The sequence below is a fragment of the Arthrobacter sp. 4R501 genome (assembly GCF_002929755.1).
GTDB lineage: Bacteria > Actinomycetota > Actinomycetes > Actinomycetales > Micrococcaceae > Arthrobacter.
Genome location: NZ_PJIW01000025.1, coordinates 1 through 57,307, shown reverse-complemented (window position 1 = coordinate 57,307; position 57,307 = coordinate 1). Strand labels below are relative to the sequence as shown.

52 protein-coding genes are annotated in these 57,307 nt (G+C 65.0%); 16 read left to right on the top strand and 36 right to left on the bottom strand.

The genetic code is table 11. From position 1 onward, the window contains the following. The 3 genes from CXR02_RS19900 to CXR02_RS19890 all read left to right on the top strand — a co-directional run. Nucleotides 1-639, top strand: a 639-nt coding sequence (locus tag CXR02_RS19900; protein ID WP_146072572.1) for a lipoyl synthase, incomplete at its 5' end; no start/stop codon positions are given. An 86-nt stretch (nt 640-725) separates the two neighbouring features. After that, on the top strand, nt 726-1,478 hold the full coding sequence (locus tag CXR02_RS19895) for a DUF4191 domain-containing protein (protein WP_104063559.1): 753 nt from the start codon (nt 726-728) through the stop codon (nt 1,476-1,478). 98 nt (nt 1,479-1,576) lie between these two features. After that, on the top strand, nt 1,577-1,933 hold the full coding sequence (locus CXR02_RS19890) for a DUF3817 domain-containing protein (RefSeq protein ID WP_104063558.1): 357 nt from the start codon (nt 1,577-1,579) through the stop codon (nt 1,931-1,933). A gap of 85 nt (nt 1,934-2,018) precedes the next feature. Here CXR02_RS19890 and CXR02_RS19885 read toward each other — a convergent pair whose 3' ends face one another. Further along, nucleotides 2,019-2,456 (bottom strand): RDD family protein, encoded by a 438-nt coding sequence (locus CXR02_RS19885; RefSeq protein ID WP_104063557.1) that lies wholly within the window; start codon nt 2,454-2,456, stop codon nt 2,019-2,021. A 284-nt stretch (nt 2,457-2,740) separates the two neighbouring features. On the opposite strand from CXR02_RS19885, the gene glnA (CXR02_RS19880) reads away from it, so the two are divergent. Beyond that, on the top strand, nt 2,741-4,165 hold the full coding sequence (glnA, locus tag CXR02_RS19880) for a type I glutamate--ammonia ligase (protein ID WP_104063556.1): 1,425 nt from the start codon (nt 2,741-2,743) through the stop codon (nt 4,163-4,165). A gap of 267 nt (nt 4,166-4,432) precedes the next feature. Here the strand turns inward: glnA (CXR02_RS19880) and CXR02_RS19875 are convergent, their stop codons facing one another. The 4 genes from CXR02_RS19875 to glnA (CXR02_RS19860) all read right to left on the bottom strand — a co-directional run bounded on the left by CXR02_RS19875 (nt 4,433) and on the right by glnA (CXR02_RS19860) (nt 9,827). Continuing rightward, on the bottom strand, nt 4,433-4,981 hold the full coding sequence (locus CXR02_RS19875; protein WP_104063562.1) for a GNAT family N-acetyltransferase: 549 nt from the start codon (nt 4,979-4,981) through the stop codon (nt 4,433-4,435). Beyond that, nucleotides 4,960-5,403 (bottom strand): VOC family protein, encoded by a 444-nt coding sequence (locus CXR02_RS19870; protein WP_104063555.1) that lies wholly within the window; start codon nt 5,401-5,403, stop codon nt 4,960-4,962. The genes CXR02_RS19875 and CXR02_RS19870 overlap by 22 nt, the downstream gene beginning before the upstream one ends. Nucleotides 5,404-5,468: 65 nt before the next feature. Further along, nucleotides 5,469-8,480, bottom strand: a complete 3,012-nt coding sequence (locus tag CXR02_RS19865) for a bifunctional [glutamine synthetase] adenylyltransferase/[glutamine synthetase]-adenylyl-L-tyrosine phosphorylase (RefSeq protein ID WP_104063554.1) — start codon at nt 8,478-8,480, stop codon at nt 5,469-5,471. 6 nt (nt 8,481-8,486) lie between these two features. Next, on the bottom strand, nt 8,487-9,827 hold the full coding sequence (glnA, locus tag CXR02_RS19860; protein ID WP_056342417.1) for a type I glutamate--ammonia ligase: 1,341 nt from the start codon (nt 9,825-9,827) through the stop codon (nt 8,487-8,489). A 264-nt stretch (nt 9,828-10,091) separates the two neighbouring features. On the opposite strand from glnA (CXR02_RS19860), the gene panB reads away from it, so the two are divergent. Next, nucleotides 10,092-10,997, top strand: coding sequence for a 3-methyl-2-oxobutanoate hydroxymethyltransferase (gene panB / locus CXR02_RS19855; RefSeq protein WP_104063553.1), 906 nt, complete (start codon nt 10,092-10,094; stop codon nt 10,995-10,997). Nucleotides 10,998-11,047: 50 nt separating this feature from the next. On the opposite strand, the gene CXR02_RS22210 is transcribed toward panB, so the two are convergent. Continuing rightward, nucleotides 11,048-11,215, bottom strand: a complete 168-nt coding sequence (locus tag CXR02_RS22210) for an SPOR domain-containing protein (protein WP_141140108.1) — start codon at nt 11,213-11,215, stop codon at nt 11,048-11,050. A gap of 119 nt (nt 11,216-11,334) precedes the next feature. Between CXR02_RS22210 and map the strand changes: the two genes are divergently transcribed. Then, the gene (gene map, locus CXR02_RS19850) at nt 11,335-12,213 is read left to right on the top strand and encodes a type I methionyl aminopeptidase (protein ID WP_104063552.1); all 879 of its coding nucleotides are present in this window, start codon (nt 11,335-11,337) and stop codon (nt 12,211-12,213) included. 57 nt (nt 12,214-12,270) lie between these two features. Beyond that, nucleotides 12,271-13,074, top strand: coding sequence for a polyphosphate--glucose phosphotransferase (gene ppgK / locus CXR02_RS19845; RefSeq protein WP_104063551.1), 804 nt, complete (start codon nt 12,271-12,273; stop codon nt 13,072-13,074). Between the two features lie 77 nt (nt 13,075-13,151). On the opposite strand, the gene nrdR is transcribed toward ppgK, so the two are convergent. The 3 genes from nrdR to CXR02_RS19830 form a co-directional block, all read right to left on the bottom strand. Continuing rightward, nucleotides 13,152-13,658, bottom strand: a complete 507-nt coding sequence (gene nrdR / locus CXR02_RS19840) for a transcriptional regulator NrdR (protein WP_104063550.1) — start codon at nt 13,656-13,658, stop codon at nt 13,152-13,154. 152 nt (nt 13,659-13,810) lie between these two features. Beyond that, nucleotides 13,811-15,187, bottom strand: coding sequence for a histidinol dehydrogenase (hisD, locus tag CXR02_RS19835; protein WP_104063549.1), 1,377 nt, complete (start codon nt 15,185-15,187; stop codon nt 13,811-13,813). A 9-nt stretch (nt 15,188-15,196) separates the two neighbouring features. Continuing rightward, on the bottom strand, nt 15,197-15,730 hold the full coding sequence (locus CXR02_RS19830; RefSeq protein WP_104063548.1) for a hypothetical protein: 534 nt from the start codon (nt 15,728-15,730) through the stop codon (nt 15,197-15,199). A 159-nt stretch (nt 15,731-15,889) separates the two neighbouring features. On the opposite strand from CXR02_RS19830, the gene CXR02_RS19825 reads away from it, so the two are divergent. Further along, complete coding sequence (locus CXR02_RS19825; protein WP_104063547.1) at nt 15,890-16,387, top strand: flavin reductase family protein; 498 nt, start codon at nt 15,890-15,892, stop codon at nt 16,385-16,387. A gap of 10 nt (nt 16,388-16,397) precedes the next feature. On the opposite strand, the gene dnaE is transcribed toward CXR02_RS19825, so the two are convergent. The 23 genes from dnaE to dinB form a co-directional block, all read right to left on the bottom strand. Continuing rightward, the gene (gene dnaE, locus CXR02_RS19820) at nt 16,398-19,955 is read right to left on the bottom strand and encodes a DNA polymerase III subunit alpha (protein ID WP_104063546.1); all 3,558 of its coding nucleotides are present in this window, start codon (nt 19,953-19,955) and stop codon (nt 16,398-16,400) included. Between the two features lie 50 nt (nt 19,956-20,005). Continuing rightward, nucleotides 20,006-20,932, bottom strand: a complete 927-nt coding sequence (locus tag CXR02_RS19815; protein WP_104063545.1) for an RluA family pseudouridine synthase — start codon at nt 20,930-20,932, stop codon at nt 20,006-20,008. Then, the gene (gene lspA / locus CXR02_RS19810) at nt 20,925-21,515 is read right to left on the bottom strand and encodes a signal peptidase II (protein WP_104063544.1); all 591 of its coding nucleotides are present in this window, start codon (nt 21,513-21,515) and stop codon (nt 20,925-20,927) included. The genes CXR02_RS19815 and lspA overlap by 8 nt, the downstream gene beginning before the upstream one ends. Nucleotides 21,516-21,608: 93 nt before the next feature. After that, the gene (locus CXR02_RS19805; protein ID WP_104063543.1) at nt 21,609-22,304 is read right to left on the bottom strand and encodes a DivIVA domain-containing protein; all 696 of its coding nucleotides are present in this window, start codon (nt 22,302-22,304) and stop codon (nt 21,609-21,611) included. Between the two features lie 177 nt (nt 22,305-22,481). Next, complete coding sequence (locus CXR02_RS19800; RefSeq protein WP_056342216.1) at nt 22,482-22,769, bottom strand: YggT family protein; 288 nt, start codon at nt 22,767-22,769, stop codon at nt 22,482-22,484. Nucleotides 22,770-22,889: 120 nt separating this feature from the next. Beyond that, on the bottom strand, nt 22,890-23,420 hold the full coding sequence (locus CXR02_RS19795) for a cell division protein SepF (RefSeq protein ID WP_104063542.1): 531 nt from the start codon (nt 23,418-23,420) through the stop codon (nt 22,890-22,892). An 88-nt stretch (nt 23,421-23,508) separates the two neighbouring features. Beyond that, a complete protein-coding gene (locus CXR02_RS19790) occupies nt 23,509-24,249 on the bottom strand; it encodes a YggS family pyridoxal phosphate-dependent enzyme (protein ID WP_104063541.1) in 741 nt (246 codons plus the stop codon). Continuing rightward, nucleotides 24,242-24,931, bottom strand: coding sequence for a polyphenol oxidase family protein (locus CXR02_RS19785; protein ID WP_104063540.1), 690 nt, complete (start codon nt 24,929-24,931; stop codon nt 24,242-24,244). The genes CXR02_RS19790 and CXR02_RS19785 overlap by 8 nt, the downstream gene beginning before the upstream one ends. Nucleotides 24,932-24,939: 8 nt before the next feature. Beyond that, on the bottom strand, nt 24,940-26,172 hold the full coding sequence (gene ftsZ / locus CXR02_RS19780; RefSeq protein ID WP_104063539.1) for a cell division protein FtsZ: 1,233 nt from the start codon (nt 26,170-26,172) through the stop codon (nt 24,940-24,942). Between the two features lie 188 nt (nt 26,173-26,360). Further along, on the bottom strand, nt 26,361-27,284 hold the full coding sequence (locus CXR02_RS19775; protein ID WP_181037304.1) for a cell division protein FtsQ/DivIB: 924 nt from the start codon (nt 27,282-27,284) through the stop codon (nt 26,361-26,363). Next, on the bottom strand, nt 27,277-28,653 hold the full coding sequence (gene murC, locus CXR02_RS19770; RefSeq protein WP_104063538.1) for a UDP-N-acetylmuramate--L-alanine ligase: 1,377 nt from the start codon (nt 28,651-28,653) through the stop codon (nt 27,277-27,279). Before murC ends, CXR02_RS19775 begins: the two co-directional genes overlap by 8 nt. Then, nucleotides 28,650-29,750, bottom strand: coding sequence for an undecaprenyldiphospho-muramoylpentapeptide beta-N-acetylglucosaminyltransferase (gene murG / locus CXR02_RS19765; RefSeq protein ID WP_104063537.1), 1,101 nt, complete (start codon nt 29,748-29,750; stop codon nt 28,650-28,652). The genes murC and murG overlap by 4 nt, the downstream gene beginning before the upstream one ends. 6 nt (nt 29,751-29,756) lie before the next feature. Then, on the bottom strand, nt 29,757-31,145 hold the full coding sequence (gene ftsW / locus CXR02_RS19760) for a putative lipid II flippase FtsW (protein ID WP_104063536.1): 1,389 nt from the start codon (nt 31,143-31,145) through the stop codon (nt 29,757-29,759). Between the two features lie 2 nt (nt 31,146-31,147). After that, nucleotides 31,148-32,725, bottom strand: coding sequence for a UDP-N-acetylmuramoyl-L-alanine--D-glutamate ligase (murD, locus tag CXR02_RS19755; RefSeq protein WP_181037303.1), 1,578 nt, complete (start codon nt 32,723-32,725; stop codon nt 31,148-31,150). Continuing rightward, the gene (gene mraY / locus CXR02_RS19750) at nt 32,707-33,816 is read right to left on the bottom strand and encodes a phospho-N-acetylmuramoyl-pentapeptide-transferase (protein ID WP_104063534.1); all 1,110 of its coding nucleotides are present in this window, start codon (nt 33,814-33,816) and stop codon (nt 32,707-32,709) included. The genes murD and mraY overlap by 19 nt, the downstream gene beginning before the upstream one ends. Next, the gene (murF, locus tag CXR02_RS19745) at nt 33,813-35,279 is read right to left on the bottom strand and encodes a UDP-N-acetylmuramoyl-tripeptide--D-alanyl-D-alanine ligase (protein WP_104063533.1); all 1,467 of its coding nucleotides are present in this window, start codon (nt 35,277-35,279) and stop codon (nt 33,813-33,815) included. Before murF ends, mraY begins: the two co-directional genes overlap by 4 nt. A gap of 6 nt (nt 35,280-35,285) precedes the next feature. Further along, nucleotides 35,286-36,935: a UDP-N-acetylmuramoyl-L-alanyl-D-glutamate--2,6-diaminopimelate ligase gene (locus CXR02_RS19740; RefSeq protein WP_104063532.1), complete on the bottom strand. Its 1,650-nt coding sequence runs from the start codon at nt 36,933-36,935 to the stop codon at nt 35,286-35,288. 88 nt (nt 36,936-37,023) lie between these two features. Beyond that, the gene (locus CXR02_RS19735) at nt 37,024-38,820 is read right to left on the bottom strand and encodes a penicillin-binding protein 2 (RefSeq protein WP_181037302.1); all 1,797 of its coding nucleotides are present in this window, start codon (nt 38,818-38,820) and stop codon (nt 37,024-37,026) included. 59 nt (nt 38,821-38,879) lie between these two features. Next, a complete protein-coding gene (locus CXR02_RS19730) occupies nt 38,880-39,572 on the bottom strand; it encodes a hypothetical protein (protein ID WP_104063531.1) in 693 nt (230 codons plus the stop codon). Beyond that, nucleotides 39,569-40,561: a 16S rRNA (cytosine(1402)-N(4))-methyltransferase RsmH gene (gene rsmH, locus CXR02_RS19725; RefSeq protein ID WP_104063530.1), complete on the bottom strand. Its 993-nt coding sequence runs from the start codon at nt 40,559-40,561 to the stop codon at nt 39,569-39,571. The genes CXR02_RS19730 and rsmH overlap by 4 nt, the downstream gene beginning before the upstream one ends. Nucleotides 40,562-40,728: 167 nt before the next feature. Continuing rightward, complete coding sequence (gene mraZ / locus CXR02_RS19720; RefSeq protein ID WP_058929387.1) at nt 40,729-41,157, bottom strand: division/cell wall cluster transcriptional repressor MraZ; 429 nt, start codon at nt 41,155-41,157, stop codon at nt 40,729-40,731. Between the two features lie 465 nt (nt 41,158-41,622). Then, nucleotides 41,623-41,997, bottom strand: coding sequence for a DUF3040 domain-containing protein (locus CXR02_RS19715; RefSeq protein ID WP_056342262.1), 375 nt, complete (start codon nt 41,995-41,997; stop codon nt 41,623-41,625). 263 nt (nt 41,998-42,260) lie between these two features. Then, nucleotides 42,261-43,484 (bottom strand): DNA polymerase IV, encoded by a 1,224-nt coding sequence (dinB, locus tag CXR02_RS19710; RefSeq protein ID WP_258061139.1) that lies wholly within the window; start codon nt 43,482-43,484, stop codon nt 42,261-42,263. A gap of 74 nt (nt 43,485-43,558) precedes the next feature. On the opposite strand from dinB, the gene CXR02_RS19705 reads away from it, so the two are divergent. Together CXR02_RS19705 and CXR02_RS19700 are read left to right on the top strand one after the other, a co-directional pair. Next, nucleotides 43,559-44,086 carry a hypothetical protein gene (locus CXR02_RS19705; protein WP_104063528.1) on the top strand — a complete coding sequence of 176 codons (528 nt, stop codon included), beginning with the start codon at nt 43,559-43,561 and terminating at the stop codon, nt 44,084-44,086. Beyond that, nucleotides 44,083-45,177, top strand: a complete 1,095-nt coding sequence (locus CXR02_RS19700; RefSeq protein ID WP_104063527.1) for a polyprenyl synthetase family protein — start codon at nt 44,083-44,085, stop codon at nt 45,175-45,177. Before CXR02_RS19705 ends, CXR02_RS19700 begins: the two co-directional genes overlap by 4 nt. 60 nt (nt 45,178-45,237) lie before the next feature. Here CXR02_RS19700 and CXR02_RS19695 read toward each other — a convergent pair whose 3' ends face one another. After that, the gene (locus tag CXR02_RS19695) at nt 45,238-45,591 is read right to left on the bottom strand and encodes an Rv2175c family DNA-binding protein (protein ID WP_058929391.1); all 354 of its coding nucleotides are present in this window, start codon (nt 45,589-45,591) and stop codon (nt 45,238-45,240) included. A gap of 240 nt (nt 45,592-45,831) precedes the next feature. Between CXR02_RS19695 and CXR02_RS19690 the strand changes: the two genes are divergently transcribed. Further along, complete coding sequence (locus CXR02_RS19690) at nt 45,832-47,259, top strand: lytic transglycosylase domain-containing protein (protein ID WP_104063526.1); 1,428 nt, start codon at nt 45,832-45,834, stop codon at nt 47,257-47,259. Between the two features lie 113 nt (nt 47,260-47,372). Next, on the top strand, nt 47,373-49,445 hold the full coding sequence (gene pknB / locus CXR02_RS19685; RefSeq protein WP_104063525.1) for a Stk1 family PASTA domain-containing Ser/Thr kinase: 2,073 nt from the start codon (nt 47,373-47,375) through the stop codon (nt 49,443-49,445). A 51-nt stretch (nt 49,446-49,496) separates the two neighbouring features. Here the strand turns inward: pknB and CXR02_RS19680 are convergent, their stop codons facing one another. Beyond that, nucleotides 49,497-50,888 (bottom strand): class II 3-deoxy-7-phosphoheptulonate synthase, encoded by a 1,392-nt coding sequence (locus tag CXR02_RS19680; protein ID WP_181037301.1) that lies wholly within the window; start codon nt 50,886-50,888, stop codon nt 49,497-49,499. Between the two features lie 71 nt (nt 50,889-50,959). Beyond that, entirely contained in the window at nt 50,960-51,739 is a 780-nt protein-coding gene (locus CXR02_RS19675) for a 1-acyl-sn-glycerol-3-phosphate acyltransferase (protein WP_258061138.1), read from the bottom strand. Nucleotides 51,740-51,850: 111 nt separating this feature from the next. Between CXR02_RS19675 and CXR02_RS19670 the strand changes: the two genes are divergently transcribed. From CXR02_RS19670 to CXR02_RS19660, 3 genes are read left to right on the top strand one after another with little or no spacing between them, the layout of a single operon-like run. Further along, nucleotides 51,851-52,672, top strand: coding sequence for a carboxylesterase (locus CXR02_RS19670; protein WP_104063523.1), 822 nt, complete (start codon nt 51,851-51,853; stop codon nt 52,670-52,672). Beyond that, the gene (locus CXR02_RS19665; RefSeq protein ID WP_104063522.1) at nt 52,669-53,463 is read left to right on the top strand and encodes a carboxylesterase; all 795 of its coding nucleotides are present in this window, start codon (nt 52,669-52,671) and stop codon (nt 53,461-53,463) included. Before CXR02_RS19670 ends, CXR02_RS19665 begins: the two co-directional genes overlap by 4 nt. Continuing rightward, entirely contained in the window at nt 53,456-54,103 is a 648-nt protein-coding gene (locus CXR02_RS19660; RefSeq protein WP_104063521.1) for a hypothetical protein, read from the top strand. The genes CXR02_RS19665 and CXR02_RS19660 overlap by 8 nt, the downstream gene beginning before the upstream one ends. 10 nt (nt 54,104-54,113) lie before the next feature. Here the strand turns inward: CXR02_RS19660 and CXR02_RS19655 are convergent, their stop codons facing one another. Further along, on the bottom strand, nt 54,114-55,202 hold the full coding sequence (locus CXR02_RS19655; RefSeq protein ID WP_181037300.1) for an ROK family glucokinase: 1,089 nt from the start codon (nt 55,200-55,202) through the stop codon (nt 54,114-54,116). A 179-nt stretch (nt 55,203-55,381) separates the two neighbouring features. Here CXR02_RS19655 and CXR02_RS19650 point away from each other — a divergent pair, with 179 nt between their 5' ends. Next, a complete protein-coding gene (locus CXR02_RS19650; protein ID WP_104063519.1) occupies nt 55,382-57,190 on the top strand; it encodes a long-chain fatty acid--CoA ligase in 1,809 nt (602 codons plus the stop codon). Nucleotides 57,191-57,307 lie beyond the last annotated feature (117 nt).

Below are 57,307 nucleotides of genomic sequence, written 5' to 3'. Positions count from 1 at the left end.
GCCCGGGATGACCTGGCCGATGAGGGTGTGTGGCTGTACGCCGAGACGGTCCGGAAGATCCACGAGCTGAACCCGGGAACCGGCGTCGAACTGCTGATCCCTGACTTCTCCGGCAAGCCCGAGCACATCGCGGCGATTTGCGATTCGAAGCCGGAGGTCTTCGCGCACAACGTCGAGACCGTGCCCCGGATTTTCAAGCGCATACGGCCCGCGTTCCGGTATGACCGGTCCCTGGATGTCATCACCCAGGGCCGCAAGCTGGGGATGGTGACCAAGTCCAACCTGATCCTGGGGATGGGCGAGACCCGTGAGGAGATCTCCGAGGCGTTGCGGGACCTGCACGAGGCCGGTTGTGACCTGATCACCATCACCCAGTACCTGCGCCCGTCCGAGCGGCACCTGCCGGTGGACCGCTGGGTCAAGCCGCAGGAATTCGTGGACCTGCAGGACGAGGCCAAGGAGATCGGTTTCCTCGGCGTCATGAGCGGCCCGCTGGTCCGTTCCTCGTACCGGGCCGGCCGGCTCTGGGCCACCGCGATGCGCAAGAAGGGCTGGGAAATCCCCGCCCAGCTCGCCCACATCGAATCCTCCGGCAGCACCCGCCAGGAAGCCAGCTCACTGCTCGCAGCCCGCGCCTAAGCCGTAGTTTGCTATCCCTGGGGGCCGGCACCGGACATTCTCCGGCGTCCGGCCCTCAGGCATAAATCACGTAGAATTGAGGAACTATGGCGAACTCCCCTGATTCCAGTAACAGCACTCCGGCGGCATCTGACGCCCCGAAGCGTGGCCTCTTCTCGCGCAAGCCAAAAGAAGCAAAGGCCAAGAAGCCCAGCCGGCTCAAGCAGATCGGCGAAGTCTTCAACATGACCCGCCGCCATGATCCCATGGTCCCGTGGCTGATGCTGCTGGTGTTCCTGGGTGTTGTGGCTGTCAGCTTCCTGGTGGGTTTTTGGCTGGATAACTGGATCACCGGCCTGCTCATCGGTATTCCGTTGGGCCTCCTCGGCGCCACCCTGATCCTTTCGCGTCGTGCCGAACGTGCCGCGTTCGCCCAGATCGAGAACCAGCCCGGAGCCTCCGGCGCGGCACTGGGCACGCTGAAGCGCGGCTGGATCACCGAGGACCAGCCGGTCGCCGTAAACCCGCGCACGCAGGACGCCGTGTTCCGCGCCGTCGGCCGTCCCGGCGTCGTCCTCGTCAGCGAAGGCCCCACCATCCGCGTCAAGCCAATGCTCGACGCCGAGCGTAAGCGCCTGGCGCGCATCCTCCCGAACGTCACGGTCCACATGATCGAAAGCGGCCGCGGCGAGGGCCAGGTTCCCATCAGCCAGGTAGCCAAGAAAATGGGCAAGCTGAAGAATGAACTGACCAAGCTTGAGGTGAATGCGGTATCCAAGCGCATTTCCTCGCTGGGCAACCGCCTCCCGATTCCCAAGGGAATCGACCCCTACAAAGCGCGCCCCAACCGCGGACGCTAAGACCCTTGAACCGCCCTGGTTCCGGCTTGCCGGAACCAGGGCGGTTTTGTCTGCCGGACGCCGCAGAACAGGCGGGCGCATTGATTGGAAGTAGCAACATGACCATTCCCGTTAGAACCCTTGTTATCCGGGCCTTCCGCGTCCTGGCTGTTGCCGAAGCCTTCAGCTGGGCTGCCCTGCTGGCTGGCATGTACTTCAAGTGGATCGCCAAGACCACCGAACTGGGTGTGGAGATCGCCGGCCCCATCCATGGTGCGCTGTTTGTGGGCTACGGCATCGCCGCCCTCGCCCTGTGGCGGCTCCAGCGGTGGCCATTCGTTGTGGCCCTGTTCGCGGGACTGTCGGCGGTGTTCCCGTTCGCCACTGTCGCGTTCGAACGCTGGGCCGGAAAGCGCGGCTACCTGACGCCAGGCACGGCCGTTCCTGCCGGGACAAAGGAAACAGCGGGGGTCTGACGGCGCACTGGCTGTGTTCAGAGCTGTCAGGTGTTCGCGGACGTCAGGCGCCGGCGAACCGGCGAGGCCGGGTTCCTGATTACTGCTAGCGCCGCACAAGGATCGTATTCATCGCCTTGTCGTGCAGTCCCCGCTGGTCCGGATCGAAAATGACGGCGGGAATCACCAGGCACAGCAGCACCGACCTCACCACGGCAGCCATTGGACCGGCGGGCCCGCCGCCCAGCCGCTGCACCTGGATCCCGGCCACGCGGTGGCCGATGCTGTAACCGAGGGTGCCCACAAGCAGCATCTGTTCCACGGCGAAAATCGCCAACGTGGCCCAGGAGTCACCGCCGAAGGCAAAATTGCTGATCAGCAGGGCAATCCCCCAGTCAAGGACGATGGCGAGGATGCGCCTGCCCGCCCTGGCGATGGAGCCGGAACCGGATTCGGGCAATCCCAGTCGCTCCCCCGGGTACCTTGAGATGCCGGACGTGTCCGGTCCGCTGAGCCAGGAGCCAATGTCATTGCGATCTACCACCGTCCAAGCTTACCGACTCACCGCCGACCACAGAGTGGAAACCGTTGGACCACACTACGGACACCGGATAGCGTTACCTGATCAGGACAATTCTGTAACCTGAACAGGGCATTCTGTAACCTGCCCGAAACAATGTGGACACTGACGGGAAATGACGTGTCCATAGGCTGATAGCAGTTTCAAGCAATACCTCCCAAGCAGGGAAACTTGGTTTCCCTGCCCTTCGGATTGCGCTGGATCAGTTGGCTTGCCAGCCAGATATTACATATGCGTAAGGAGCATAGATGTTCAAGACTGCGGACGAAGTCCTCAAGTTCATCAAGGACGAAGATATTAAATTCGTCGATATCCGCTTCACCGATCTCCCGGGCGTGCAGCAGCACTTCAACGTGCCGGCAAAGAGCGTCGACGCGGACTTCTTCGTCAACGGCCAGCTCTTCGATGGTTCCTCCATCCGCGGATTCCAGGGCATCGCCGAATCCGACATGCAGCTGATCCCGGACGTCACCACCGCATTCCTGGACACCTTCCGCATGGAGAAGACCCTTGCGCTGAACTTCTCCATCGTGAACCCCCGCACCGGAGACCCTTACCACCGCGACCCCCGCGGCGTGGCCGAAAAGGCTGAGGCCTACCTCGCCTCCACGGGCATCGCCGACACCGCGTTCTTCGCTCCGGAAGCCGAATTCTTCGTCTTCGACAACGTCCAGTACCAGTCCTCCCCCGAGGGCAGCTTCTACAAGATCGACTCCGAAGAAGCACACTGGAACACCGGCCGCGAAGAAGACGGCGGAAACCTCGGCTACAAGACCCCCATCAAGGGCGGCTACTTCCCGGTTTCCCCCACCGACAAGCAGGCTGACCTCCGCGACGCCATGTGCGTCGCCCTGGATGAGGCCGGCCTCGAGGTTGAGCGCAGCCACCACGAGGTAGGCTCCGCCGGCCAGGCTGAAATCAACTACAAGTTCACCACCCTGACCCACGCCGCAGACGACCTGCAGAAGTTCAAGTATGTCGTCAAGAACACGGCCGACGCCTGGGGCAAGTCCGTGACCTTCATGCCGAAGCCGGTCTTTGGCGACAACGGTTCGGGCATGCACTGCCACCAGTCGCTGTGGACCAACGGCGAGCCGCTGTTCTACGACGAAAAGGGCTACGCCGGCCTGTCCGACATGGCCCGCTGGTACATCGGCGGCCTGCTGAAGCACTCCTCGTCCGTCCTCGCCTTCACCAACCCGACGGTGAACTCCTACCGCCGCCTGGTCAAGGGCTTTGAAGCTCCGGTCAACATGGTGTACTCGCAGGGCAACCGCTCCGCCGGTATCCGTATCCCCATCACGGGTTCCAACCCCAAGGCCAAGCGCATCGAGTTCCGCGCTCCGGACCCCTCGTCCAACCCGTATCTGGCCTTCGCTGCCCAGCTGATGGCTGGCATTGACGGCATCCGCAACCGCATCGAACCGCCGGCTCCGATCGACAAGGACCTCTACGAGCTGCCCGCCGAGGAAGCCAAGGACATCCCTAAGGCTCCGGGCTCGCTGGAAGAGGCACTGGAGGCCCTGCGCGAGGACAACGAGTTCCTCCAGGCCGGTGGCGTGTTCACCCAGGACCTGATCGACACCTGGATCGAGTACAAGTACGAGTACGAGATCCGCCCGCTGTCCCTGCGCCCGAACCCGTACGAGTTCGAGCTCTACTACGGCGTCTAGCCAGATCCGCGGCTGAACCCGTTCAGTCCGCCAAAAAGTCCGCCCGGGCTGCCAGCGTCAATGCTGCAGGCCGGGCGGACTTTTTTGTCCCTAGGGTGGGGGCTGACTCCAGACGTGCTGAGACCAGAAGCCAGCCCCCTGACATGTGCTCCCCGAGACGAAGACTTTTCAAGCCTTCCCCCCAACAAGGTTTGAAGAACACCGCCAATCCACATGATCGATCAATGTGGAGCCGGAGGCAATGCCCGCCTGCCGTGTCTGGACGAATTATCCCGTGAAGCTCCGGTACATGATCCGTTGCGGTCCGGAACTGCCGCCTAGGTACTGCCCCTGGTCCACAAAGCCGGCGGTCCTGTACGCGGACAACCCGGCCGGATTGGCTTCGTTGACGGAGAGCACGACGCCGGCCTCGTGCGTTCCGCGCCTGGCGGTCAGTTTCGCGGCCGCCTCCACCGCGGACGTTGCCGCCAGCGGCCCGAGGCCTTGCCCCTGGTGGCGCCTGTCGATCAGGAAACCGCGTAGCAGCCACGCAGAGTCCTCGTCCGGCCAGCCGGCCAGGCGCGCGGCACCGGCCTGGAGGGTCAGCACGCCAACGGCGTAGCCCGCGGCCTCCACGACAAAAGGGAACCGCGAATCCTCCTCCAGTCCCGCCAGGACCGTGCGGAGCGGGTCACCCACGAAGCTGCTTTGGCCTGGGCCCAGCTCAATGTTTGCCACCTCTCCCAACTGGATGGCAAGGGCATCAGTGTCGAGGTCATCCAGTGCGATGAGCCAAACCGAATCAACCCGGGTTTTCAGGTCGGCTGTCCGTCTGATCCGGCGGGGGCCCCGTCGTCGGCCGGTGGACCGGCAGGGTCCATCCAGAGGACCTCCCACAGGTGCCCGTCCGGGTCCTGGAAACTGTGGTTATACATAAAGCCGTAGTCCTGGACCTCCTGCGACGGGGCGCCGCCGGCTGCCAGCGCCTTGCGTACCGTTGCGTCGACGGCTTCCTTGCTGTCCACCGAAAAGGCCATGATGGCCTCCGTGGAACTGGTGGCGTCGGCTACATCCCTGGAGGTGAAGGTTTTGAAGAAACCCTCCACTAGGAGCATGACAAAGGCGTTGTCGTTGATGATCATGCAGGTCGCGTTTTCATCGGTGTAGTCCGGGTTGAACGAGAAGTCCAGGGCGGTGAAGAAATCGATGGACCGCTTCAGGTCCTTGACGGGCAGGTTCACGTAAATTTGCGTTGCCATGGCCCCCAACCTAGCACCGCACCGGCGCGGCTGTCTGCAGCCTTCGAGGAGGACCCGGACAGCCGCTAATGGCTGTAGAAGGCCCTCTCGAACACGGCCCGGGCCCGCCGGCTCAGGCGGAGGTAGTCCTCTTCCAGGGCGGCCGCGTTGCCAGGTTCGTAGCCGCACCAGCGGGCCACCGCCTCAAGGTCCCCGCGTGCGGACGGCAGTGTGTCCGACGCCCTGCCGCTCCAGATGACGTTGGCGGACCGGATCCGGCTGGCGAGCCGCCACGCGTCGGCCAGCAGTTTCGCGTCAGGCCCGGTGAGCAGGTCCAGTGCAGCCGCCGCTTCCAGGGCCTCCACCGTGGATGTGGTCCGCAGTTCCGGGTGCTTGGCCGCGTGCTGGAGCTGAAGGAGCTGCACCAGCCACTCGACGTCGCTCAGTCCGCCGCGGCCAAGCTTCACGTGGCGTGCCGGATCCGCCCCGCGCGGCAACCGCTCCGCTTCCACCCGCGCTTTGACCCTGCGAACCTCCCGGACGTCCTGCTCCGAAATCGACTCCGGGTACCTGATGGGGTCGATGAGGGCCAGGAAGTCCTCGGCCAGGGCATCGTCGCCCGCCATCGGCCGGGCCCGCAGCAGCGCCTGCGCTTCCCAGATCAACGACCACCGGCGGTAATATTCGGCGAACGAATCGAGCGAGCGGACCATGGCCCCGTTCTTGCCCTCGGGCCGAAGATCCGCGTCCATCTGCAGTACCCGCTCGGCCATGATGGCCGGCTTGAGCGGCTGCGTGAGCAGGCTGGAGACCTTGGCGACAATCCGGGCCGCCTGATCCTGCGCTTCCTCGTCCGTGTAGCCCGGCAACGCGCGGTGCACGTACATGACGTCGGCGTCGGAGCCGTAGCCGATCTCGCGGCCGCCCTGGCGGCCCATCGCCACCACCAATACCGCCGTCTTGAGCGGTCCAGCAGCAGAGACGATGCCTTCGGCCAGGCGCAGCGCACCCAGCACGGCTGCCCGGTCTGTGTCAGCCAGCGCCGCGCCCACCTGGTCCTGGTTGAGAAGCCCGGCAGAATCGGCGATCGCGATCCGGAGGATCTCCCGGCGCCTAATGAGCCTGATCAGCCTGATGGCGTTTTCCGGGTCCGAGTGGCGCGACATTTTGGACGCGATCTCCTGCCACTGGGCGTCGAAGCCCAGCGGCACGAGGTCTTTGTTGGTGCCCAGCCACGCCACCGACTCCGGCGAAACCTCCAAAAGATCCGCAATCAGGCGTGAGTTGGAGAGCACGTTGCATAGCCGTTCAGCCGCCGCTGTGGAATCCCGGAGCATGCCCAGATACCAGTGGGTAGTGCCAAGGGCCTCACTGACGCGCCGGAACGCGAGCAGCCCGGCGTCGGGATCAACACCTTCGGCGAGCCAGTCCAGCAGTACGGGCAGCAGCTGGCGTTGCAGGGCTGCCCGCCGGCTGACACCGGCGGTGAGTGCCTCGATATGCCGCATGGCGCCCCGCGGGTCACGATAGCCCAGCGCGGCGAGGCGACCCTGGGCTGCCTCCGGCGTCAGCCTGGCGTCCTCGCTGCTGAGTTTGGCAGCGGTGTTAAGCAGCGGACGGTAGAAAATACGTTCGTGCAGTTCGCGGACGGAGCGTTTGGTTTTCTGCCAGGTGGCCAGCAGCGAAGCCGGCGGCGGCCTGTCATTGGAGAACGGGCTGAGCACTGCCTTTGCGAGGGAGCGCTGTGCCGCTTCGCTGACCGGCATCAGGTGTGTCCGCCGGAGCTGGAACAGCTGGATGCGGTGTTCCAGGAGGCGAAGGTACCGGTACGCGTGATCGAAAGCGGCGGCGTCGGACCTGCCGATGTACCCGCCGGCCGAGAGTGCCGCTATTGCCGCGGTGGTATCCCTGCGCCGAATGGTTTCGTCGGATTTTCCGTGCACCAGCTGGAGCAGCTGCACGGTGAACTCTACGTCCCGAAGGCCACCGCGGCCGAGTTTGATCTGCCGCTGTTCCTCCGCCGCCGGGATATGCTCGGTAACCCTTCGGCGCATCGCCTGCACGGACTCCACGAACCCTTCACGGCCCGCGGAGCTCCAGATCAATGGGGCCACGGCTTTTTCGTAGCGTTCCCCCAGGTCCTTGTCACCGGCGATGGTCCGCGCCTTCAGGAGCGCCTGGAATTCCCAACTCTCGGCCCAGCGGGCGTAGTAGCTTTCGTGTGAGGCCAAGGTTCGGACCAGTGGGCCGGACTTGCCCTCCGGCCGCAGGTTGGCGTCCACTTCCCAGAGGCCGGGTTCACGCGCCACGGAGGAGATCGCCCGGGAAATACCGGTGGCCAAGGCCGTGCCGATAGTACTGGCGCGGGCGTCGTCCAGGTCGCCGGCGTCGATCACGTAGATGACGTCGACGTCGGAAATATAGTTCAGTTCCCGCGCTCCGCATTTGCCCATCCCGATGACGGCCAGGCCAACGGCGGCCACCTCCCCGGCGCTGAACTGCTCGGCAGCCTCGGCACGGGAAACTGCCAGTGCGGCTTCGATCGCGGCCCCTGCCAGGTCAGCGAGTTCAGCTCCGACGGCGGGCATAAAGTCCAACGGGTCAGCAGCGCACATGTCCTTGACCGCCAGGTCCACCACCCCGCGGCGGTAGGCCGACCGCAGCGCGGCATAGGCGTCGGCTCCGGTCATTCCCGCCACGGGCCGTGCTGACCCGGGCTCCGCAAGAACGGATTTCAGGAGGACAGAGCGGAGGCGTTCCGGGTCTGCCTGAAGTGGCTCGGGACTGGCCGTGACGTCGAAGGCGTCCAGGTGCTCAGGGTGCCGGATGAGGAATTCTCCCAGCGCTTCGGAGGCCCCGAGCACCCGGTAGAGCGGCTCGCTGACCTCCGGATCGGCCGCGGCCAGCTCCCGGAGACCGGGGTGCTTTTCGATCAGCCGCACCAGTGACTGCAGTGCGGTGTCGGGGTTGGCGGCCATTTGCAGGCCGGCGAAAATCCTGTCCGGGTCCAAGCCGTCCAGTTCCGGGGCAGCAAGGAAGCGCTCACCCTTCTCCAGGTCACTGAAGCCGGCTGAGATGAGGCGGCGTGCGAGGCTCACTGCCGCCTAGAGAATGCCGAGGTTGCGCTGCAGCTCGTAGGGCGTCACCTGGAGCCGGTAGTCCTGCCATTCGGCACGCTTGTTGCGCAGGAAGTGCTCGAAGACCTGCTCGCCGAGGATCTGGGGCATCAGTTCGGAGTCCTCCATGGACCGGATGGCATCGTGAAGGCTGGCGGGCAGGGGGTCGTGACCCATGGCACGGCGCTCGGCGGAGCTCAGTGACCAGACGTCGTCCTCTGCTGCGGCGGGCAGGTCGTAGCCCTCTTCGATCCCTTTAAGCCCGGCCCCCAGCAGGACGGCGTAGGCAAGGTAGGGGTTCGCTGCCGAATCGATGCCGCGGTATTCGATGCGGGCCGACTGGCCCTTGCCGGGCTTGTACAGCGGGACGCGGACCAGGGCCGAACGGTTGTTGTGGCCCCAGCTGAGGTAGCTGGGCGCTTCGCCGCCACCCCAGAGCCTCTTGTAGGAGTTTACGAACTGGTTGGTCACAGCCGTGAACTCGGGAGCGTGCTTCAGGATGCCTGCGATGAACTGGCGGGCCGTCTTGGACAGCTGGAATTCGGCGCCCGCCTCATAAAAAGCGTTGGTGTCGCCCTCGAACAGCGAGAAGTGCGTGTGCATCCCGGAGCCGGGGTGGTCGGTGAAAGGCTTGGGCATAAATGTGGCGTAGGTTCCCTGCTGGAGGGCCACTTCCTTGATCACCGTGCGGAACGTCATGATGTTGTCCGCGGTCTGCAGGGCGTCCGCGTAGCGCAGGTCGATCTCGTTCTGGCCGGGACCGGCTTCATGGTGGCTGAACTCAACCGAAATGCCCACGGATTCCAGCATGGTCACGGCCGTGCGGCGGAAATCCTGCGCCACGCCGCCGGGAACGTGATCGAAGTAGCCGCCCTCGTCAACGGGTACCGGAGCACCGTCGGGCCCGGGCTGCTGGGACTTGAGGAGGTAGAACTCGATCTCCGGGTGCGTGTAGCACGTAAAGCCCATGTCCGCAGCCTTGGCCAGCGTGCGCTTGAGGACATTGCGCGGATCCGCGGCCGACGGTTCGCCGTCCGGAGTCAGGATGTCGCAGAACATACGCGAGGTCTGTTCGGTCTCGCCACGCCACGGCAGGATCTGGAACGTGGACGGATCCGGCTGCGCCAGCATGTCCGATTCGAACACACGTGCCAGGCCTTCGATGGCTGAACCGTCGAAACCGAGCCCTTCCTCGAACGCACCTTCAACCTCGGCCGGGGCAAGTGCCACCGATTTGAGTGATCCTACGACGTCGGTGAACCACAAACGTACGAACCGTACGTCGCGCTCCTCGATTGTGCGCAGGACAAACTCTTGCTGGCGGTCCATGATGGCCTCTTCTCCGGTCAATCGTTCATGCCCCGGGTCCGCGGAAGCGGCAGCCGGCAGCAGTTCACCATCACTTTACTAAGCAATCGGCTCCAATGCGGGCGACGGCGCCGCACGTAACACAGCGTTAACACAGCAACCATTGACGGCCGCGCCCGCAGGTGGCAAAAATGCCCTTGGCGGGCACGTGAATATGACGCGGATCACGGTCCGCCGGCCCGTCTGCGGTGGCTAGGACTGCTGCTGCCGCATTACGCTCTTGCCATGGCCTCAACCAATAGCTCTGAGTCAAGCGCGTCCGCTGAAGTACACGCACCCTACGGAAACGGACCTGCACCGGTGCAGCCGCCGTCGTCGGAAATGAACGCGAAGCCCGCACCCAGGGTACGTATCCACCACCTGCAGCAGGCCAAGCGGGACGGCAAACGCTTCGCCATGCTGACCGCCTACGAGCAGTACAGCGCGGAGATCTTCGACCAGGCCGGCATCGAGGTCCTCCTGGTCGGCGACTCGGCGTCCAACAACGTATTCGGCAACGAGACCAGCCTGCCGGTCACAGTGGATGAACTCCTGCCCCTCTGCCGCGCCGTGGCGCGGTCCGCCAAGCGTGCCCTGGTGGTGGCAGACCTGCCGTTCGGCAGTTATGAAGTCTCGGCGCAGCAGGGTGTGGAAACAGGTGTCCGGTTCCTCAAGGAGGGGCTGGCCCATGCCGTCAAGATCGAGGGCGGAAAATACTACGCGGAAACCGTCCGGGCCATGGTCCAGGCCGGCGTCCCGGTGATGGCCCATATCGGCTTCACCCCCCAGAGTGAACACGCGCTGGGCGGATACCGGGTCCAGGGCCGCGGGGATGACGCCCAGCGATTGATTGACGACGCCGTGGCGCTGGTGGAGGCGGGGGCGTTCGCCGTCCTGATGGAAATGGTTCCGGCGGACACTGCGGCCGCCGTTGACGCGGCGGTCGGCGTGCCGACGGTGGGGATCGGCGCCGGCAACGCCACCACGGGGCAGGTGCTGGTGTGGCAGGACATGGCCGGGTTCCGCGGCGGCAAGATGGCGAAGTTCGTCAAACAGTACGCCGACCTGCGCACTACCCTCAGTGACGCGGCGAAGGCGTACGGCGATGAGGTCCGAACAGGCCAGTTCCCCGGACCGGAGCACTCCTTCTAGCAGCTGACGCGCTCCCCAGGCTCGCAAGCTCGCCCGGGGCCCCTCGCACGTCAGTCTTGGTCGTCCTGTTTGTCCCAGGCCTCGTTGCGGGCCCGGACTTTTTCGAGAGCGTGTTCGGCCTCTTCCCGCGTTTTGTAGGGGCCGATCAGCTGGCTCCAGTCTGAGAGCGCGTCCTCTTCCACCTCGTGGGTGTTCACGTTGTACCAGTACTCAGTCATCGGTCCTCCTCGTTCCAGCCGGCGGGGCCCTGCGGTGATCCACGTAACTTAAACGTGGATGCGGACAGCTTGGGGCTTCCAGTTACTTGGCCTAATGCGGTGCCTTATATGATCAATCTATGCCTTCCCTAGCCTCGACTGCACCCACCGGCACCCTTACCCGCGGAACCGTCAGCCCGCAGCTCACTGTTCCCGCGTCCATCCCGCGCCCGGAATACGTAGGCAAGCCCGGCCCGGCCAAGTTCACCGGCTCCGAGATCAAATCCGCCGAGACCGTTGAGAAAATCCGGATCGCCAGCCGGATCGCCGCACAGGCCATCGTTGAGGTGGGCAAGCACATCAGGCCCGGCGTAACCACCGACCAGTTGGACAAGGTGGGTCACGAATTCCTGCTGGACCACAAGGCCTACCCGTCCACGCTTGGCTACCGCGGGTTCCCGAAGTCCCTATGCTCGTCGCTGAATGAAGTGATCTGCCACGGCATCCCGGACAGCACTGTGATCCAGGACGGCGACATCCTCAATATCGACATCACGGCATTTATCAACGGAGTCCACGGCGATACGAACCACACGTTCCTGGTGGGCGACGTAGACGACGAATCACGCCTCCTGGTGGAGCGCACCCGGGAATCCCTCAACCGCGCCATCAAAGCCGTGGCTCCCGGCCGGGAGATCAACGTGATCGGCCGGGCCATCCAGTCCTACGCCAAGCGTTTCGGCTACGGCGTGGTGCGGGACTTCACCGGCCACGGCGTGGGCGAAGCGTTCCATACGGGCCTGATCATCCCCCACTACGATGCCGCGCCGGCCTACAACACAGTCATCGAGGCCGGCATGGTGTTCACCATCGAACCCATGCTGACCCTCGGCACCATCGAGTGGGACATGTGGGAGGACGACTGGACAGTTGTCACGCGCGACCACAAGCGGACCGCCCAGTTTGAGCACACACTGCTGGTGACAGAATCCGGCGCCGAAATCCTCACGCTCCCCTGAAGTTTTTTCCGGTCAGCCGCCCGGCCGACCTGCCGCCCTGCCACGAACGGAACAACATTGGCCAAGAAGGACGAGAAGTCGCACAAGAACGCCCCGCTGATCGGCATTGACATCGGCGGTACAGGAATCAAGGGCGGCATTGTCGACCTGAAAAAAGGCAAGCTGCTGGGTGAGCGGTTCCGCGTGCCTACGCCCCAGCCCGCCACCCCTGCCGCCGTAGCCGACGTCGTGGCGCAGGTGGTTGCCGAGCTGTCAAGCCGCCCGGAGGCTCCGGCCGCGGATTCGCCCGTGGGCGTCACCTTCCCCGGCATCATCCAGCATGGCGTGGTCCATTCGGCGGCCAATGTGGACAAGACCTGGCTCCACACCGACATTGATGCTTTGCTGACCGCACGCCTTGGCCGCCCGGTGGAGGTCATTAACGACGCCGACGCCGCCGGGCTGGCGGAAGCCCGTTTTGGTGCGGGTCAGGGGGTGGATGGCACTGTCCTGGTGATCACCCTGGGCACCGGAATCGGCTCAGCATTCATCTTCGATGGCCGCCTCGTCCCCAACGCTGAACTGGGGCACCTGGAGATCGACGGCTTTGACGCCGAAAGCAAAGCCTCAGCCGTGGCCCGCGAAAGGGACGGACTGAGCTGGGAGGAATACAGCGTGCTGCTGCAGCGCTACTTCTCGCACGTGGAATTCCTGTTCTCGCCCGAGCTGTTCATCGTGGGAGGTGGCATCTCCAAGCGCGCAGACGAATACCTGCCGCACCTCAAACTGCGCACCCGGATCGTGCCGGCCGAACTCAAGAATGAGGCCGGGATCGTCGGTGCCGCCGTCGAAATTGCCATTAAGCACAAGCTCACAAAATAGCATGTAGCTGCCCGGTGCCGAGAGGCAGCGGGCGCCGGTGGTGGCGGCGGCTTCCCCTCCGCGGCCACCACCGGAGCTTACAGGGGGCTCTTTTCGGAGCTCTTCGCGGGCGCCGCCGCGGGTTGGGTGCCTTCTTCCACAGACTCGTGGCGGAGCAGGGCAATGGCCGTTTCGAAGTCCTCAAGGGATTCGAAGGCCTGGTACACGCTGGCAAAACGCAGGTAGGCCACCTGGTCTAGCTTCTGCAGCGGACCAAGGATGATCAGGCCGACTTCATGGGCGTCGATCTCAGCCGCGCCCGAGGCACGGATCTGCTCCTCCACCTCCTGGGCAAGGAGCGCCAGGTCGTCTTCGCTGACCGGCCGGCCCTGGCATGCCTTGCGCACGCCGTTGATGACCTTGCTGCGGCTGAAGGGTTCGCCCACTCCGGAGCGTTTGATCACCGAAAGGCTGGTGGTTTCCACGGTGGTGAACCTGCGGCCGCATTCCGGGCACTGCCGGCGGCGGCGGATGGCCGAGCCGTCGTCGGCCATGCGGCTGTCCACAACGCGGGAGTCCGGATTGCGGCAAAATGGACAGTACATGGTGTCCTCTCCCTCGATGTCTTCCGGCGCCGATGTTTCCGGCCCCGGCGGACCTCTCCGTCTCTCAGTTTACGACTACATGTAGCGGAATAACAATCCTGTAATTACCACATGTAGTGGTGCCCGTAGCCGGCCCCGCAAGGCCTGCGGCGTTAGCGGGCCTCGCGGAAGCGCGCGGTGACCGCTTCACCGTGCGCCGGCAGGTCCTCGGCACCGGACAGGCTCACAATGTGGCCGCTGACTTCCTGCAGCGCGGCCCGGCTGTAGTTGATGACCTGGATGGCGCGCAGGAAAGTGGTGACGTTCAGTCCCGAGGAAAACGCCGCGGTCCCGCTGGTGGGCAGGACGTGGTTGGAGCCGGCGCAGTAGTCGCCCAGGCTGACAGGACTGTAGTCCCCCACAAAGATCGCCCCGGCGTTCCGGATCCGGGCAGCGACCGCCGGCGCGTCAGCGGTCATGATTTCAAGGTGTTCAGCGGCGTAGGCGTCGCAGGCGGCGATGCCCTGCTCCAGGTTCTCCACCAGGACAACTCCCGACTGCGGGCCGGAGAGCGCCTCGCATACACGCGCGGAGTGCTTGGTGCCGGCCGCCTGCCGGTCCAGTTCGGAGCGGACCGCCGCGGCCAGGTCCTCCGAGTCCGTGATGAGCACGGAAGCCGCCTGGGGGTCGTGCTCCGCCTGGCTGATCAGGTCCGCCGCCACCAGGCCAGGTTGCGCCGTTGAATCAGCCAGGATCGCGATTTCGGTGGTCCCCGCCTCGGAATCGATTCCCACCACACCTTTGACCAGGCGCTTCGCCGTAGCCACAAAAATGTTTCCCGGACCCGTGACTACATCAACGGGCTCCAGCGCCGGCCCGGAGTCATGCGCCGGCACTCCATAGGCGAACGCAGCGATGGCCTGGGCCCCGCCGATGGCGTAGACCTCGTCGATGCCGAGCAGGGCCGCTGCCGCGAGGATGGTGGGGTGCGGGAGGCCGCCGAAGTCCTTCTGCGGCGGCGATGCCAGGGCAATGGACTGCACTCCCGCAGCCAGCGCCGGGACAACATTCATGATGACCGACGACGGATAGACGGCGAGACCGCCGGGGACGTACAAGCCGACCCGCGATACCGGCACCCAGTTCTGGCTCACCAGCGCACCGTCGCCGAGTTCGACGTCGAGATCCCGCGGCCGCTGCCCGTCCGCGAAGCGCCGGGCCCGGCTGATGGATTCTTCCAATGCGCTGCGAACCGCCGGATCCAGTTCCGCCAGCGCCCGGGCCAACGAGGCCGCCGGGACGCGGGGGTGGACCTGCTGGACTCCGTCGAAACGGAGTGCCAGGTCGCTGAGGGCTGCGAAGCCGTCCTCGCGGACGGCTTTGATGATATCCAGCACCTTTTGTTCCGCATCCGCCACGGTGTGCTGCCGGGCACGGGGAACAGCGGCGCGCAAACCGGCAAGCGTCAGGTCCCTGCCCCGAAGGTCGACCGTCCGGAAGCGGACAGCGGCGGCAGTCGGGGTGGCGGGAAGTTCAGGAGAAATGGTCACCGGTCCATTTTACGCGCCGGGCGCCTTGCCTTCGGCTACCGGCATGCCAGCGCTCCCGGGCCCGCTTTTGAGCAGGTTTATCAGGCTCAGGACAAACACGGACGTGGCAGTCGCGGCCGGCCAGAGGATCAGCACGGGCAGGGACCGGAGCGAGAACGCGACGCTGGCATTGACAGATGTATCTGCGGGGCCGCCCCACAGCTGGCCCGCAAGCACGCCCGTCAGCCAGGCGATCAGGACGCCGCCCAGTCCGCCGACCAGTCCCAGGAGGAAGGCCGCCTGCGGATCGCGGCCGCCTTTTTCAGTCAGGAAGACGGCCACCAGGCACCCTGCGAACACACAAAGCCCCGCAAGGGTGAGGTCCCTGAGCAGCCACACCTCCGGATTGGTCCCGTCGGCCAGGGCGGGGTTGCGCGTGATCAGGTTCATCCCCCCTGGCGCGAGCAGCCACCACAGCAGGCCGACGGGAACGCCACCGGCAGCAACAGCGGCAAACCATTTCCACGGCAGCAGGGAAGACCGGCGGCTGATGTGTTGTCTCATGAAATAAACCTTAACAAAGGTCGGGTATGACCGATCAAACGACGTGGGCAGTCTTGACAGATGACGTGCCGGGTCCAGCGATTGCTCCCTCTCCGACGGGGACTAATACCCTTAAGGAAGAGTCCATTCCAGCCTGCTTTTCAGGGAGCAATTCTCAAGATGACAGACAAGACGCCGTTCGAGGGCACCTTCAAGGAAATGTTCCGGCGGCATGCTGCCGGGGTCGCCATCATCACCGTGAACTACCAGGGCGAGCCCTACGGCTTTACCGCCACGTCCGTGGCGTCACTTTCAGCACAGCCGCCGCGGTTCACTTTCAACATGGCCCGCAGTTCAAGTTCCTGGCCGGCCGTGGCCAATGCCACCTACCTCGGCGTCCACATGCTGGGCCTGGAAAACCAGGCGCTGGCGGACCGTTTCGCCCGCACCAAGGACAGGTTCGGCGGGGACCACTGGGAACTTGGCCCGCACGAGGTCCCGATCCTCAAAGACGTCGCGGGCTGGCTGATCGGCAAGATCCAGATGCGGCTCTCCTTCGAGAACAATGCCGTGGTGGTGGTTGAAGTTGTGGACGGCGAAGTGGGCGACGACGGTTCGCCGCTCCTGTACCACGCCGGCGGCTATGGACAGCCGGTCCCGCTGGACTACGAGATCTAACTATCGGGTCCTAGTTATCCAGGCAGGTTGGGCCCAGGAGCACCTTCAGGTCACCGAACAATGACGGACTGGGGTTGACCCTGAGATGGACGGGGAGGCCCATGACTTCCGTCCGGGCGTCCCCCTGCAGGTGCAGCCGGACTTCAGAGTTCCCCCGGTGGTTCCGAAGCACATCGCCCAGTTCGGTGACAACAGCTTCGGTTGCCTTGTGGGTGGGCATCGAAATCAGCACGGGGCCGTTGGTTCCTTCACTGAGGTCCGGAACGGACAGTTCCATGCAGTTCAGCGTCACGGCACCGTCGTCCCGTCGCTGCAGACGGCCCTTGACCACCACGATCAGGTCCTCGGCAAGGACCGAGGCGATAGGGCCGTAGACCTGGCCGAAGAACATCACCTCCATCGAACCGCCGAGGTCTTCGATCTCGGCACGGGCATAGGCGTTGCCACTCGCCTTGGCGATCCTGCGGCTAAGTGAGGTGATCATGCCGGAGATCGTAATGATGGCGCCGTCGTGCGGCCCGTCTTCGCCGATGATCGAGGTGATGGACTGGTCCGCGTGCTGGCTGAGGAGTCCTTCCAGGCCCTGCAGCGGGTGGTCCGACACATACAGGCCGAGCATGTCCCGCTCAAAGGAGAGCTTGTCCTTCTTCTCCCATTCCGGCAGGTCAGGGATCTCGATGCTCAGCGACGCTTCGGATTCGGCCTCCTCGAAACCGGCGAAGAGATCGAACTGGCCGATCGCTTCGTTTCGTTTGAGGGTGATGACGGAGTCGATGGCCTCTTCATGGATCATCGCCAGCGCACGCCGGTGGTGGTTGAGGGAATCGAAGGCTCCGGCCTTGATCAGGGATTCAATGGTCCGCTTGTTGCAGACCACGGCGGGGACCTTCATGAGGTAGTCCTTGAAGGACGTGTAGGCGCCTTCCTTTTCGCGCGCGGCCACCATCGCTTCGACGGCGTTGACCCCTACGTTGCGGATGGCGCCCATGCCGAAGCGGATGTCGGTGCCGACCGGGGTGAAGTTCAGCGCGGATTCGTTCACATCCGGCGGCAGCACGGTAATCCCCATGCGCCGGCATTCGTTGAGGTAAATTGCCGATTTGTCCTTGTCGTCACCGACCGATGTCAGCAGGGCAGCCATGTATTCCGGCGCAAAGTGCGCCTTCAGGTAGGCGGTCCAGTAGGAGATCACGCCATAGGCGGCGGAGTGGGCCTTGTTGAAGGCGTAGTCGGAGAACGGCAGCAGGATGTCCCACAGGGTCTTGACGGCGGCCATGGAATAGCCGTTGTCCTGCATGCCCTGGGAGAATCCGGCGAACTGCTTGTCCAGCTCGGATTTCTTCTTTTTACCCATGGCGCGCCGCAGGATGTCTGCCTGCCCGAGGGAATAGCCAGCGAGCTTCTGGGCTACGGCCATCACCTGCTCCTGATAGACGATCAGGCCGTAGGTTCCGCCGAGGATTTCAGCAAGGGGTTCCTTGAGTTCGGGGTGGATCGGGATGACTTCCTGGATCCCGTTTTTGCGCAGCGCGTAGTCGGTGTGCGCGTTGGCGCCCATGGGACCGGGCCGGTAGAGCGCAAGCACGGCGGAGATGTCTTCGAAGTTGTCAGGCTTCATCAGCTTCAGCAGGGAGCGCATGGGGCCGCCATCCAGCTGGAACACGCCCAGGGTGTCGCCCCGGGCCAGCAGTTCATAGGAGGCCACGTCATCCAGGGCCAGGCTGTCCAGGTCCAGGTCCAGGCCGCGGTTGAGCTTGATGTTCTCCAGGGCGTCGGAAATGATCGTCAGGTTCCGCAGGCCGAGGAAGTCCATCTTGATCAGGCCCAGGCCCTCGCAGGTGGGGTAGTCGAACTGCGTGATCACCTGGCCGTCCTGGATGCGCCGCATGACCGGGATGACATCGATGATGGGGTCCGAGGACATAATGACGCCGGCGGCGTGCACGCCCCACTGGCGCTTCAGCCCCTCAATGCCGAGAGCCGTCTCGAAGACCTTGGCGGCCTCGGGATCAGTTGCGATCAGCTGGCGGAAGTCACCGGCCTCGCTGTAGCGCTTTGAGTCCTTGTTCTGGATGTCGGCGAGCGGGATGTCCTTGGCCATCACGGCCGGCGGGAGCGCCTTGGTCAGCTGCTCGCCCATGCTGAACGGGTAACCCAGCACGCGGGAGGAGTCCTTCAGCGCCTGCTTGGTCTTAATGGTGCCGTACGTGACAATCATGGCCACGCGCTCGTCGCCGTATTTCCGGGTCACATAGTCGATGACCTCGGACCGCCGACGGTCATCGAAGTCAACGTCGAAGTCAGGCATGGACACACGGTCCGGGTTGAGGAACCGTTCAAAGATCAGCCCGTGCAGGAGCGGATCCAGGTCCGTGATGCGCATGGCGTACGCCACCATGGAGCCGGCTCCGGAGCCACGGCCCGGACCGACGCGGATGCCGTTTTTCTTCGCCCAGTTGATGAAGTCGGCCACCACCAGGAAGTAACCCGGGAACCCCATGGAGGTGATGACTTCGAGCTCGTAGTCGGCCTGGGTGCGGACTTTGTCCGGGACACCGCCCGGGTACCGGTATTCCAGTCCGGTGGCAACTTCCTTGACCAGCCAGGATGTCTCGTCCTCGCCCGGCGGGCACGGGAACCGCGGCATGTAGTTAGCACCGGTGTTGAACGAGACATCGCAGCGCTCGGCGATCAGCAGGGTGTTGTCGCACGCATCCGGGTGGTCCCTGAACAGCTCCCGCATCTCCTGCGGGGATTTGAGGTAGTAGCCGCTGCCGGAGAACGCGAAGCGGGAACCGCCGTTGTCATACGATGGCTCCAGCAGCGTGGAACCCGACTGGATGGCAAGCAGGGCCTCGTGCGCCTTGGCGTCGTGTTCGTGCGTGTAGTGCAGGTCGTTGGTGGCCACCAGCGGCAGGTTGAGGTCCTTGGCCAGCCGCAGCAGGTCCCCCGTTACCCGGCGTTCAATATCCAGGCCATGGTCCATCAGTTCGCAGAAATAGTTCTCCGCACCGAAAATGTCACGAAATTCCGAGGCGGCTTCCATGGCTTCGCGGTACTGGCCCAGCCGCAGCCGGGTCTGGACCTCCCCCGACGGGCAGCCAGTAGTGGCGATCAGGCCTTCGGAGTATGTGTTCAGGAGCTCACGGTCCAAACGAGGCCACTTGCCGAAGACTGCGTCCAGCGAGCCAATGGACGAGGCCCGGAAGAGGTTGCGCATGCCGACGTTGTTATAGCTCAGCAGCGTCATGTGCGTGTAGGAGCCACCGCCGGAGATATCGTCCTTGCGCTGGTGTTCCTCGCCCCAGCGGACACGGCTTTTGTCCGTCCGTGCGGTGCCGGGGGTGACGTAGGCTTCGACGCCGATAATCGGTTTGATCCCCTGGTCCGTGGCACGCTTCCAGAAATCGAAAGCCCCGAAAAGGTACCCGTGGTCGGTGGTGGCCAGGGCCGGCATCCCGAGGCGTTCAGTCTCGTTGAAGAGCTCACCCAGGCGGGCTGCGCCATCCAACATGGAGTATTCGGTGTGGTTGTGGAGATGGACGAACGAGGCATTGCTGGAAGTCACCGCACCATTCTAAGCGCTGGCGGACCGCCAAGGGCCCAGCGACCCAGCCGCTAGGCCTCCCCGGACTCCAGGACTTCGAGGGCAAAGGCCAGGTCCTGCGGGTATTCGCTGGTAACGGTCACGCGCTCCCCCGTTACCGGGTGGTCGAAGCCGAGCTGCCGGGCATGGAGCCATTGCCGGGTCAGGCCCAGGGTGGCGGCGAGCCGAGGATCCGCCCCGTAGGTAAGATCTCCGGCGCATGGGTGCCGCAACGCTGAGAAATGGACACGGATCTGGTGTGTACGCCCGGTCTCGAGGTGCACCTCCACCAGCGTGGCCTTGCCAAAAGCCTCCAGCACCTCATAGTGCGTGATCGACGGCCGGCCGTCTTCGATCACGGCAAAGCGCCAGTCGTGTCCGGGGTGGCGACCGATAGGTGCGTCGATGGTGCCCTCCAGCGGATCCGGGAGCCCCTGGACCACCGCGTGGTACACCTTCTCCACGGTGCGCTCCTTGAAGGCCCGCTTCAGGACCGTATAGGCGCGCTCCGTTTTGGCCACCACCATCACCCCGGACGTGCCGACGTCGAGCCGGTGCACGATCCCCACCCGCTCGGGGGAACCCGACGTCGAGATCCGGAAGCCGGCTCCGGCGAGACCGCCGACTACGGTGGGCCCTACCCAGCCGGGCGACGGATGCGCGGCAACGCCCACAGGCTTGTCCACAACGACAAATTCGTCGTCGTCCAGCAGGATTTTCAGGCCTTCCACAACTTCCTCCACCACTTCGAGCGGGTCCCGTCGTTCAGGCACCGTCACTTCCAGGACATCGCCGGCAACCAACCGCGCGGACTTTCCGACTTTCTTGCCGCGGCTCACCACGTTGCCTTCAGCAATGAGGGTCGCGGCCATTGACCGGGAAATCCCCATCAGCTTGGCGAGCCCTGCGTCCGCCCGCATTCCGCCGAATTCGTCGGCGACCACCACACGCTCAGACACCGTCCGTGTCCTTCGGCTTTGCCGCCTCTTCCCGTGGGGCCGCGACGTGGCGTGAACCGTCAAGGGCGATCCCCTTAAGCGTGAGGATACAAATGATGACCACCGCTGAGACCACCGCCGAGTCGGCGATGTTGAAGATCGCAAAATTGGGCAGCTGGATGAAATCCACCACGTGCCCCATGCCGAACGAGGGCTCCCGGAAGAGCCTGTCCGTCAGGTTGCCCAGGGCCCCGCCTAGGAGCAGACCCAGTGCCAGCGACCACCAGGCCGAGCCCAGCTTGCGCACCTGGAACAGGATGGCGATGGAGACGCCGGCCATGATGATGGAGAACACCCAGGTGACATTTTCTCCGATCGAAAATGCGGCGCCGGAATTGCGGATGAAGTACCAGTGCAGGAGCGGCGGAAGCACCGGGATGCGTTCACCCTCCACCATCGTGGACGTCACCCAGAGTTTTGTCAGCTGGTCCAGGACGTACGCAAAGACCGCAAAACCGGCGAAGAGCGAGAACAGGAGTGCCCGCCGGGGGCGGGCCGATGAAGGAGAAGGGTTTGCGGCGTCAGCGGCGAGGTGGTCAGTCATGGTGCTTTCATTTTGTAAAACCGATGTTAAATCCCAAAAACCGGCGGCCGAGGAATCCTCAGCCACCGGTTCTCAGAATACGTGCTTGACGAACTAGTTCGCTTCAACCTCAGGTGCCGCCACGGAACCGCGGGCGTCAAGGTCGCGCAGCTGGCCTTCAATGTAGGCCTTCAGGCGTGAGCGGTAGTCGCGTTCGAAGCCGCGGAGTTGCTCTACCTTGCGTTCCAGGACGGAGCGCTGCTGCTCGAGGGCGCCGAGGATCTTCCGGGACTTCTCCTGGGCATCGTTGACCAGGCTGCTGGCCTCGATCTGGGCCTCTGCGATGATCTTGTCCTTCTGGGACTGACCGTCGGCGACGTGACGGTCGTGCATCTGCTGCGCCATGGCGAGCAGTCCGGCAGCGGACTCGGCCGAAACCGTGCTTCCGTTGGCTGCGGTGGGCGCAGCAGCCGGGACGGCCGCAACAGGTGCTACCGGCTCGGCTTCCTTCTTCTTGGCGGCGTCGGGAGCTTTCGCCTCGACCTCGGCCTTCGCCGGGGACTCAACCTTGTCAGCCTTGACGGACGCGGGAACCTTCTCGACCACCGGGGCGGACCCAGCGGAGCTGGCCGGCACACCGGAACCTGATTCTGCAAGCTTCTTGCGGAGCTCGTCGTTCTCCTGGTTCAGGCGCCTGAGTTCCACAACGATCTCGTCCAGGAAGTCATCAACTTCATCCTGGTCGTAGCCTTCGCGGAACTTGGTCGGCTGAAAGCGCTTGTTGACAACGTCTTCTGGCGTCAAAGCCATCTGGTCACCTCATTGGTCTAGTTAGTCAGTAGGCCTTCCGGCCGTCAAAACTACGGTACCTAAATATTGTCTGGTTCCTCTAATTCAACACTGGGTGTCAAACCGGAGATTTCTTCGCGGCTCAGAGGAAGTTCCCATTCCAGGAACTTCGCCTGCGCCGCTAGGTCTTGTCGAAGATTACGCGAAACCCCTGGTGACCGCCATCGCGATGCTGACGGCGATGAACAGGACCAGAAACCCGAGGTCCAAAGTCACCCCGCCGAGCCTCAACGGCGGGATCAGCCTCCGGAGCCCCTTGAGGGGCGGATCGGTGATCGAGTACACCGTGTGAGCCACCACGAGGGCGACACCACGCGGACGCCATTCCCTGGCAAACATCTGGACCCAGTCAAAGACCAGCCGGATGATCAGCGCCACGAAGAACAGCAAAAGGGCGATATAGACAAGTCCGAAAACAATTCCCATGACTTAACTCATATCTCCATGTCCATTCCGGATACCGCGGTGCCCTGCCAATGTTTCTTGTCTATTTCAGCACAGATGCCAGACAGGTGTACCTGCCTGGCATCCGGAATAAGCTCAGGGCTAACTTTGATTGAAGAAGCTGGCCTGCGTCTCGCTGACCTTCTTGTCATCGCCAATGACCTCAATGTACGACGGTGACAGCAGAAAAACCTTGTTGGTGACGCGTTCGATACTGCCCCGGAGACCAAAAACCAGGCCGGCCGAGAAGTCCACGAGACGCTTGGCGTCCGCTTCGCCCATGTCGGTGACGTTCATGATGACGGGGATGTCGTCCCGGAAACTTTCACCGATGAGCTTGGCGTCATTGTAGGACCGCGGGTGGATCGTGGTGATCTGCCGAAGCCCGGACGGTTCTTCGCGGCTTGAGGCCGCACGCTTGATGGGGGTCACTGGTGCGCGGTATTCCTCTTCGGGGGCGTGTGATGACTCTCGGCTGACGTCGCGGACGGTTGCCGGTGCACGGCGTTCCTCGCGGTCAACTTCCATCGAATCGTCCTCGTCCTTACGTGTTGTGGTGTGCTCGGACTCGTAGTGTTCATCGCCATCGGCGAGCCCAAGATAGATCATTGTCTTGCGCAGAGCGCCGGCCATGGTCGACTCCTAATCGTGTCCGTAGGCGGGCCGCCCAATGACTTGACAGCCTTGAATCCCCCGCCATTCACTTCCTATGGGTTCGACGCTACCCCACGTCAGGACGCGATCCGAGAATATCGGAACCAATTCGCAGGTGTGTCGCACCGAAACGGATGGCCGCTTCCAGGTCCTGGCTCATGCCCGCCGAGATGGCGGTTGCGCCGGGATACTCCGCTACCAAGGCCGCCGAGATGGCTGCCAGCTTTTCAAACGCCGCCTCAGGACTGGTGCCCAACGGGGCGACAGCCATAACGCCCGCCAGTTCCAGTCCTGCCGCAGCCGCCAGCCGCTCGGCCAGGAGTGGCACCTCCGCCGCGGCCACGCCGCCGCGATGCGCCCCGGCGTCGTCGTCGAGGCTGACCTGGATGAAACAGTCCAGGGCCGCCCGGCCGGTCCGGTCCTGTTCCGCGGCGATGGCACGCTCGAGGGCATCAACCAGGGCCAGCCGGTCCACGGAATGGAGCGCATGGGCATACTTCACCACGGATTTCGCTTTTTTGCTCTGCAGCTGCCCGACGAAGTGCCAGTTGAGTCCGAGGCCCGCCAGTTCGGCCGCCTTCGAGGAGGCTTCCTGATCCCGGTTCTCGCCGACGTCACGGACGCCGAGGGCAGCCAGGCGCCTGATGTCGGCGGCCGGATGGAACTTGGTGACTACAATCAGCGTGGGCACTTCCCCCGCCCGGCCTGCATCCTGGACGGCCGCATCAATACGACGCTGCACGGCGGCGAGGCGCTCCGCCAGATCAGCCATCCGTTCGGCGTTGTCCTCCACAGTGCCCTCATTCATGCGACCACACCAGTCCCGCGAAGCGCCCTGTGGTGTTGGACCTGCGGTAAGAGAAAAGCTGTTCGTTTTCAAGCGTGCACGGACCCGCATATTCGATGACGACGCCGGCAGCTTCAAGTTGGCTCTTCGCCCCTGCTGGGAGATCCAGTGCGGGCGTGCCCCAGGACGTGGCAGCCCACGTCGCCGGCACCTGGGCAGCTACTTGGGCGCGCAGTTCGGCGGGGACCTCATAGCAACGCCCGCAGATTGACGGGCCCAGCCAGGCACGGATGGCGGTGGCCCCGGCTGAGCGCATCCGCTCCACTGCCGCCGGGAGAATGCCGCTTTCTATCCCCGGGCGGCCTGCGTGCACGGCGGCCAGGACCGGACCGTCTGGTCCTTCCCCTACGAGTACTGCCGGGATGCAGTCGGCCACCATCACCGCAAGCGGCAGCCCCCGCGACACCATGGCATCGACGGTCGGCGCTGGCGTGGCCGGCTCCATCATTTCCACCGCAGTGCCGTGGACCTGCTCCATGAACCGGAGGGAACCACGGGTTAGGCCGGCAGCGTTCTCCAGCGCCTCCCGGCGCTGGAGAACATCAGCGGCGTTGTCCCCGACGTGCAGGGCAAGATTGCCGGCCTGGGTGTCTGTGAACGCCACACTCACGCCAGCAGACACTTCGGCCCGCCAATAGAACAACCCCGGCCCTACTTCAGGAAGTCGGGGACATCCAGGTCATCGACGCGGTTGCCCGAGAGGTCCGGCTCCACTACCGAGGGCAGGTCGACGTCGAAACCTGAGTCGGCGGGGACCGACGACGGGCGCTGCTGGCCCCAGTTGCTCAGCCCCGACGCGCCCACTCCGGCGTGGACCGGCTGGACGTTGTGCTGGTGGCTGCCACCCGAGGTGGGGGCCTGAGCCGGTGCGGGTGCCGCTGCGGGCCGCTGCGGCGCAACCTGCGGCTGCGACTGGTCCATGGAGGGAGAAGTGGCCTTGACGTCGTCGAAACCGGCGGCAATGACCGTGACACGGGCCTCGTCACCGAGTGCGTCGTCGATCACGGCACCGAAGATGATGTTGGCTTCGGGGTGGGCCACTTCCTGGACCAGGCGGGCAGCTTCATTGATTTCGAACAGGCCGAGATCGGAACCGCCCTGGATCGAGAGCAGGACACCATGGGCGCCGTCGATGGAGGCTTCCAGCAGCGGCGATGCAATTGCGAGCTCGGCAGCCTTCACCGCACGGTCTTCACCGCGGGCGGAGCCGATGCCCATCAGCGCGGAGCCTGCGCCCTGCATCACGGACTTGACGTCCGCGAAGTCGAGGTTGATCAGGCCGGGGGTGGTGATGAGGTCCGTGATGCCCTGGACACCGGACAGCAGGACCTGGTCAGCGGAACGGAAAGCGTCCAGGACGGAGACGTTGCGGTCGCTGATGGACAGAAGCCTGTCATTCGGGATGACGATCAGCGTGTCCACTTCGTCGCGGAGGGCGTCGATGCCCGCCTCTGCAGAACCCGCACGACGGCGGCCCTCGAACGTGAACGGGCGGGTCACCACACCGATGGTCAGCGCTCCGAGGGACCGGGCGATGCGCGCCACCACAGGGGCGCCGCCGGTGCCCGTGCCGCCACCTTCGCCGGCGGTCACAAACACCATGTCCGCGCCGCGGATGACCTCTTCGATTTCGTCGGCGTGGTCCTCCGCAGCCTGCTTGCCCACCTCGGGGTTGGCGCCTGCACCGAGCCCGCGGGTCAGCTCACGTCCGACGTCGAGTTTGACGTCGGCGTCACTCATCAGCAGCGCCTGGGCATCTGTGTTGATGGCGATGAATTCAACGCCCCGGAGGCCGACCTCGATCATGCGGTTGACTGCGTTCACGCCACCGCCGCCGATGCCGACGACCTTGATGACGGCCAAGTAATTCTGCGGAGTTGCCACGTTACGTGTCCCTTGTTCGTGTCCTATTGCGAAAACTGTGGAGTCGGGCTTGAAGCTTCGAACCTTAACCTTCGAGTTGAAGGTTATAGTTATGTCAAGTAACTCATGTCTGGAACGCTATTTCCTATGGTTCGGACATTCAATAACCGGAGCCGCGTGTCGCGGGAATACCGGGTAAATAAAAGCGTTCAGCGCGTCACCGGATGCCGGGGCGCGCTCACATCGTACACACGGACGGGGTTCTTCGGGTCCGCGGGAACTTTGAGCAAGGCTTCAAGCACCTTGGCCTTGAGCTCCTTCTCCCCCGCATTCCCCCAAATAATGGTCTGACCGTCCACCAGTTTGAGCTCCACGGCGTCCACGGACTGGGCGGACGCGTTGGACAGCTTCGACAGCACGTCCAGCGGGAGTGCACCGAGGACCGCTGCGGTGGCCTGGAAGAGGTCCTTGCCGATGGTTCCCGCGCCGCCGTCGATCACGGGCAGGGCCACCGTGGCAGGGTCCGCAGGGCTGGCCAGGACCACGCCGTCCACATCCACCAACTGGTACTGCTCCCCCTGCTTGACCAGGGCCACCGGGACCCGCTCCAAAACCTGGACCACCAACCCGGACGGCGGGCGTGCCTGGGTGGAGACGGACTTGATCTGGACGAGCGGCGCCAGGAGGCGGCTGACCTCCTCATCGCTGATCTGGGGCAGGGGTTTGCCCTTCAGGGGTTCCAGTGCTGCCTGCACCTGTTCCGTGGTGACGAGCCGGGTCCCGGAGACCGAGACGGTGCCTACGGCGAGTGCCGGCGAAAAGATTGCGGCGGCCAGCAGCGCGCAGACCAACGCCAGGACAGTGCCCAGGGTCACCAGGATGTTCCGCCTGAGGCGTTTTCCGGGCGGCTCCGGGAAGGCCAGCACGTTGTCGGTGCCCGCCGGCGCCCTGTCCGCGGACCCGTTGTCCGCTGACCGCTTGCGGCCGGCGTCCTTCGCATTCTTGCGGTCGGGCAAAGACGGGGGGTCCGCCTCGGGGGCACGTTTGGAGGCCGAGATGACCTCCGGTTCCGCTGGCGCGGGTGGCTGCCGCCTGCCCGGTGAAGCGTAGGTGGGCCGGCGCGGACTACCCACCGAGAGCCTGCACGATCTGCGGTCCGAAGGCCGTGACATCCCCTGCCCCGACGGTCAGGATGATGTCGCCGGGCCCGGCGGTGTCCGTAAGGGCAGCAACCGCCCCGCCCGGCTCCACCAGGCGTCCGCCGGGCGACAGGTGCTCGGCGATGAGCTGGCTGCTGACTCCGGGGATGGGATCTTCGCGCGCGGGGTAGATGTCCAGGACCAGGGCGGTGTCTGCCAGGTTCAAGGCATCTGCAAACTCCCTGGCAAACTCCCTGGTGCGGGAGAACAGGTGCGGCTGGAACAGAACATGGACGCGGTGCCCGCCGGCCACAGACCGTGCAGCCGTCAGGGCGGCCCGGACCTCGGTGGGGTGGTGGGCGTAGTCGTCATAGACGCGCACGCCGCGCGCCTCCCCTTTCAGTTCAAAGCGCCGCGAAGCACCCGAGAAGTGCGCCAGGGCACGCGCAGCAGCTTCGGCGTCGACCCCCAGCTCCAGCGCGACGGCGACGGCGGCGGCGGCGTTCAGCGCGTTGTGCCTGCCCGGGACCTGCAGGTCCAGGGCGAACCGCCCGGCGGGTGAGGAAACCGCCACGTCCCCGGGGCCGCCGTCGTGCAGGACCAGGTCCGACCCCTCCGAGGTGCCGTACAGCACCACCCGGGTGTTGCCGCGGGCGAGCGTGCGCTCTGCTAGGGCTGCGGCGCCGGCGTCGTCAGCGCAGGCAATCAGGACACCGTCGGCCGGAAGCAGCTCCGTAAAGCGGTCGAAGGACTCGTAGACGGCCTCTGCGGTGCCGTAGTGGTCCAGGTGATCGGGTTCGACGTTGGTGACCACGGCAATCTTTGGCCGGTAGTTCAGGAAGGAGCCGTCGGACTCGTCCGCTTCGGCCACAAAGACCCCTGACGTGCCGTGGGCGGCATTGACGCCGAGCGCAGGCACGTTGGCGCCGATCGCAAACGACGGATCCATCCCGGCGCCCTGGAGCAGGACGGTGATCATGGAGGTGGTGGTGGACTTGCCGTGGGTGCCTGCCACGGTCACCACGAGGTCGTCCCCCATGGTGGCCGCCAGGGCCTCCGAGCGGTGCAGCACGGGCAGGCCGGCCGCCTGCGCGGCCACCAGTTCGGGGTTGTCCGCACGGATCGCCGAGCCGGCCACCACGGTCTGGGCATTGCCCAGGTTGGCTGCGGCGTATCCGACGGCGATCCTCGCGCCGGCGGCGGCCAGCTCCGCCATCACCGGAAGGTCCTTGGCATCCGATCCGCTGACGGCGCCGCCGCGGGCCACCATGATGCGGGCCACGGCGGACATTCCCACCCCGCCGATGCCGATGAAATGGACTCGGCCCAGGGACTCCTGGCTGCGGATGCTTGCGGGGATCATGCGGATACCGCTTCCAGGACAAGGTCAGCCATGCGCTGATCGGCGTTTCTGATGCCAAGGCGGCGCGAGCTGGCGGCCATGGTGGCCAGGCGGCCGGGGTCGGTGACCAGGGGGATGAGCTTGCCGGCCACCCACTGCGCGGTGAAGTCCTTATCCGGGACCAGGAGTGCGCCGCCGGCGTTAACGAGCCCCGCCGCGTTGAGCGCCTGCTCGCCGTTGCCGATGGGCAGCGGGACAAACACTGCCGGTACACCCACGGCGGCCACTTCGCAGACCGTGGCTGCGCCGGACCGCGCCAGCAGCACGTCCGCGGCGGCGTACACCCGTTCCATGCCGTCCACGTACTCCAGCTGCCGGTAGCCCGGCGCGGCGAGCGGGCCGCCGTCGGGCCCCAAGACCGTCTTGCCGCGGCCGGTGATGTGGAGTGTCTGGATCCCCGCCGCGCCAAGCTCCTGGACGGCGGCGGCGACCGCACGGTTGATGCTCTGGGCGCCGGAGGAACCGCCGGTCACAATCAGCGTGGGCGTGGTGGGATCCAGGCCCAGTTCTTCGCGCGCGGCGGCGCGGGCAGTGTCCCGGTCCAGGCTGGAGATTTCGGTCCGCATGGGCATGCCCACATGGCGGGCGTGACGCAGGCGCGTGGTGTCGAAGGCGGTGGCCACGTGACGGGTCAGGAACGATCCCACCCGGTTGGCCAGGCCGGGCCTGGTATTGGCCTCATGGATCACGATGGGGATTCCCCGGCGCCGGGCGGCGAGGTACAGGGGTGTGCAGACGTAGCCGCCGACGCCCACCAGGACGTCGGCCGAGGCGTCGTCGAGGATGCGTCCGGACTGCCTGACCGCCCCGGCCAGCCGTGCGGGCAGCTTGAGGAGGTCAATGGAAGGTTTCCGCGGAAACGGCACGCGGTCGATGGTGGCCAGTTCCAGGCCGGCGGCGGGCACCAGCCGGGTTTCCATGCCGGCGGGCGTGCCGACGGCGAGCAGCCTCGCTCCGGGCACGGCGGCACGCAGGGCGGCCGCGATGGCCAGCAGGGGGCTGATGTGGCCGGCGGTTCCGCCGCCCGCCAGGACAATGGACAGGTTCTGGGAAGTCATCTGGTGCTACGTACGCTTTCTTGCGGTTGTTGTGGGGCTGGCGGTTTTGCGGGCAACGGTTGTCGTGCCGGCGGTTTTCCGGCCAGCAGGTTTGCGGCCTGCGGCTCCCCCGGCCTTCTTGGCGCCGAATTTGAGCAATTTCTTCGGCCTGAGGGCAGGCGCCATTTGTTCGCGGGCAAGCGAGAGCACCACCCCCACGGCGCAGAGCGACATCAGCAGTGCCGAACCGCCGTAGGAAATGAATGGCAGCGGCACGCCGATCACCGGCATCAGCCCCGTCACCACGGCCATGTTGACCGTGGCCTGCCCCAGCAGCCACACCATTATGGTGCCGGCCAGCACCCGGTGGAACATATCCTCCTGCGCCACCACTACGCGGTAGATGGCGGCGCCGAGGATGGCAAAAAGGACAAGCACGACGACGGTGCCCACCAGGCCGAGTTCCTCGCCGATGATGGCGAAGATGAAGTCGTTATGGGCTTCCGGGATCCAGCTGTACTTCTGTCGGCTTTGGCCGAGTCCAACGCCGAACCAGCCCCCGGACGCGAGCCCGTAGAGCCCGTTGGTGGCCTGGTAGTTGGCGTCAATGCCGTCGGCACAGGACTGGCCTGTCCACCACGAGGTGATGCGGCACATGCGGTTTGAGCTGGTGATGGCCATGACGGCCGTGCCGGCGGCCGCGGCCAGTGCGGCGAACCCGAACAGGTACAGCGGTACTCCGGCGAAGAAGAGGGCGGCAGCAGTGATCATCATGATGATCATGGCGGTGCCCAGGTCATTGCCCAGCAGGACCAGGCCGATGACGCCGCCCGCCAGCGGCACGGCGGGGATCAGCACGTGCGGCCAGCGCCGCAGCAGCTTCCCTTTCCTGGCCAGTACGGTGGCCATCCACAATGCCAGCGTCAGCTTGGACGCCTCGGACGGCTGGAAGGTGATGCCGCCCAGGTCGATCCAGTTCTTGTTGCCGTTGACTTCGTCTCCGATCAGCTGCACCAGGACCAGGAGGACAAGGGCCCCACCCAGCCCCGGCCAGGCCAGGCGCTTCAGCCAGACCACGTTGATGCGGGAGAGGACGAACATGGTGAAGATGCCGATGGCGGCGAACATTCCCTGCTTGAGGGCGTCGCCGTAGGGCGATTTTCCGGCAGCGATGGATTCGACGCTGGAGGCCGACAGCACCATCATGATGCCGATGGCGGTCAGGGCCAGCGTGGAACCAAGGATCAGGTAATACGTTGAGCCGTTTTTGGAGGTGCCGGTTCCTTCCAGCGTGGACCAGAAGGCTTGGTACCAGTCCCGGATCCGGTCCGGCAGGGTGATGGTGGACTTTACGGGAGAAGCGGGTTTCCCGGCGCGCGACCGGGGGGCCGGCGACCGGGTGGGCGTGCTGACCATTGTTACTCCTCGCCGGTCGGGGCCTGCCCTTCCACCAGCTCGCGGACGGCTTCAATAAAGGCGTCGCCGCGGTGAGCATAGGAAGAGAACTGATCCATGGAAGCAGCTGCCGGGGCCATCAGCACGGTGTCGCCTGATGCCGCCAGCTGCGCCGCTGACGCAACGGCCCGGGACATCACGGCCGCACCGGAATCCGGCGAGCTGTCCGTGGTGGCTCCGCCTGTTGCGGCAGTCTGCATATTTTCAGTGTCGCCCGGCGGCGTCGTGATCACGGGGACATCCGGCGCGTGTCGCTGCAAGGCCTCCGCAAGCGCGGCGGTGTCCGTACCGATGAGTACCACAGCCTTGAGCCGGGCGGCGTGGTCCCGGACCAGGTGGTCGTAGCTGACGCCCTTGGACAGGCCGCCGGCGATCCAGATGACGTTTTCAAAGGTGGCCAGTGACGCGGCTGCTGCGTGCGGGTTGGTGGCCTTGGAATCGTTGACCCAGAGCACGCCGTTCTGCTTGGCGACCGGCTGGATGCGGTGGTTGCCCGGGACGTAGTCCTGGATTCCCTGGCGCACGGCCTTCGCCTCCACGCCGTAGGCCCGGACCAGGGCTGCAGCCGCGAGGGCGTTCGCCACCATGTGCCTGGGTGCAAACTGCCCCAGGTCGGTCATCGATGCCAGCTCGGCGGCGCTGTCCCTGCGTTCCTCGATAAACGCGCGGTCCACGAGCAGGCCCTCCACCACGCCGAGCATGCTGATGGCCGGCGTGAGTGTGGTGAAGCCGACGGCCCGGCAGCCCTCCACAACGTCCGCGTCCTCAACCATCCGTTCGGTCTCGATCTGTTCCGCGTTGAAGATGCAGGCCTTCTGGGTCCGCGCATAGACCTTGGCCTTGTCCGCGAGGTAGGAATTGTAGGAACCATGCCAGTCAACGTGGTCCTCAGCCACGTTCAGGCAGACGCTGGCCACCGGCGACAGCGTTTCAGCCCAATGCAGCTGGAAGCTGGATAGTTCAACCGCGAAGACGTCGTATTCCACGGGGTCGCGGAGGGCGTCCAGGATGGGGGTGCCCACGTTGCCGACCGCGATGGCCTTCAGGCCGGCGGCCTGCAGCATCGACGCCGTCAGGCCCACCGTGGTGGTCTTGCCGTTGGTGCCGGTGATGGTCAGCCAGTCAGCGGTCTTGTGCCCGGCCCGGACCCGCAGGCGCCAGGCAAGCTCGACGTCCCCCCAGACCGGAATGTGGGCGCGCGCAGCGGCCGCCAGGAGCGCCTGGTCAGGCCGCCAACCCGGGGAGGTCACGATGAGGTCGGGGAAGCTGCCATCGATCTTGGGGATCCTGTTGACGGCTTCCTCGCCCAAGAGCACGTCCACGGCGCCGACGATCTTCAGGGTGTCGGCCTGTGCGTTGGCTGTCTCGGACGTGGCGGCATCAACCACCACCACCCGGGCACCGAGTTCGATGAGGGTATCTGCCGCGGCGAACCCGGATACTCCGATGCCGGTAACGGCAACGCGGAGCCCTGCCCAGTCAGAGTCCCAACTGACCAGGTTTTGCAGGCGGGGAGAAACAGTCACAGGAGCACAACCCATTCAGCGTAGAAGACACCCAGGCCCACGGCCACGAAGAGCCCGCCCAGGATCCAGAAGCGGACCACCACCGTGACTTCTGCCCAGCCCTTGAGCTCGAAGTGGTGCTGCAGCGGTGCCATCTTGAAGACGCGTTTACCGCCGGTGGCTTTGAAGTAGCCCACCTGGATGATCACGGAGAGGGTAATCAGGACGAACAGGCCGCCGATGATTCCCAGCAGCAGTTCCGTCCGCGACAGGATGGCGAAGCCGGCGACCGCGCCGCCGATGGCCAATGACCCGGTGTCCCCCATAAAGATCTTGGCCGGGGAGGTGTTCCACCAGAGGAATCCCACGAGGGCGGCGCTCAGGATAGCGGCCAGGAGCGCCAGGTCCAGGGGGTCGCGGACGGAGTAGCAGCCGCTGCCGGCTTCCCGCGGCGACCCACAGGCCTGGTTGTTCTGCCAGATGCCCATCAGCGTGTAGGCACCGAAGACCATGACCGAGGCACCGGCAGCGAGACCGTCCAGGCCGTCCGTCAGGTTCACGCCGTTGGTCGCCGCCGTGACGATCAGGTTGGACCAGAGAACAAAGAGGATTGCGCCGACCACCGTGCCGGCGAAGGCCAGGTCCAGCCAGGGAATGTCGCGGACCAGGGAGATTTTGGTCGAGGCCGGTGTCAGGCCGTCCGGGTCGGGAAAGTTCAGGGCCAGGATGGCGAAGGCTATGCCTACCGCGGCCTGGAGGATGAGCTTGGCCTTCGCGTCCAGGCCAAGGCTCCGCTGGCGGGAGATCTTGATGAAATCGTCCAGGAAGCCCACCAGCCCCATGCCGACCATCAGGAAGAGCAGGATCAGGGCCGAGGCGGAGGGGCCTGCCGAGTCCGGGTTCATCATCCACATAATCAGGTGGGTCAGTCCGTAGCTGAGCAGGACCGCGCCCACCACCACGGTGCCGCCCATAGTGGGCGTACCGCGTTTGGTGTGGTGGGACGTGGGTCCGTCATCACGGATGAATTGGCCGTAGCTCTTGCGGACAAGCAAGCGGATAAACAGCGGCGTTCCCACCAAGGCAAACAGCAGGGCAAGTCCTGCGCCGATCAGTAGTGCAATCACAGCAGCTCGCTCCCTTCATCGGTGGGTTCCGTGGATTGTGGGGGTAATGCTATCCGATCGCCCAGGTGCCGCAGTCCAACGCTGTTGGACGACTTGAAAAGCACCAGGTCGCCGGGCTCAAGCTCGGCGTTCAGGAGCGCATAGGCGTCCTCGGCGGTTTCGGCAAAGACGCATTCGTCGCCCCAGGAACCCTCCTGGACGGCGGAAACGTATAGTGCGCGGGCTTCGCGGCCGACGACGACCAGCCGGGAAATGTTCAGGCGGACCACTTGGGTGCCCACAATGGTGTGTTCACGGATTGAATCGGGTCCCAGTTCCAGCATGGCGCCCAGGACGGCCCAGGTGCGCCGTCCGCGGCCAAGGTCGGCCAGCGTGCGCAGGGCCGCCCGCATGGACTCCGGGTTGGCGTTGTAGGCGTCGTTGATGATGGTCACGCCGTCAGCACGTTCGGTGCGTTCCATCCGCCAACGGCTGGCTGCTGACTGTGTGCTCAGCGATACGGCGATGTCCTTGCCGGACACTCCGGCCGCGTGCGCGGCCGCTGCTGCGGCGAGGAGGTTGCCGGTGTGGTGGGCGCCGACGAGGCGGCTGCTGACGTGCAGGCCTGTTTCGGCGCCGGGCAGGATCAGTTCGAATTCGGGGTTGCCCTCAGCGTTTGTGTCCGGATTCTCGGCCCGAACGGTCGCGTCAGGGCGTCCTTCGGCCGAGAAGCCCAGCACGGTGGCGCCGGTGCGGCTGCGCATGGCAGCGACGCGGTCGTCGTCGAGGTTGATGACGGCGGTGCCGCCGGCGGCGAGGGCCTCCACCAGTTCACCCTTGGCCTGGGCAATGTTGTCCACGCCGCCGAACTCCCCGGCGTGGGCAGTGCCGACGCCGAGGACAACGCCGATGTCGGGCCTCACCATGTCGGCCAGGTAGCGGATGTGCCCGATACCTGTGGCGCCCATCTCGATCACCAGGTACCGCGTTTGGGTGTCGGCGCGGAAGACGGTGAGCGGCACGCCCACCTCGCCGTTGTAGGAACCTTGCGGGGCAACGGTGACGCCTTGCTGGGTGAGGATGCCGGCGAGGAGGTCCTTCGTGGTGGTCTTCCCGGCGGAACCGGTGATCCCGATGACGGTCAGGGGGTCGCCTGCGGCAGAACGGACCAGGCGGATCCGACGGACCGCTTCGGCGGCCAGCGCGCCCATGGCCAGCACGGCATCCTCTACCAGCACGGCCGGATAGTTGACGCCGTCCGGACCCGTTACGGGGCGTTCGGCGAGGACCAGCACCGCACCGCGGCTGAAGGCGGCGGCAACGAAGTCGTGGCCATCGGCGTGCTCGCCATGTTTCGCCACGTACAGCGACCCGGCGGCAGCCTCGCGCGAATCGGTGACCACCGAAAGGGGCGTGATCCCCGGATCGGCGTCCAGGCGTCCGTGTGTGATATCGGCGATTTCCGCCGCAGTAAGTGCAATCATCTCGGTCTAGGACTCTATCCGGTCGTCTCGGAGAACGGTGAATCCCCTGGCTGTCAAGGCGTTCCGCAGTTCCACACGGTCGTCCAGTGCAAGATTGACGCCCTTGACTTCCTGCCAGACCTCATGGCCACGGCCGGCCACAAGAATGGTGTCGGCCGGACCGGCCAGTTCCACGGCGCGCCGGATGGCGGCGTCGCGGGGATAAACCTCTTCGATGACACACTCCGGAGATTCCTGTTCGCGCGCCGCCTGTGCGCCCGCCAGCACATCTGCCCTGATGGCCGCAGGGTCCTCGTCGTGGGGGTCGTCATCCGTGACGATGACGATGTCGGCCATCTTTGCGGCGACGGCGCCCATGGCGGGACGCTTGCCCTGGTCGCGCTGTCCGGTGGCTCCGAAAACCACGATCACCCGGGAGCCGGGCAGCGGTGACCTGACCGCTTCCAGTGCCCGTGCCAGGGCATCAGTGTTGTGGGCGAAGTCCACGACGGCCGCCGGTTCCTCGGAGACGAGCTGCATCCGTCCCGGTACCGCCACGGTGAAGGGGTCATGGTGGTCCAGGGCGGCCTGCACGGTGGTGGCGTCCATTCCGCTGGTCAGGACCATTACGGTGGCCAGTGCGGCGTTGGCGACGTTGAAAGCTCCGGGCAGGCCGGTGTGGACATTCAGGGTAACTCCGCCGGGTCCCTGCAGGCTGAAGCCGGTACCCAGCCCACGCGCGGAGGTGGACGTTACGGTCCAGTCGGTGGGAACTCCGCCCGGTGTCATCGAGAGGGTGGTGACCGGGATCCGTGCCGTTGCCGCAAGCCTGCGGCCCCATTCGTCGTCGACCGTCACCACAGCCCTGCGGGCACGGCCGGGCGTGAACAGTTCCGCCTTTGTGGCGAAGTAGTCCTCCATGGTGCCGTGCAGGTCCAGATGGTCCTGCGTCAGGTTCGTGAAACCGGCAACGTCGAAGAGCACCCCGTCCACCCGCTGGAAGGACACGGCGTGGGACGAGACTTCCATGGACGCGGCGTCCAGTCCCCGTTCCCGCATGAGGGCGAGCAAGCCGTGAAGATCCGGTGACTCAGGCGTGGTCAGGAGGCTGGGAACCGGTTCTCCGCCGGCCAGGATTTCGATGGTTCCGATCAGGCCGGTCTGCTGCCCGAGCGCACGGAGCAAGGCGTTGATGAAGTACGTGGTGGTGGTCTTGCCGTTGGTTCCCGTCACACCATACAAGCGTGGTGTCCGTCCGCCTGCCGGCTGGCTCTGGTAGATCATGGCGGACAGCGGCCCCACCACGTTGCGCGGTCCGTCCACCACAAGCACCGGGACCGAGGCTTCGGCGGTATCCGCAGACAGCGCGAGAAGGCGTGCGCCGGCGTCGTCGGTCAGGACTGCCACCGCTCCCCTGCCGACCGCCTGCGACACGAAGTCTGCGCCATGGCGGGAAGCACCAGGCAGCGCCACATACAGGTCGCCCTGCTCCACGGTTCTCGAGTTCAGTGAGATTCCCGTGACGCTGACGGCAGCGGAGGCGCCCGGGACCTGCACACCGATCGCGTCGCCGATCGCGTTCAGGCTGACGGCAGCAACTGCCGTAGGCCTGAACCGCGCGGGGGCCGGTTCCCCTGCCGGCCCCGCGTTGCTGGCTGATGCGTTCTGCTCTGACAAGGGAATCTCCGATGGTGGTGCTAGTGGATCATGCCCGCGGGAGACTGCTTCCGCTGCGGGCGTTGGGGAACTGCTGCTTAGCTTGATGCTACTTGGCGTACTGCGGCAGCCTGGCCGGTTCACCCGTGGACGGCTGGACGTTGTAAGTGCGCAGCGCCTGGCTCATGACCGAACGGAACACTGGCCCCTGCGTAATGCCGTAGATATTGCCCTTGGGCCGCTGCAGCACCACCTCAACAATAAACCGGGGATCATCCATGGGCGCCATCCCCACAATTGAAGCGGTGTAGCCGCAGAACCCTGACTTCCCGTCGTCGCACGGCGATTCAGAGGTTCCGGTCTTGGCCCCCACCCGGTATCCGTCGATCGCGGCGTCCTTGATCTGGCCTTCGGTCACCGCGCTTTCCAGGATGTCCTGGACCTGCTGCGCGGTGCCGTCCGACACCACCTGGCGGGAAGGCTGCGGGGCGACTTTCTCCTCTGTTCCGTCGGGTGAAACGTACGCGTCAATCAGGCGCGGCTGGAGCATCACTCCGTTGTTGGCGATCGTCTGGAAGGCTCGGACTGTCTGCAGGGTGGACTGCGATACGCCCTGGCCGAACAGCACCGTGTATTCCTGGCGGCCGTCCCACTGGTCCGCCGGTGTGAGAATGCCGGAGGCCGTAGCCGGCAATCCAATGTCCGGGGCTTCGCCGATGCCGAATTTCTTAAGCCAGTCGTACCGTTGTTCCTTGGTCAGCCGCGACCCGGCCGCCACGGTGCCGGTGTTCATTGACCAGCCCAGGATGCCGGCGAGCGTGCGCTCTTCGGTGCCATGGGTAAAGGCGTCTGTAAAGGTCTGGCCGTCCACGGTGTACGACGGTCCGAGAGTGAACGTATCCAGGGGGCTGGATTTTCCTTCTTCAATCAAGGCGGCGGCCGTGATCATTTTCTGTACCGAGCCGGGCTCATACGCTGCGGTCACGGAGCGCACGCCGCGGTCCTTGGCAGCCACCCGTCCGGGATCGTTCGGATCCGGGGCATTAGTGTCCGCCATCGCGACAATGTCACCGGTCTTGGCATCCATCACGGTGATGACGCCCCATTCGGCGCCCTGTTTGTCCGACTGGCTCTGGATGGCCTGCTGGGCGAAATACTGGAGATCGGAATTGAGCGTGAGCTTGACGTCCTTGCCGTCCTCCGGCGGTGTCAGCTCATCCACGCCGACAGGAATCCGGAGACCGTCGGCACCGATCTCGAAGAGCCGCTTGCCGTCCTTCCCGCGCAGCAGCCCATCCTGGGTCTGCTCGATCCCCGCCTGGCCCGTGTTGCCGTCCTGGAGGAAGCCGATAATACCGCCGGCCACGGAACCGTTGGGGTACACGCGTTTGCTGACGCCCTCAGTGACGATGCCGGGAATACTGAGATCCGAGACCCTGAGCTCAACGTCCGGCTTCAGGTCCTTAGCGACGATGTGGTACTTCGATTCGCCCGTCACGGCGTTCCTGAGTTCGTCAGCGTCCATGCCCAGGACAGCCGCGAGTTCGCTGATGCCCTGCTCCCGGCTGACTTCAACAAGTTTGTCCACGCCCTCCTCCAGGCGCCAGAACTTCTCTGTCTTCGTGTTGGTGGTTTGGTCCACCACAATGTTGTAGCGGATCACACTGTTGGCCAGGACCGTCCCGTTGGCGGCAAGGATGCTGCCGCGTTCGGCGGGGAGGGAAGTCTCGCGCATCCGGTAGTCGAGCGCAGCTGCGGCCATCCCGCCGACGTCGAGCCCTTGGACGAAAAAGAGCTTGCCGCCCACCACCAATAGCAGCGTCAGCATAATGCCCAGGCCAAGGCGCAGCCGCTTGGTGGCGTTAGGGGCCTTGCCGCTTTTTGCCCTGCCCGTCCTCTGCGCCACCGTGATTCCCTTGCTCGCCTTGTTGCCTGTTTAATACCTGACTGGCTGTCCTTCAGCGACTACCGGTTAGACCCGGGCACCTTCTGTTCGGGTGCCGGAACCGAACCGCCGTGGAGCTCCGCGGCACGTGCCGGTGGCGCGGGCGCTTCAGCCTGCGGTGCAGCGGCAGGTGCCGCTGCACGGGCCGGTGCAGGGGCCGCAGCCGGGGCCGGTTCCTCGGCAGCCGGTTTACGGTTCGTCAGCGGCTCCCACTTCGTTGCCGGGGGAACCACGGTGAGCACTCCCTCTACGGCTGGAGCAGGGATAACCGATCCAGCCGCGCCACCCTTCACAGCCGGAGTTGCCTTGCCCGTGACGGCAAGGGTGGAGAGGTCGATCTGGCCTTTGACGGTCGAAGCCACCATGCCCAGGTCTGAGGCCTTTGCCGCCAGGTTCTGGGGCGCCTCGAAGTTTTGGACCTGCTGTGTCAGGTCCTGGTTCTGCTTGGTCAGAGTGTTTTGCTTACCCCTCAGTTCCACCAGCTGGTACTGCGAGGTAGAGACTGAGATGTTCAGGACCAGCACGGCCACGAGCGCAACAGCGAGCAGGGCGAAACACATCACCACAAACGGCGCACGGCGCTTCTTGGGGGCGGAACGCACCACAGACAGGGGTGTGCGTTCCCTGCGGCCGGTGCCAGAAGGAAGCGACCTGATCGCCGGGGCGCTGCTGCCGGAGACGACCGGAAAGTTCTTGACGGCGGCAGTGCTCATGCTTCTCTCCTGGCTCTGATACGTTCCACGGCACGCAGCCTGGCGGAGGCTGCGCGCGGGTTCTCTGCAATCTCGACGGCGGTGGGTACCTCGGTGCCCTTGGTCAGGGTTTTGAGGAAGGCCTTGTGTTCCTCAAGCTCCACCGGAAACCCGAGCGGCGCGGAGGATTTGGAGCCAGCCTGGAAAACTGATTTGACGATTTTGTCCTCGAGGGAGTGGTAAGACATCACCACGATGCGTCCGCCCAGGGCCGTTGCTGCCACGGCGGCAGGCACAGCGCGCTCCAGCACGTCGAGTTCCTCGTTCACTTCGATGCGCAGTGCCTGGAACGTCCGTTTGGCCGGGTGGCCGCCCGATTTGGCGGCTGCCGCCGGCACCACGGAGCGGATCTGTTCCACGAGTTCCCCGGTGGTGGCGAAAGGCTTGACTGTCCTCGCCGCGACAATCCTGTTGGCGATCCGGCCGGCGAACTTCTCCTCGCCCCACTTCCGGATGATCCTGACGAGATCCTCTTCGCTGTAGTTGTTGACCACGTCCGCTGCGGTCTGACCGCGGCTGGTGTCCATCCGCATGTCCAGCGGAGCGTCAAAGGAATACGCGAAGCCACGCTCACGCTCGTCCAGCTGCAGGGATGAAACGCCCAGGTCCATCAGGATGCCATGAACCTGTGCCACGCCCAGGTCCTCGAGGACGTCGGCGATTTCGTCGTAGACGGCGTGGACCAGGTCAGTCCGGGAAGCGAAAGGAGCCAGCCGCTCGCCTGCCAGTACCAGGGCTTCCTCATCACGGTCGATGCCGATCAGGTGCAGATCCGGGAAACGCTCCAGCATGGCTTCGGCGTGGCCGCCCATGCCGAGGGTCGCGTCAATCGCGATGGGGGTTTCACCTCGGAGGCGGGCAGCTTCGAAGCCGGGGGCCAACAAATTGATGCACCGGTCCTTGAGGACCGGCACATGGCGTTCGGACGTTGGCTTCGGGTCATCGTTCATGCCTTCGTCCTTTCCTGCCGTGGGTGCTGGTGTGCTGCTTCTTGAGCCAGATCCCCATCCGCGCCTATCGACCTGCCGGCCTGGCTCCGGGGAAGTGAGCCAGGTTGACTGTCCGATGGGCGGCTGGAGATCTCGTTCAAGAAGCGTCCGCCGGGCCGTTCAGGTGATCACAGGATCCCCGGAATGGCATCGTCGGTTTCGGAGAAGGCGGTTTCCTTCTCCGCGAGGTACTCGTTCCATGCCTGGGCATCCCAGATCTCGGCCCGGGTTCCTGCACCGATAACGGCCAGTTCCCTGCCGAGGCCTGCGTACTCCCGGAGCGCGGCCGGAATGGTGATGCGCCCCTGCTTGTCAGGTACCTCGTCCGAGGCTCCAGAGAGAAAGACGCGGATGTAGTCCCGGGCCTGCTTGGAGGAAATGGGCGCCTCCCGCATTTGCTCGTGGACACGTGCAAATTCCTGCTCACTGAAGACGTAGATGCAACGTTCCTGTCCCCTGGTGAGAACAAGCCCGCTGGCAAGCTCCTCACGGAACTTCGCAGGGAGGATAATTCGGCCCTTTTCGTCCAGACGTGGCGAGTGTGTGCCCAGAAACACTGGCCCACCGCCTGTCTGCCGTCAGGAACTGCACATCCCCTGTGTTGCAACTACCCTCTTATGTCCTCCATATTACTCCACTTTCCACCACAGTCAACGCAAATCAGGCCAGTATTCCCCCATTTCAGGTCTTCGTCCCCCAAATGGCGCGGGAGCAGGTGGTGGATGGAACTGGAGGGCCCGGCGCCGTTTCGGCGCGAACCATGACTGCCCGACGGCGGTGCCAGGCCGCCGCCGGGCTCTCATCTGACGCCGGCGGCGGATCCACAGTCCCCGGGCTCCCCAAACGAGGTAGCAGTAGGAGCCCGGCGTGAGCGCTCAACAGACCCCTGGCGCTACCTGCCTCTGGCTGAAAAGCAGAAGACCCGCCGGGGCGGGTCTTCTGCTGCGGTCATCCTGACCGTGGGGAGGGAAATGGAGGACGGCACGGCCTATCGTCATGGAACCGTTCCGGCAGGCGCTGCCTTACGATTCGTCGCGGCGGCGCTCGTCCCAGCGTTCTTCCAGGCTGGACATAAATGAACTCCGGGGCTTCCCGGACTTACCGGTGCCAGGGGCGGAGCGCTGCTTGCCGCCGGACGCGTTACGCATTGTGGCGAAGTACACACCCGCGCCCATAACCACGAAGCCCAGGACACCGACGAAGATGTTCTGGACTGTAACGCCGACCAGGAGCAGGGCGATCCCCGCGAGGGCGCAGAGCACCCCAATCACGATGTGACGGGTGGACCACGTTCGTCCAGGGTCCGAACCCATGGAATTCGCGAACTTCGGATCGTCCTCGTGCAGCTGCTTCTCCAGCTGCTCCAGCAGCTTCTGTTCGTGCTCCGAGAGCGGCATCACGACCTCCTTAAGTAGGCCAACGTCCGGGCTGGTCCCATCCCGTACTACTGCTCCGATAACGACCGGCATGCCCGGGAGGTTCCCGCCCGCCGACGATGGCGGAAGGCGAACACCGGCATGCGGGCCATTGGAACTGCAGCATGTCCAAGAAGTCCGGCAATAACTGAAAACTATGTACATATAAGGATAGTTTGTCGGGGGCCGTTCTGAAAGACGGCCATCACCTCCCTGAAACTCGCAGGCAAGGTGCCGGCGCCCTGCTAGGACCCGTTTCCGGAATCCAGCAGACTCGCCGGGAGGACGGATTTGTTTCCGAACTTCCGGCTGACCTCGTCCAGGGTCTGTTCTGCTGCCCGCCAGTTGTCATCCCGGCGGTCAAGGCTCAGCTGGAGGGACGTATTGGCGGTGTCTTCGAGCTGCTCGGCCCGGATGCCAACCAGCCGCACAGTCATGGGACGGCTCCCCAATGATTCCAGGAGCTGGATGGCCACGGCATAAATCAGCTGGGCGCTGTCCACGGGTGTCTGCACAGTGCGGCTCCTGGTGATGGTGGAAAAGTCGGCGTAGCGGAGTTTCAACGCCACCGTCCGTGCCACCATCCCCGAACTCCGCAGCCGTCCTGCCGTCCGGTGGGAAAGCCGCAGCAATTCCCGGGCGATCAGCCCGTCATCGCCCGTGTCCACAGCGAACGTCTCCTCAGCCCCGATGCTCTTCTCGAGCCTCACGGGTGTCACGGGCCGCGGATCGATCCCCCACGACAACCGGTACACGTGCTCACCGGTGGCACCCAGCATTTTCTTAAGGGAGGACACCGGCGTGGCCGCCACGTCCGCCACCGTCCGGATGCCCATCCGGGCAAGGACGTCCGTAGTCTTCGCGCCGATTCCCCACAAGGCCCCGACAGGCAGGCTGTGGAGGTAGGGCACTGTCTCGTCGGGTCCAATCAGCAACAGCCCGTCCGGCTTGCAACGCGTGGAAGCAATCTTCGCGACGAACTTGCTGGCTGCAATGCCCACGGAGGCCGTAATGCCCAGTTCGGCAGCCACCCGGCGCCGGATCAATTCACCGATGACGCGCGGGGGTCCCAACCGGCGGATGGCGCCGCCGACGTCCAGGAAGGCTTCGTCCACACTCAGCGGTTCCACCAGATCGGTGATGGACTCGAAGATTTCCATCAGTTGGGCGGAAACCTCGTAGTACAGCTTGTGGCGCGGTTCAATGATGACCGCTTTGGGGCACATCCTGGCGGCGACCACCATGGGCATGGCGGACTTCACCCCGAACGCGCGTGCTTCATACGACGCCGAGAGGACCACTGAGCGGTCCGCGGGAAATCCAACGATCACCGGTTTGCCGCGAAGTTCCGGCCGCGTGCGAAGCTCCACGGAGACGAAGAAGGCGTCCATGTCCACGTGCATGATGCAGTTGCGCCGGAGCTCACGAAGACTCGCTTCGGTGTACTGGTTGTTCCGCTCAGGCCCCACACCGGCAATTGTATCGGTTGGTACTGACTAAACTGGAGGCTGAATCCGGCATCAACACCAGGAGGACAGTCCCTGTGACCGTCATGAGAAGTCTTAAGCCAACAGGATTAGCGGCACTGGCCGCGGGCGCAATACTGGCCCTCGCTGCCTGCAGCCCCGCGGAGCCCGGAGTGACATCATCCTCCCCAGTTACCTCCCCACCGGCGTCGGACGGCGCAAGCATCACCGCGTCCGCCAGTCCGACTGCGTCGCCGGGAACTTCCGCCACTGTTGGGACAATCGTCGCAGGGTTCCCGGAAACGCTGCTTCCCCTGATGCCCGGCGCCACGGTGATTTCGAGCAGCTTTGACAAGACCTCAACGCCCGCCACCGCGGCACTCGTGGCAAGCATCAATGCCCCGACTGCCGCCGTCGTGGATTTCTACACAAAGCACCTGGAGGCGCAGGGATTCAAAGCCGTCCCCGGCGACGCAGTGGGCGCCGTGGCTTCCAAGGACTTCGTCCGGAACGACTCCGAGACGGTCAACATCGCCGCCGTCGAAGCGGCCGGCGTCTCCACGTTCACCATCGGCGCCAACGTGGCTGCTGAGTCAGCCAAGTGAGCGTTTCGGAGCAGCTAAGGCTTGAGCAGACTGCATTCGTCGCCGCCGTTGCCGGTGAGCTGACAGACTTCCTCACCACGCGGCAATCCCTGATGGCCGCCATATCACCCGATATCGATCCCATTGTGGGTTCCATTTCCAACCTGGTGACCGGCGGCAAAAGGCTCCGTGCACTGATGTGCTACTGGGGATGGCGCGGCGCGGGCGGTGAGCCGGCGGCCCAGGAAATCGTGACGGCGGGATCGGCCCTGGAGCTTTTCCAGGCAGCTGCCCTGATCCATGACGACATCATTGACCGCTCGGACACGCGGCGGGGCGGCCCCAGCGTGCATCGCCGCTTCAGCCAGCTGCACCACGCGCAGGGCTGGGCTCTGGACAGCGATCGGTTTGGGCAGGCAGCCGCGATCCTCACCGGGGATCTTTGCCTCTCGTTCAGCGAGGAGGCCTTCACGGACATCGGCGCACAGGCGGCTGCAGGCAGCCGGGCACGGCTGATCTTCAACCTCATGCGTGCCGAGGTGATGGCGGGGCAGTATCTTGACATCCTGGAGGAAGTGGCCGGTCCTGTCCGGGACCGGGCCGGAGCAGTGACACGGGCACAGTCCATCATCAGGTTCAAGTCCGCCAAATATTCCACTGAGCACCCGCTGGCGCTTGGCGGCGCCTTGGCGGACGCTCCGGACGAGTTGCTCCGGGGCTACTCGGCCTTCGCGTTGCCGCTGGGCGAGGCGTTCCAACTGCGCGACGACGTCCTGGGTGTCTTTGGGGACCCTGTCACCACGGGCAAGCCTGCAGGTGACGATCTCCGCGAAGGCAAGCGGACCGTACTCATTGCCCTCGCGCTGGGCCAGGCATCAACGGCAGAATCGGCGTTTATCGATGCGAAGCTGGGCAGCCCTGACCTGGGCGACGCCGATGTGGCCGAGATCCGCCGGATCATCGAAGAGTCGGGGGCGCTTCAGGCCACCGAAGTGCTGATCAACGAATTTGGCGCCGCGGCGTATGACGCACTGGAACAGCTGCCGCTGGAAGAACTGCCCAAGACTGCCCTGCGGAAGCTGGCGGAAGCGACGGTCAGCCGCGCATCCTGACGTTGGCGCCCGTCTTGGCCACGTCCGCGAGCCCGGCGTCGTCCGGGCCCTTGGTGCTGCTTACCAGGCCAGGGTCTGGGCCCGGCGCCTGATTTCCGTTTTGCGGCCTTCCCGCAATGCATCAATCGGCCGGCCGCGGAGCGACTCGTCGGGGGTAAACAGCCAGACGATGAGGTCCTCGTCGGAATAGCCGGCGTCCGCCAGGACCACAATGGTCCCTTTGAGGCTGTCGACAACCTGGCCGTCCAGGATAAACGCGGCCGGAACTGAGCGTATCCGGCGCTCCCCGACCCGCAGGGCCGCCAAAGCGCGTTCATCAATAAGGCCATGGACTCTCGTAATCGAAACGTCCAACAACTGCGCGACATCCGGCAGGGGCAGCCACTCGCCCACAAGGCTTTCTACGTTACTCACGGATCAAGGTTGCCACGGCCGGAGCCCTGCCGCCTAGTCGGGATTGGCCGCCATTGCCGCGAATCACGCGACACTCCATAAAACTCTTTATTCTGCGTGGTGCCGAATTCTTGTGCTATGCGAACTTTCGTGAGAGATTCACATAGATCACATTTGAAACATCAATAACTTAAGTAACACTAGTATCAATAGTCACATCGCATCTCCGGCCCCCGGCAGTTGAAGAAGAGGATCCTTTCCATGACGACGTCCCGCTCGCCAAAGCAGCCCTCCAGGCAGAGCCTGCCCATGATTGCTGTCACCACAGCAGCGCTTCCTGCGGTTGTCCTGTCGTCGTTGGCCCTCGCCCAGCCTGCTGCCGCAGAGGCCCCTGCCCGCGCTATTCCGGCAACCCTTGCCGCTGCGATGAAGGCCCAGGCAGCCGAACCTAAGGCTGCCCTGATCCCGGCGGCCTCGGTTTCCACTACTATTCCGGCTGCCTTCCAGCCCATGCAGCCGGCGGCTCCCGCGGAATACACCATTGCCCGGGGCGACACCATCAGCGGAATCGCCGGCAAATTCGGGCTGGACACGTACGAGGTCCTTAAGCTCAACAACCTCCAGCCGAACACCATCATCTACCCCGGCCAGAAGATCAAGCTGTCGGGCACGGGTTCCGCCCCCGCCCCCGCCCCGGCTCCTGCGGCCCCTGCCGCGGCCGCTCCGGCCAATGCCGGAGGCAGCTACACCGTAAAGCCCGGCGATACGCTCGGCGCCATCGCGGCCCGGCACAGTGTCAGCCTGTCGGACGTTTTCAGCTGGAACGGCCTGAACATGCGCTCCATCATCTACCCCGGCCAGAAGATCAAAGTCGGCGCAGGTGCCCCCGCGGCCCCGGCTGCGCCGGCTTCGGCCGTGCAGCCTACTTCCGCTCCCGCAGCGCCCGCTCCCGCGCCTGCTCCTGCTGCGCCTGCTCCTGCTGCGCCTGCTCCCGGCGGTTCATACACGATCAAGGCCGGCGACACCCTGTCAGCGATCGCCTCCCGGCACGGCGTCAAGCTCTCGGACATTCTGGCGGCCAACCGGCTGAGCATGACCACTGTCATCTACCCCGGCAACAAGCTGGTCATTCCCGGCGCCTCCATTCAGCCCGCTTCGTCCACCCCGGCCGCCCCGGCGGCCCCCGCCGCCCCCGCCGCCCCGCTGGTGCCGAGCTCCTTCCTGGGATTCACCTACCCCGCTGCCGTTGTGAGCTCTGCCAACGAGAACAAGGCCCTGCTGAACGCCTCTCCTGTACCGTCCCGGGCCGAGATGCGCGCAATTGTGGCCGACACGGCACGCCAGATGGGAGTGGACCCCACCCTGGCCCTGGCCTTCGCGCACCAGGAGTCCGGCTTTAACCAGCGTGCGGTTTCACCTGCCAACGCGATCGGCACCATGCAGGTCATCCCGTCCTCCGGGCAGTGGGCCTCAGACCTCGTAGGGCGGAAGCTGAACCTGCTGGACCCCTACGACAACGCGACGGCCGGCGTGGCGATCATCAAGCGGCTTATCGCCACCAGCAAGGACCTCGACACGGCAATTGCGGGGTACTACCAGGGCCAGTACTCGGTCAGCAAATACGGCATGTACGACGACACCAAGACCTACGTAGCTGCCATCAAGGCGCACCAGAAGAACTTCGGCTAAGCCGCCGCGCCATGATTCCCCGGGCTTGCTGAAGCCGGCCCAACGGGGTAACGATAAGGGTCCGGACCGCACGTCGGTTCGGACCCTTTTCCATGCGGGATTAGGATCGTAGGGTGCAGGAACAAGTGTCAGACCGTCTCGTTGGAACGCTGGTGGACAACCGCTACGCCGTCCGCTCCAAACTCGCGCGCGGCGGCATGTCCACCGTATATCTGGCAACGGACCTTCGGCTGGAACGCGATGTTGCCCTGAAGGTCCTCCATCCCCACCTCGCCACCGACGAGACGTTCCTGGACCGGCTGGGCCGCGAGGCGAAAGCCGCCGCGAAGCTGTCCCACGCCCATGTGGTGGGGGTCCTGGACCAGGGTAACGACGGCCAGACGGCTTATCTGGTCATGGAACACATCAAGGGTCACACCCTCCGGGACGTCATCAGATCCAAAGGTGCGCTGCCTCCCCGCCTGGCCCTTGCCCTGATTGATCCGGTAGTGCAGGGCCTCGGCGCGGCCCATGCCGCGGGGCTGATCCACCGGGATGTAAAACCGGAGAACGTCCTGATTGCCGACGACGGCCGGATCAAGATCGGCGACTTTGGACTGGCCCGGGCAGTGACGACGTCAACGAGTACCGGGACGCTAATCGGTACGGTGGGTTACCTCTCACCCGAGCTTGTGCTGGGAAAGCAGGCTGACACCCGGAGTGATATCTATTCGGTGGGCATCATGCTCTATGAGATGCTGACCGGCCAGCAGCCGTACGACGGCGAGGTCCCCATCCAGGTTGCGTACAAGCACGTGAATGAAACGGTCGGTCCGCCGTCGGCCTTGGTGCCCGGCCTCGCCGCCGAGGTGGATGAACTCGTCCAGTGGTGCACCGCAAACGATCCCGAGAACCGCCCGGTGGACGGCAACGCCCTGCTGCAGGAACTCCGCCACATCCGGACCAACCTCACGGATGCCGAACTGGACCTCAGGCCGCCTGCCGCGACCCAAGAAGGCCAGCAGAACCAGACCGAGATCATCGCCCGCACCAACAACCCCACCGCCGTGATGTCGTCCTTCTCCCGGCCGCAGCCACAGCACCCTCCGCATGCTCCGCATGCCCTGTATCCGCCCGACGCCGACTACCGGCCAGGCGAACAGTTCCGGCCGGAAGCGCACTACAGGCCTGATGCTCAAGACGCCGTCCCGGCAGGGATCCCCCTCAGTAAACGCGCCCGCCGCAAGCTCGACAGGGAGGACGAGAAGGCAAGGTCCAGGGCTGCGGCGACCCCGGTCCGGAGCCTGCGGGAGGGGAACCCGCGGCGCCGCGGCGCCCTCTGGGTGGTGGTCCTGGTCATCATCGCGTTGCTTGCCACAGGAGCCGGCTGGTTCTTCGGCATGGGCCCCGGGTCGCCGGGCACCATTCCGGCGGTCGCCAACAAGTCGGTGGCCCAGGCCCAGCAACTGCTGAGCGAGGCGGGGTTCCAGTCGCGTACCAACGATGTCTTTGACGACGACGTTCCGTCGGGCCTCGTTGTGGGCTCCGACCCGACTGCCGGCACAGAGACCAGGAAGTTCCAGCTCGTGTCCCTGTTTGTTTCCAAGGGGCCGCAACTGTTCGAACTCCCGAAACTGACCGGCGGAACACTTGACGATGCGAAAAATGCACTGAACCAGGCCGAGATGGCGCTAGGTACCGTCACTGAACAATTCGATGACGCCGTTGCCGCCGGCGTTGTGTTGGCCCAGGATCCCGCCGCAGGAACCCCAGCTCGCCATGGCACTCCGGTAGCCCTGTCCGTCTCCAAGGGCCCGCAGCCGATCCCCGTTCCGTCAGTCGTCGGGCTGGCGGAGGACGCCGCCGTCAAAACCATCGAGTCGGCCGGGCTCAAGGCCGATGTCGCGAAGGACAAAGTCAATGACAGGCACGTGCCCAAGGGGTCGGTTGCCGTGCAGTCGCCTGCGACCGGCATTCTGACCAAGGGCGGCACGGTGACGCTGACCATTTCAGACGGACCCAAGCTCGTTGAAGTCCCCAGTTTCATCGGGAAACAAGCCAAGGAAGCCGAAGAAGCGCTGCGCGCCCTGGGCTTCGAGGTACGCGTGAACAATATCCTCGGCGGCTTCTTCGGCACGGTACGGGATCAGGACCCGGTGAAGAAGAAGGTGCCTGAAGGCTCCGTCGTTACCCTCACGGTGGTGTAGCCGGCGGACTGCCGGCCACACCCCGCGGGAGTCCGACTCCGCGTCGAGCGGTCAGTGCTTGGCCAGTGCTCCGGCCACCAGGAACGCCATTTCCAGGGACTGCATGTGGTTCAGGCGCGGATCGCAGACCGACTCGTACTTGTCGAGGAACGCTTCCTGGTCCACCGGATCGGCACCGCCCAGACATTCGGCGACGTCGTCGCCGGTCATCTCCACGTGGAGGCCACCGGGAACCGTGCCCAAAGCATGGTGGACTTCGAAGAACCCGCGTACTTCGTCTATGACGTCGTCGAAGTTCCGGGTCTTGTAGCCGTTGGGCGAGGTGACGGTGTTGCCGTGCATCGGATCGGTGACCCAGAGAACCTTGGCGCCGGAGGCGGTCACCTTCTCCACAATGGCGGGAAGCTTCTCGCGGATATTGCCCGCGCCCATACGCGTGATGAAAGTCAGCCTGCCCGGCTCCCGCTCGGGATCCAGCTTGTCGATGAGGCGGAGGGCGTCGTCGCCGGTTGTCGACGGGCCCAGCTTCACACCGATGGGGTTCCGGACGCGTGAGAGGAAGTCCACGTGCGCGTGGTCAAGCTCGCGCGTACGCTCCCCGATCCACAGGAAATGCGCCGACGTGTCATACGGGAAACCGGTCCGCGAATCGATGCGGGTCAGTGCGCGCTCGTAGTCCAGCAGCAGGGCCTCGTGGCTTGCGAAGAATTCCACCCGCTTGAGTGCTTCGAAATCAGCGCCGCAGGACGCCATGAACTTGATGGCGCGGTCGATGTCACGGGCCAGGGATTCGTAGCGGGCGTGCGCCGGGTTTTCAGTGAAGCCCTTGTTCCACTGGTGCACGGAGCGCAGGTCCGCGAAGCCGCCCTGCGTGAAGGCCCTGATGAGGTTCAGGGTGGAGGCGGACGTGTGGTAGGCCTTGAGCATCCGGGCGGCGTCATGGCCACGGGACTCGGGGGTGAACTCGTAGCCGTTGACAATGTCGCCGCGGTACGCCGGGAGGGTCACGCCGTCGCGGGTCTCGTCGTTGGAAGAGCGGGGCTTGGCGAACTGGCCGGCCATCCGGCCCATCTTGATGACTGGCATCGCTGCGCCATAGGTGAGCACCACTGCCATCTGGAGGATGGTTTTGACCCGGGCGCTGATTTTATCCGCTGTTGCCGCTTCAAAGGTCTCAGCACAGTCGCCACCTTGCAGCAGGAAGGCTTTGCCCTCTGCTGCAGCCGCCAGCCGTTCCCGGAGAACGTCCACTTCGCCGGCGAAAACCAGCGGCGGGAGCACGGAAAGCTCCCCGACAGACGCGTCGAAAACGTCCTTGTCCTGCCAGCTGGGCTGCTGGGATACGGGAAGGTCACGCCAATCGTCGAGGCCAGGATAATTGGCTGCTCCGCTCTGGGCGGTGCTGGACAGCGAAAAGGCAGGTTTTGCAGATAGCTCAGTCACTATCTAAGACTAATGTGCGCGGCTGGCTTCAGGACACCTGACCGTCACGCGTACCGAGAGCGGCGTCACAGTCAGCCCGCTGCCGGGTGCTTACCTTCGGCGTCACTGCCCCCAGCACCGCCGTCAGGATCGGCGCGTTTCGCGGTGGCGTCCCCAGCCTCGGGGGCGGCTGTGCCCGTAAGGCGGAGCTTCACCACGGCAGCGTACTCATCCACGTACTCCTGCCCGGAGAGCCGCATCAGCTCGAACATGATTTCGTCGGTGACCTTGCGCTGGACCAGCCGGTCCTCCGCCTGGTCTGCGTACTGGCTGAAATCCAAGGGCGCACCGAAAATCATACCGATGCGCCGGATATTCGGCATCCGCTTGCCGATGGGCTGAACCTTGTCCGTGCCGATCATGGCCACGGGAATCACAGGCACCCCAGCCTGCAGGGCCAGCTTGGCGACGCCCACCTTGCCCCGGTAGAGGCGAGCGTCGGGGCTGCGGGTCCCCTCAGGGTAGATGCCCAGCAGTCCCCCGCTTGTCAGGACATCCATGCCGGCGTTGAGCGAAACAGCCGATGCCGCGCCCCCGGACCTGTCCATGGGCAGCTGGTTGGTGAGCCTGAAGAACATGGCCGTCAGCCTGCCTTTGATGCCGGTGCCGGTGAAGTACTCGGACTTGGCCAGGAAAACAACCGGCCTGCGGACCATCAGCGGCATAAAGATGGAGTCGGAGAAAGACAGGTGGTTTGAGGCGATAATTGCCGCGCCCTGCGCAGGAACATTGTCCAGACCCTTGACCCAGGGGCGGAAAAGGAGCCGCAGCACCGGCCCCAGGAAGATCCTCTTCATGACCCAATAGAACACGTAACGAACCTCTCCGGAAGCCGGCCGGCCGGCCCTTCGTCGGGCCGGGCGGGCACTCCAGTGCAACCCTACTCTAGTGAGATTTGTCGAGAACAATGACACGATGGTGTTATGACAGAAAGCAGCATCGCGCCCCGGCCTGCCGCTTTCAGCTACCCCGGCCACGGACCCAATGCCAGTACCGGGATTGCCATCTGCCATGGCTTTACCGGCAGCCCGCTCAGCGTCCTGCCCTGGGCAGAGGACCTCGCCGCCCAAGGATTCGCCGTGTCGGTGCCGCTCCTGCCCGGCCACGGTACAGATTGGCGGCAGCTCGCCCGCTCGAACTGGCGCGACTGGTACGGGACTTTCGAATTGGCGTACCTGCAGCTGAGCGCCCGGACAGAGCAGTGTTTTGTGGCCGGCCTCTCGATGGGCGGCGCCATTGCGCTGCTGACTGCCGCCAGGCATCCTGTGGCTGGCGTCTCCTTGGTTAATCCCGGCCTCAGCTTCTACGACCGCCGCGTGCGGGTCATCGGAGTTCTCAAGTACTTCCAGCGCACCACGCTGCCTATTCAGGAGGAACAGCCGACCGCGGACGTCACCAATGACGGCGACTACTCACGGACTCCGTTGGCAGCCGTGCACGAGCTCAAGAAGCTTTTCGGCACAGCCACCCGCGGGCTACACCAGGTCACTGCCCCGGTGCAGGTATTCAAGTCCCAGTCGGACGTCGTGGTGCCGGCCACCTCACTCCTGATGTTGCGGCAGCGTTTGGGCCCACGTCTGGTGGAGGTAGTGGACCTGCACAACAGCGGTCACGTGGCCACCCTGGATGTTGATGCGCCTGAGATTTTTGCCCGTTCCAGCGCCTTCTTCCTTGCCCATGCACCCAGCACTGCACCGTCAGCCCGAACCGCGGCCACACCTCACACCACCTCGGAGACTTCATGACCGGCGTACCGGACCACAGCCCTTTCAGCAGCGCCGTCAACGGCGACGGAGCCCGGATCGGGGTGGTCCTCTCACACGGATTCACGGGCAGTCCGCACGGGCTGCGCGCGTGGGCCCAGTCGCTTGCCGACGCCGGCTTCGCGGTACGCATGCCGCTGCTGCCCGGGCACGGCACCCGTTGGCAGGACCTTGCGCGCACGCGCTGGCCGCAGTGGCACGGCGCCCTGGACGACGCCTACCTGGAGCTGGACTCCCACTGCGACCACGTCTTCGTCGCCGGGCTGAGCATGGGCGGTGCCCTGGCCCTGAGAATTGCCGCCACCCGGCCCGTGGCGGGAGTGATCGTGGTGAACCCCGGACTGGTGATTGATGATCCCCGCGCTCCACTGGCCGGCATCCTGAAACTGGTCCTGAAGAGCACCCCGGCCATTGCCAACGACATCCTCAAGCCCGGGATGGACGAGGGCGCCTACCCGCGAACGCCCGTAGCTGCGGCCCATGAGCTGAACAAGATGTTCAAGGACACCATCCGGCTGCTCCCCCGCATCACCGCGCCTGTACGCGTCTTCCGGTCCACCGTGGACCACGTGGTTTCAGACACGAGTGTGGCAGCGCTGCGCCGCGGCCTGACCAACGCTCCGTTGGCACTGACCACCCTGGAGAACAGCTACCACGTGGCAACGCTGGACAACGACGCCGAGGAGATCTTCCGGGGGTCCGCCGACTTCATCCGGGCGGTGGTTGCCGGCACGGCAGCAGCCCAGGTCCAGGAGGGCACCGCCCATGAATAGGCCCGACTCCGGCTCGCCGGACCAGAGCGCAAACCAGGACGATGCTGTGTGGCTGGACCTAGTGGCCCGGCTCGAAGAGAAACCTGCCTCCCCTACCGGCACAGCGGACCCGGGAATCGCCGCTTCCCCAAGCCCTGACGCCACGGGCAATGACCCTGAAACTCCTGGTCCGGCCGGCCCGGACGCCGTGGCCGGGTCCGGCAGGTCCGCGACGTTCCGCGACTTTGATCCGCTGGGTCTGGCGGGAACAGCCCCCACCGAGCTGTCCGCAGCCGAACGGCAGGCGGCGACGCCGGGCGCCGGTGACGGCGGGCAGGTCGACGCCGGCGAGGGGACCGGCGGTTACGGCCAGGGCGGCCCCGCCGCCTTCGGCCCGCGTGACTACGCTGCGGAGGACGACGCTGGGGACTTCGTTCCCGAGGAACCGCCAAGCCTTGCCGGGACGGATCCCCTGACCATGCTTGCCTGGCTCGGCGCAATTGGTGCACCCATAGCCTTGCTCCTGGCCGTGATGTTCTGGCGGTCCGCGCCGCTGCTGGCGATTGTGGGCATGGTGGCGGTGTTCATCCTTGCCGTGGTTTACCTCATCATGAAGCTGCCGCAGGAAAAAGACGAGAACGACGACGGCGCCCGCGTCTGAGGTGCGTCCCTCACCGCATGCGGCTGCTGACGCGGGACAGATCGGCCGCCCCGATAAGACCCGCGTTTGGTCCGAGCGCTGCCAGCGCGATGCCGGCCGCCGGACGGAAGCCGCGGCCCGTTAGGTTCCGGGCGAACGCCTTGCGCGCGGGCTCCACCAGCAGGTCCCCTGCCGAGCAGAGTCCCCCGCCGATCACAAACAGCCCCGGATCCAATGCTGCCGCCAGGTTCGCCAATCCCAGGCCCAGCCACTCGCCCACTTCATCCAGGAGTTCGCGGCAGGCCGCGTCACCGGCGAGTGCCAGCTCGGTGACAATGGCCCCGGTGATCTGCTCCGCGTCACCGCCGACGGTGGCCAGCAGTTCCTGGGCAACCGGCGAATTGGCCCGCGCCAGAATCCTCGCTTCCCGGCCGAGGGCGTTGCCCGACGCGTACTGCTCCCAGCAGCCCCGGTTGCCGCACTCGCAACGCTGCCCGCCGGGCATGATGATCTGGTGGCCGAATTCGCCGGCTACACCAAACCGGCCGCGCTCCACCCGCCCGTCCATCACCATGGCACCGCCGATGCCGGTCCCGAGGGTAATGCACACCAGCCTGTCCTCGCCCTGGCCCGCACCAAAGCGCCATTCCGCCCAGGCCGCAGCGTCGGCGTCGTTCGTCAGCAGCACAGGCCGGCGCAGCAGGCGCTGCAGGTTTGCGCGCAACGGCTCGTTGCGCCAGGCGAGGTGCGGACTGAAAAGCACGGTTCCGCCGTCCAGATCCATCCAGCCGGCCGCACCGATGCCTACTGACCAGACCCTGTGGCCGGCACCGAGTTCGTCCACGAGCTCTACGATGACCTGCTCTACCGCACGCGGGTCGCTGCCGGGGGTGGACCGCCGGGCCTCGCTCAGGATCCTTCCGTCGGCGTCCACCACGCCGGCGGCGACCTTGGTGCCGCCGATATCGATGCCGATTGCCAGCCCCTTGCGCCCGAGCCGCAGGTGCTCGCGGAACGATCCCACCTGTCGCGGCCGGGCCCTCAAAGCCAGCGGCCGCCGCCGCCAGGGGGCCGGACGTCGGGGCGGGGTGGCTGGCTCGCCGGGGGGCGTTTCGTACATAGTCCTTCATTCTAGGGCGCACAGGGCGGGCACCGCCGGAGGCCGGGCCCATGGCTTCCCCACTCCTCTTTGACTCATAAGTTACTGGCCAGTAGGTTTGTTTCTGCACGGCCAAGTTACAGGGCGTATTAGTCTTTAGGCATACCCTGTGCGGGTCTATGGATATCAAAGGAGCTATAGTGCGCGAATTCAGTGTTCCGCCCCTGGTTGTTGTCCCACCGGAAACCAGCATCACCGATCTCTTGCTTCGGCAGGCAGCCAAGCCCAGCAACCCGGCGCTCTTCTCGCGGCTGGACTCGGTAGGCGCCTGGCGGGACGTCACCGCCACAGACTTCCTGGCGGACGTCTCAGCCCTCGCGAAGGGCCTGATGGCCAGCGGCGTGGGAGCCGGCGACCGCGTGGGCATCATGTCCCGCACACGCTACGAATGGGCCCTCATCGACTTCGCCATCTGGTTCGCCGGCGCCGTCTCGGTGCCCATCTACGAGACCTCATCGCCGTCGCAGGTTGCCTGGAACCTCGGTGACTCCGGTGCGGTGGCCGCTTTCGGCGAGGCGGCCCACCACGAGGACATCATCCGGCAGGCGGCCACCTCGGAAGGCCTCACCGCCCTCCAGCACGTCTGGCAGCTCGAAGGTGGCGGACTGGACGCCGTCCGTGAGGCCGGCCGGGACGTCAGCGACGCCGACCTCGAGGCCCGCCGCTCATCGGCGCGGCTCAGTGACATTGCCACCCTGATCTACACGTCCGGCACCACCGGCCGGCCCAAGGGCTGCGAGCTGACCCACGGCAACTTCGTTGAGCTGTCCGACAACGCCCTGGCACTGCTTGGCGACGTGGTCAACGAGCAGGCAAAAACCATCATGTTCCTGCCTTTGGCGCACGTCTTTGCCCGGTTCATTTCGGTGCTGGCCGTGGCCGCCGGGGCCACCGTGGCGCACACCCCCGACATCAAGAACCTGCTGGCTGACCTGCAGAGCTATCAGCCCACGTTCATCCTGGCCGTGCCGCGCGTCTTCGAAAAGGTGTACAACTCGGCCCTGACAAAGGCAGAGGACGGCGGCAAGGGTGCCATCTTCCACAAGGCCACGGAGACCGCCATCGCGTTCTCCAAAGCCCGCCAGGCCGGGCACGTTGGCCTGGGGCTGAAACTCAAGCACACAGTGTTCGACAAACTCGTTTACGGCAAGCTGCGCGCTGCGATGGGCGGGAAAGTGGCCCATGCTGTGTCCGGCGGCGGTCCGCTCGGCGAACGGCTGGGCCACTTCTTCCAGGGCATCGGCCTGCAGATCCTAGAAGGGTATGGCCTGACCGAGACCACCGCTCCGATTTCCGTCAACACGCCGGACCTGATCAAGATCGGTTCCGTGGGGAAGCCCCTGCCGGGCAACTCCGTCAGGATCGCCGAAGACGGCGAGATCCTGGCCAAGGGCGTCTGTGTGATGCGCGGCTACTACAAGCGCGATGACCTGATGGCGGATACGTTTGCCGATGAATGGTTCCGCACCGGCGACATCGGACGGCTCGACGAGAGTGGTTTCCTGTGGATCACCGGCCGCAAGAAGGAAATCATTGTCACGGCCGGCGGTAAGAACGTGGTTCCGGCCCTGCTGGAGGACCAGATCCGGGCGGATGCGCTGGTCTCCCAGGTCCTGGTGGTGGGAGACAATCGGCCGTTCATCGGCGCCCTGGTGACCCTGGACCAGGAGGCCCTGCCGGGCTGGCTCCAGCGGCACGGACTGCCGGCCACCACCACGCTCGACGAAGCGGTCGAGAACCCGGTGGTCAAGGCCGCCGTGCAGGACCTGATCACGCATGCCAACGCCTCGGTGTCGCAGGCGGAAGCCATCAAGTCATTCCGGATCGTCGCTTCGGACTTCACGGAAGCTTCCGGCCACCTGACGCCGTCCATGAAGGTGAAGCGGGCCCAGGTGATGAAGGACTTCGAGACAGTCATCGAGGAAATGTACGGCGCGCCGCGCGGCTAAGCGGCAACGCAAAACGAAGGGCCCTCCCGGCGGAAGCAATCTTGGATTCTGGGGATCGTTGCAACACCTGTTGGTTAGGTGGTTAGTAGTAAATCACGTAGACGCTCGGCTGGAGTA

Bases quoted from the DNA above. Each gene is read 5' to 3' on its own strand.
- CXR02_RS19895 (WP_104063559.1), top strand. From the start codon at position 726: ATGGCGAACTCCCCTGATTCCAGTAACAGCACTCCGGCGGCATCTGAC.
- CXR02_RS19890 (WP_104063558.1), top strand. From the start codon at position 1,577: ATGACCATTCCCGTTAGAACCCTTGTTATCCGGGCCTTCCGCGTCCTG.
- glnA (WP_104063556.1), top strand. From the start codon at position 2,741: ATGTTCAAGACTGCGGACGAAGTCCTCAAGTTCATCAAGGACGAAGAT.
- CXR02_RS19870 (WP_104063555.1), bottom strand. From the start codon at position 5,403: ATGGCAACGCAAATTTACGTGAACCTGCCCGTCAAGGACCTGAAGCGG.
- glnA (WP_056342417.1), bottom strand. From the start codon at position 9,827: ATGGACCGCCAGCAAGAGTTTGTCCTGCGCACAATCGAGGAGCGCGAC.
- panB (WP_104063553.1), top strand. From the start codon at position 10,092: ATGGCCTCAACCAATAGCTCTGAGTCAAGCGCGTCCGCTGAAGTACAC.
- CXR02_RS22210 (WP_141140108.1), bottom strand. From the start codon at position 11,215: ATGACTGAGTACTGGTACAACGTGAACACCCACGAGGTGGAAGAGGAC.
- map (WP_104063552.1), top strand. From the start codon at position 11,335: ATGCCTTCCCTAGCCTCGACTGCACCCACCGGCACCCTTACCCGCGGA.
- nrdR (WP_104063550.1), bottom strand. From the start codon at position 13,658: ATGTACTGTCCATTTTGCCGCAATCCGGACTCCCGCGTTGTGGACAGC.
- CXR02_RS19830 (WP_104063548.1), bottom strand. From the start codon at position 15,730: ATGAGACAACACATCAGCCGCCGGTCTTCCCTGCTGCCGTGGAAATGG.
- CXR02_RS19825 (WP_104063547.1), top strand. From the start codon at position 15,890: ATGACAGACAAGACGCCGTTCGAGGGCACCTTCAAGGAAATGTTCCGG.
- lspA (WP_104063544.1), bottom strand. From the start codon at position 21,515: ATGACTGACCACCTCGCCGCTGACGCCGCAAACCCTTCTCCTTCATCG.
- CXR02_RS19805 (WP_104063543.1), bottom strand. From the start codon at position 22,304: ATGGCTTTGACGCCAGAAGACGTTGTCAACAAGCGCTTTCAGCCGACC.
- CXR02_RS19800 (WP_056342216.1), bottom strand. From the start codon at position 22,769: ATGGGAATTGTTTTCGGACTTGTCTATATCGCCCTTTTGCTGTTCTTC.
- CXR02_RS19795 (WP_104063542.1), bottom strand. From the start codon at position 23,420: ATGGCCGGCGCTCTGCGCAAGACAATGATCTATCTTGGGCTCGCCGAT.
- CXR02_RS19790 (WP_104063541.1), bottom strand. From the start codon at position 24,249: ATGAATGAGGGCACTGTGGAGGACAACGCCGAACGGATGGCTGATCTG.
- murC (WP_104063538.1), bottom strand. From the start codon at position 28,653: ATGATCCCCGCAAGCATCCGCAGCCAGGAGTCCCTGGGCCGAGTCCAT.
- murG (WP_104063537.1), bottom strand. From the start codon at position 29,750: ATGACTTCCCAGAACCTGTCCATTGTCCTGGCGGGCGGCGGAACCGCC.
- ftsW (WP_104063536.1), bottom strand. From the start codon at position 31,145: ATGGTCAGCACGCCCACCCGGTCGCCGGCCCCCCGGTCGCGCGCCGGG.
- murD (WP_181037303.1), bottom strand. From the start codon at position 32,725: ATGGGTTGTGCTCCTGTGACTGTTTCTCCCCGCCTGCAAAACCTGGTC.
- murF (WP_104063533.1), bottom strand. From the start codon at position 35,279: ATGATTGCACTTACTGCGGCGGAAATCGCCGATATCACACACGGACGC.
- CXR02_RS19730 (WP_104063531.1), bottom strand. From the start codon at position 39,572: ATGAGCACTGCCGCCGTCAAGAACTTTCCGGTCGTCTCCGGCAGCAGC.
- rsmH (WP_104063530.1), bottom strand. From the start codon at position 40,561: ATGAACGATGACCCGAAGCCAACGTCCGAACGCCATGTGCCGGTCCTC.
- CXR02_RS19715 (WP_056342262.1), bottom strand. From the start codon at position 41,997: ATGCCGCTCTCGGAGCACGAACAGAAGCTGCTGGAGCAGCTGGAGAAG.
- CXR02_RS19690 (WP_104063526.1), top strand. From the start codon at position 45,832: ATGACGACGTCCCGCTCGCCAAAGCAGCCCTCCAGGCAGAGCCTGCCC.
- CXR02_RS19670 (WP_104063523.1), top strand. From the start codon at position 51,851: ATGACAGAAAGCAGCATCGCGCCCCGGCCTGCCGCTTTCAGCTACCCC.
- CXR02_RS19665 (WP_104063522.1), top strand. From the start codon at position 52,669: ATGACCGGCGTACCGGACCACAGCCCTTTCAGCAGCGCCGTCAACGGC.
- CXR02_RS19660 (WP_104063521.1), top strand. From the start codon at position 53,456: ATGAATAGGCCCGACTCCGGCTCGCCGGACCAGAGCGCAAACCAGGAC.
- CXR02_RS19655 (WP_181037300.1), bottom strand. From the start codon at position 55,202: ATGTACGAAACGCCCCCCGGCGAGCCAGCCACCCCGCCCCGACGTCCG.